The organism is Roseobacter sp. EG26 (genome assembly GCF_049830555.1).
In the GTDB taxonomy this organism is placed as follows: Bacteria; Pseudomonadota; Alphaproteobacteria; order Rhodobacterales; family Rhodobacteraceae; genus Roseobacter.
In genome coordinates this window covers 1-40,931 of sequence record NZ_JBNBLH010000018.1, presented here as the reverse complement: position 1 = coordinate 40,931, position 40,931 = coordinate 1, and the positions used below count along the sequence as shown (strand labels likewise).

Genomic DNA, 40,931 nt, shown 5'->3' with positions numbered 1-40,931 from the left:
TCCTCAAGCCTGTCCGGAAAAAGCGTCGCCTGACCGCGCTCCACACCCTCGATATACCCTGACATGCCCGCCTCCAGTATTTGACCAGAAGCATACATCATCCGGAGTTTCCACACAGCCTCGGCTCACAGCAGCCATCTGAGCAAACTCAGCATCTGACGGCCCACTGCGGACGTTGACCAAAGAATACCAACGCTGCGGTGCAGCCCTTCATTGCGGACTTTTGCTGCGGCAGCGACGCTAAGTGGCGGCCGACATCAAGCCAGAGGAGCGCCTCGCTCTGTCCCCTGCACAAAAACCCGGTTTCAGACAGTCAACGTCCACCGTTCGCGATAACGTTTCTGAGCGCGGCAATCGTGGGCGAGGAAACACCTTTTCGCCAAATCAAAAGAGTACGCAGCTTATCGCTGCCTTTGGGTAAACGGGTAAGGCGCAGCCTGCCTGCCTCTGAGAACGTGCTCAGCACACTTTTCGGCACCAGGGCCGCTCCCATGCTGGCAAGGACACACCCCAGCATAGCATGGTAGGAACCCATTTCGATGGTTCGCTCTGGTGTATCCTTTTGCTTCGCATACCAATGTTCCAACAGCTTGCGATGCGGGCAGCCATGTTCAAATACCAACACGGTTCGGGGGCATCCATGATCGCCGCCGATGGGAGGATGCGCCTCCGAAGTCACGATGACAGGTGACTCCTCGAAGGCTGAAATGTAGTCAAAGCGCTTCTCTGCGATGGGTTCTGCGACAAAGGCAGCATCGATATCTCCGCGCAGTAACGCATCGGCCAGCATCGCCGGATTGCCGGTCTGCATTTCCAGCACCACCTCCGGATAGCGTTCGGAGAACTCAGCCAGCGGCGCTGGCAAGCGCACGGCTGCAGTGCTCTCCATAGACCCGATGCGCAGAACACCGCGCGGCGTTTCTGAACTCAGGGCCGCCTCCGCCTCATCTGCCAACGCCAGTAATTTCTCCGAGTAGTCAAGCAATGTGCGGCCTGCAGGCGTAAGCACCATCTTGCGGCCCTGACGGGAAAACAGCGGCTGCTCCAGACGGTCTTCAAGCTGTTGAATGCGCGACGTGACCGCTGATTGCACCCGCCCCAGATGGTTCGCCGCGCGGGTGACGCCACCTTCGCGGACGACTGCACGGAAAACACGCAAATCGGAAAGCTCCATCTCACATCTCCATAATCGATGAATATAATCGATATTTCTCATTTTTTATGATGTCACATTTGTCATAGAGCAGCAGTGCAAACAAGAAGCAGACGCAAGGGTATTTGAAATGACAGAAGATGACGTAGCACTTGTCCAGGAAAGCTGGGCACAGGTTGTACCCATCGCCGACGCCGCGATGCAGCAGTTCTACCGTCGGCTTTTTGATGCCGATGCTGACTTGGCAAAACCGTTCGCGGACACAGACATGGCATCGCAAAGATCGCATCTTGCAAGCGCAATCAATCTAGTTGTCAGCAATTTGCACCAGCCTGAAACACTGGTACGCCCCCTGCAGGACTTGGGCGTACGCCATGCAAGTTACCAAATCGCCGAACGCGACTTTTATCTGGTTGGTGAAGCCTTGCTGGCAACCCTGGCAAGTGGATTGGCCGATCATTGGACCGATGCGCACCTGAACGCCTGGACGGCGGCTTGGCAGACAATTCTGTCCCATGTCCTGGTTGGGTTCCAGACCCAACGCGCCGCTTGATTTTAGAGACATATGGAGAGAAAGAATGTCAAAGGGATATTGGGTGGTGCGCGTATCGGTTCACGATATCGAAGCGTATCCTGACTATCTGGAAGCGGCCCGGCCTGCGTTTGAGAGATACAACGCGCGATTTCACGTGCGTGGCGGACGCTACATAGCACCGGAAGGCGTGGCGCGAGATCGCAACGTGGTTGTTGAGTTCGAGGATTTCGACACAGCGGTGGCCTGTTACGAGTCGCCCGAGTACAGCGCGGCTCGCGTCATCCGGCAAGCGAATGCCGACGCGGATTTTCTGATCGTTGAAGGGGCTTGAGCGCTTCCTGCTGGCACGGAGGAAAGGGGGGCCTTCCGGACATGCTGCCAGCATTTATCGCGAGCAAACACACGACTAGTGTTGTTCGGAGGGTCGCCAGGCGATGATCTCATGATCAAAACGCCGGACATCTTGTTCAATTGACGCTGCGCGCCTGTCAAGATCGCGGCCCTGCGGCGGACGACAAACGAATGACCTTCACCGGCTAATGTCCGCGCTTCCTCGCTGAGGCCGCCTTTAATGGCTCCAAGATACTCGCGTCAGATCAAGGAGGCTTCGAATTCGTACTCCGCCTTTAGCGCATCCAGATCGCGTCGCAAGGCGGGCTTGAGATCAAGGCCTTGATCCTTGCGTGCCTTGGCCGCTGCCGTCTTGCCATCTCCGGGCAGGCGCACAGGGGCGTGGCCAGGCAGAGGTTCTGACGCGCGCATTTCGTCAAACACACGTTCAGCGCGCGCTCCAAAATCTGCAATGCCGAAGGCCACAGGATTGAGAGCCATTACAAACTGCCCTGTGTTTGTCGAAGAGGCGGTGTCGTTGGTGAAATCAACCACGTCTGAGCCGAAGGCCGCTCCATTGAGAACACCAGCCATAAGGCCAATCGCAACCGACAATCCAAAACCTTTGGGGCCGCCAATAGGCAGCAAAAAGCCTTCGGATTTGCGGGCCGGGTCGGTCAGCGGGCGGCCATCGCGACCAACCATCCACCCCTCAGGCATGGGATCACCTTGCTGCAGAAGTGTCTTGATCTTGCCCATCGCCGCTACGGTCGTTGCCATGTCAAAGACGAAGGGATCGGTGCCATCACCCGGGGCCGAAAAGGCGATCGGGTTGGTCCCCAGAAGCAAGTCCGAGCCGCCATAGGGCGGCACGTGGTTGGCACTGCCCACAGCCGCAGCCATGCCCAGCAAACCCGCCTCCGCCTGCGGGCGCACATAAAGCGCCAACGGGCCCGCGTGATTACCACGTCGCACACCGACCCAGCCTATCCCGGCCTCGCGCGCCTTTTTCATGGCAAGGTCGCGGGCTGCAGCCATGGCCAGATGTCCCAGACCATCATCCCCGTCGATCACAGCCGTAGCAACCGTTTCATGCGCCACTTTGACAGCAGGCGTCGGGTTGCAGCCTCCGCCGGCAAGACGGGCCAGATATTGCCGTAAGCGGAACACGCCATGTGTTGCGTAGCCGTAAACATCGGCCTCAACCATCAAAGAGGCGACCTTTGCCGCGTCGCCTGACGGCACGCCCTGGGATGCAAGAGCCTGTGCAACAAAATGGCGCAAAGCCTCTGGCTTGATCGGCGCGTTCTCAGCCATCGTAGGATCCTACGCGTTCCTTGTGCCAGAACACGACCTTGCGCTGTGCGAACTGAACCAGAAGGTAAAGCGCCAGGCCCACAAGGCTGAGATACAGGATCAACGAGAAGACCCGCGGTGTGTTCAGCTGCGAGGCCGCGACACGGATCAACTCCCCGAACCCTTTCCCACCACCCAGGAATTCACCGGTGATGGCCCCGGCCATCACGCCCACTGCGCCGATTTTCAGGCCTGTAAAGATCTGCGGTAGACCGGTGGGCAGTTTCATCTTGATCAGGGTCTGCATGCGGCTGGCACCCATTGTCTTGAACAGCATCCTGGCGTTTTCGTCAGCGGCGTGAAGGCCTGCAGCAGTGCCCACCACAATCGGGAAGGTCGCGATGAAGGCTGCAAGAGCGACCTTGGATTCGATCCCGAAACCCAACCACGCCACAAACAGGGGTGCAAAGGCCACTTTGGGCATTGTATCAATAGCCACGAGATAGGGCATAACAGCTTTCTCCCCAAAGGCGGTTTCGCCGACCAGCACGCCCAGTGTGAAACCGATGGCAATAGCCAGGGCGAAACCGTAGATCACCTCCAGAATGGTGATCCAAAGCGCGGTCAGCATGTAGCCGCCAGTGGCGAGGTTCTTGCCGACGAAGATCATGTCTTTGAGTGTTTCCGCCGGGGTGGGCAGGATGATGGGGGAGACGAAGCCAAAGGCGGTCACGACCCACCACGTGCCGATAAAGACAAAGGCCACGAAGCTCATTGCGATCCAACGCGGCACAGAGTCGATAAACGCGATTTCTTGCGTCCAGACGGTGTCTTCGAGCATGTCCGTGTTGGTGGAAGATGAGTTGTTCGACAGATCGGTCACATGTCTTCTCCCTTGTCCAATTGTCCGCGGATGTATTCGACGATCTCGCCAAACTCCGGGGTCGTCATCATCTCGAGTGTGCGGGGCCGCGGCAGGTCAACCTTGACGACCTCTGCCACACGACCCGGGCGCGGCTTCATCACGACAATTTCGTCCGACAGGATCACCGCCTCCTGGATCGAGTGGGTCACGAGAAAGGCGGTGGCCTCCTGCTCACGGCAAATCCGCTGCAGTTCCATGTTCATCATATCACGGGAAAGCTCGTCCAGCGCGCTGAACGGCTCATCCAATAGTAGCACGGCCGGCTCGGTGATCAGCATCCGGCAAATTGAGGCGCGTTGCGCCATGCCGCCCGAAAGCTCGTTGGGGTAGACGTTTTCAAATCCCTTGAGCCCGACAATGTCCAGAAGCTCATGGGCTTTCTCCAAAGCCGCTTTGGCGGCGGCTTTACCGTCGCGGATTTCGATGGGCAGCACGATGTTCTCGACCGCCGTCTTCCAGGGAAAAAGCGTTGCTTGCTGGAACATCATGCCGATGTCGCGGCGCGGGCCGGTCACGGGTTCGCCTTGCAGGACGACACGGCCCTGTGAGGGAGGAATGAGTCCGGCCATGATCTTGAGTAATGTGGACTTCCCGCAACCGCTCGATCCGATCACAGAGGTAAAGCTGCCTTTGCGCAACGTCAGATCGACCCCTTCGAGGGCCACAACGAGATTGCGCGCATAGGTCTTGCTCACACGGCTCAACTCATAAACCGGCGCACCAAAAGGGGCGCCAGTTTGCGTTTCTGCCAACTCGGTGTTCATTCGCCGACGGCCGCGTTTCCTATGGCTGCGAACTCATTGGTCCAGGCGGCGCTCAGATCGTCAAGCGGGGCAGAGATTTCGCCACCGGTGACCAATGCGTCCTGCCATTCGGCCCAGACTTCGGCGGGGTACCAACCCAGACCGTTTTCCGGGCTTGTCGAGATGGTCTTGGAGCGGACTGCGTCAAACAATGCGGATTGGAACTCCTTGTCTTCGCCTTCCTGCGGGTTGCCATCGGCCAGGTGCTTCAGAACCGCTTCGCGGTTGGCATCATCCAGCGCAAAGGCGTGGCCTTTGGCGAAAGCACGGCTCCAGGCTTCAACCAGTTCACGATCATTGGCGATGGTGTCGGCCATTGTGGCGATGCCATTGCCGAAAAAGCGACCGAACTCAGCGGGCGTGATGTCCCGCACAGCCATGCCACGTTGATTGAGAATGGCGGTGTCGGCGGTAGAGGCGGAATAGGCGACGATCTCGTCATTGAGGAAGGCCGCCGTTGCAGGACCGCCATCGCCCACCGTCAGGAATTCGTAATCCGTGCCTTCTGTCATTCCCGCGCCCGACATCACATTGCGGGCAAATCCAACTTCCGCGCCATCGGCAGTCCCGGTGCCAATGATTTTGCCGCGCAAATCTTCGATGCTCTGGATGTCAGAGCCTTCCTGCACCGCGATCCCAAAGTTGCTGCGCGCGGCTACGTTGTAGATGTGAACGACCTCAACGCCACGCGAGCGTGCTGCAAGGATCGGGCCCGGACCGGGGCGGCCAAACTGAGCCTGACCGGCCGACAATGCCTGAATGACGGCACCTGAGCCATTGATGGCCTCGACGGTAACGTTGAGGCCCTCGTCCGCGAAAAAACCCTCGCCGATGGCCACAAAGACCGGGAACGAGTTGATCGCCGATGGGCTGGGCTGCACAAAGGTGATGTCACGCATATCTTGCGCGACTGCGCCGGTGCTTAAAAGGCCGGCTAATGGAACTGCTGCAAGAAGCTTTGCAAAGGTTCTTCTGGTTGTCATTTCGGGTCTCCTCCCTAGATTGATTTCGTTCTGAGGTCTCTGCTTATGAGCACGGCCTGGATCAGGCGATGCGGACGGAGTTACTCAGCTCACCGATTTCTGAGATGGTACACACGACGGTATCGCCTGCTGCCAGAAAGCGGGGTGGGTCCATCGCGTATCCCACACCAGAAGGCGTGCCGGTTGCGATGATGTCACCGGGTTCCAGCGTCATACCCTCCGACAAGGAGGCAATAAGCGTTGGGACATCAAAGATCATATCCGCTGTGCTGCCATCCTGACGCTGCGCGCCATTGACGGTCAGGCCAATCGACAGCTTGTGTGGATCGCTGATCGCGTCGGCGGTCACGATCCACGGGCCAAGCGGGCAAGAACCATCAAATCCCTTGCCCTTGAAGAACTGCCCGCCATGACGCCGCTGTACATCGCGCACAGAGATGTCGTTCAGGATCGTGTAGCCAAAGATATGATCGAAGGCATTTTCCTTGGCGATGTTGCGCCCGGACTTGCCGATGACGATGGCAAGCTCGACTTCGTAATCGACACAGGTGGAGACCTGTGGAAACAGCAAGATGTCGCCACCAGGCGGCACAATCGATGTGGGCGGCTTGGTGAAATATACCGGGTGCTCGGTGACCCCGACATTTTGCTTCTGCGCTCTGTCTCCCTCGGCGATGTGTTCGGCGTAGTTTCGTCCGACGCAAAAGACATTCTTGCGTGGCTGGGGAATGGGGGCCAACAGGTCAGGATCAGAAACCACGGCATCCGCATGTTGGCCAGCCTCGGCCTGCGACACCAACGCGCGCAGCGCGGCAATGGCATCAGCGCCCCCCTCGATGGTGGCCAGAAGGCTATCCCAGCCAGCGCCCGCCTTTGCAAGATGGAGCCAGTTTCCATTTCCAAGCTCGACCGCTCCGCAGGGCTTGCCGTCAATTGAAAGTGTCGCCAATTTCATGTCGCCTCTCCCTTCGGCCCCCTCGCACACTGCTGCTTAGGGTGGTCTTTCGCGCGCCTGAGCATCCATTCTTCAACGCAGCAGGCTCGCTACAGACACGTCCCCATGTATTGACAAAGCGCGCTCGGCACCGTGAAATCAACTGACCAATTCACCAATTGGGTGGGTCTCAATGGCGAAAACAGAGCTTCTTGTACAGCGCATCAGGCAGATCATCGCGTCTGACGGCTATGTTCACAACGACCGACTGCCTCCGGAGCGGGAGATGTGTTCGATGCTGGGGGTCACGCGCAATCAATTGCGGTCCGCACTGACCAAGCTTGAATCCAGGGGCCTGATATGGCGCCATGTGGGCCGTGGCACATTTGTCGGCGAGCGTCCTGTTCTGAACCTTGAGGACGTTACGTACCTTCGGGACCAGGTGACACCTCCGCAGGTTGCGACCGTTCGGCTGGCTATTGAACCGGAACTGGCGCGTCTTGCAGCATTGCATAGCGCGCACGCTGATCGAGAAGAGCTTCGCACCTGTGCCGAGCGTTGCCGCGAAGTTCCCGACTGGCGCAGCTATGAGGCGTGGGACAACAAGTTTCATTTCGCGGTTGCTCGCAGCGCAAAGAACAAACTCTTCTTGTATTACTTCGAAACACTGAATGTGGTCAGGCGTTCCATGGTCTGGAGCCAGCCACGCACGACCCCCAAACCTGCGAAAAACTACTCAAGCTTTCTGGAACATGATTTGATCGTTCAGGCGATTGAAAAAAATGACGGCGACGGTGCTGCGCAACTCATGAGGGAGCATCTGCATTCGGTCTACGGGCGTATTCTACCTTCACTAGGCAAGACTGCGGCGCCAAGAACCGATTGACGCGCTGTACCTAAAGCAGCGAGACCCCCGCAGGATAGGAGCCCCTGTGACGGCCCCATCGCTGCGGGTGTGCGGATTGATAAACTAGGTCACAGTGACGGACAGCTTGCCAAGTGCCGGGATTTCCACTTCCATCACATCGCCTTTGACCACAGGGCCAACGCCGGAGGGTGTTCCGGTCATGATCACGTCGCCCGCTGCCAGTTCAAAATACTCCGACAGGTAAGAAATCATCTCGGGCGTTTTCCAGATCAACTGATTGAGATCGCCTTCCTGACGCAGGTCACCGTTCACTTTCAGTGTGATCGTACCCTCATCCAGGTGACCGATCTCTTCGACGGTGTGGATCGGGCCGATGGGCGCCGAGCGCTCGAAGGCTTTACCGATTTCCCAGGGACGGCCCGCCTTTTTCATCTCGCCCTGAAGATCCCGGCGGGTCATGTCCAAGGACAGTGCGTAGCCGTAGACGTGATCCATTGCGCGCTCGACCGGGATGTTCTTACCACCGGATTTCAGCACGACGGTCAATTCAGCTTCGTGATGAACATCAGAGGTGTGGGGTGGATAGGGAAAGTCCCCCGTTGTGTCGAGATTGTTGGGGTTCTTCTGAAAGAAGAAGGGAGGCTCCCGGTCCGGATCATGTCCCATCTCAATGGCATGCGCTGCATAGTTGCGGCCGATGCAATATACCCGTCGCACCGGGAATGCGCCGCCCGATGCGACGGGGATCGACGTAACGGGTGGCGTGGGAATAACGTAGTCAGACATTGAGCCGCTCCATGCTTTGGGTCCCGTTTGGCATAGAGGCTGACATCTGAGAGATCAATCTGACCAATGGGCGGATTGGTTTGTCAATGCCCGCTCTGGCCGCCGAGTGACGAGGGGCTCGGCAAGCAGGTCCTGTTGCTAAATGGCGTCCGTGGTCTCTTGCGATTGTAGCCACTTCACCACAGATGCGCGCTTTGCATCCATGTGATGGAGCAGCGTAGCCGCGAGATTTGGGCCATCCCTTGCGACAAGACATTGCAGGATTTTCTCATGCTCCTGCACAGCGTCATACCACCGGCCCTCGGACATATTGGCCAGATAGCGCGCGCGTTGCATACGCAGAGACAGCGCCTGGCAGGACGTGGTCAATGTCGCGTTGCGCGCAGCCAACAGGATGGCGCGGTGAATCTTTTGGTTGACGCTGAAATAGGCGTCCAGATCCCGACTTTCATAGCTCCGGATCATCTGCGCGTGCAGCGCGCGCACCTCCTCGATCTCAGCGTCGGTGATATGCTTGCAGGCCAATTCGCCGGACAGTGCTTCGAGTGCGCCCAGTACAGGGAAGACCTCGTCGACTTCCTCCTGCGTGACTTGTGTCACCCATGCGCCACGGTTTGGCTCCAACCGGACCAACCCGTCGGATGCCAGCACCTTCAGCGCTTCACGTAAGGGGGTGCGGGATACCCCGAACCGTTCGCAGAGCTGCTTTTCCGGGATCTTGGTCCCTGGTTTCAATTCTGAATTGATGATCAGGGGTTGCAGGCGGTCGACCAACTCATGATGCAGGGATTTGCGCATGATTGTTTGGGATGTGTGCAATGTCATCGCGTCACCTCATTGCGTCAGGGCACGTTCGAGCAAGCGTGCAATATGTATGGGTTTTCGGTCCGTCAGATCTGCCACTTGATGACGGCAAGAGGTGCCATCCGCAACAATTATTGTGTCTTGCGCCGCGTCCTGTATGGCAGGCACAAGATCAAGTTTCGCCATTTTGCGTGATATGTCGTGTGTTTCGACGCCATAGCCAAAGGCACCCGCCATGCCGCAACAGCTCGTCTCGACCACCTCGATCTCTGTGTCGGGCAGACGCGCCAGTGTCTTTTCGATGGAGGACATCACCCCCATCGCCTTTTGGTGGCAATGGCCATGCAGCAACACTTTGGGCGCGGGCGAAGACAGGGGCAGTTTGAAATCCGGGTTATTGTCCTGATCCGCGATGAATTCCTCCAGCATGCGGGCATGCTGGGCCAATACCTCGGTCTCTTTGCCGGGCAAAAGCGCAGGGATTTCATCGCGCAGGGTCAACAGGCAGCTGGGCTCAAGACCAATGATCGGAATACCTTGCTGGGCAAAGGGCAGCAGCGCATCAACAAGACGTTGCGCCTCTCGCTTTGCTTCTTCTACCAGACCCGCGGACAGGAAGGTGCGGCCACAACACAAGGGGCGTTCACCCTTGGGGGCGGTCGCAACATGCACTGGGACATCTGCGGCCTTGAGCACCTTTGCCGCAGCGCGCAGGTTCTCTGGTTCAAAATACCGGTTGAAAGTATCCGCAAAAAGAACCGCTTTGGGCGTTTGCTGTGCGGCGATTTCACCCTCCTCAAAGGGCCGCGCATGCCATCTGGGCAAATCGCGCGTGGCGGTGAAACCCGTCAGTTTTTCAGTCAGCCGGGCAAGACCGGGCGCGCTGTTGCGCACATTCATCAAGAACGGCACCCGCGCCGCCCATCGGGCATAGCGCGGCAGATAGGCGACCAGACGGTCATGCAGGCCGAGCCCATGTTTTTTGAGGCGTGCGGATTGGACCTCGATCTTCATCCGGGCCATGTCAACGCCTGTGGGACATTCCCGTTTGCATCCCTTGCAGGACACACAAAGCTTCATTGTCTCGGCCATCTGATCGGAGGTCAGCGCGTCTGGCCCCAATTGCCCCGAGATCGCGAGACGCAACGTGTTCGCGCGCCCCCGGGTCAGGTCCTGTTCCTTGCGGGTCACCCGGAAGGAGGGGCACATCACGCCGCCTTTCAGCTTGCGACAGGCCCCGTTGTTGTTGCACATCTCGACGGCGCCCTGAAATCCGCCGCCGCTGCCGGTCCATTCGGACCAGTCGAGCCCGGTCTGAAACTCCGGCACCTTGTAGTCAGGGCTGTAGCGAAAGAGCGACCGGTCATCCATTTTGGGCGCTTCCACGATCTTGCCGGGATTGAACAGACCATCCGGATCAAACCGCTGCTTTACCTCAGCGAAACTGGCCACCATCCGAGGGCCAAACATCTTCTCGTGAAACTCCGACCGGACCAGCCCATCGCCGTGCTCGCCCGAGTGCGAACCTTTATAGCGCGCAACCAGATCAAAGCATTCTTCGGCGATCGCGCGCATCTTCTTGACGTCCTGATCCAGCTTGAGGTTCAAGACCGGACGCACGTGCAGGCACCCAACCGAGGCGTGCGCATACCAGGTGCCACGCGTGCCGTGTTTCTCAAATATATCGGTCAGACCAGCCGTATAATCGGCAAGATCAGGCAATTCGACGGCACAATCCTCGACAAAGGACACCGGTTTGCCATCTGCTTTCATGGACATCATGATGTTCAGGCCGGAGCTGCGCAGCTCCGCGATCCGCGCCTGCATCTTGGGGTCGGGCACGGCCGTAACACCGCCCCAGTTCTTCCCGCTTTTGCCCCAGGAAAATCCAAGATCGCCCATGACCTCTTCAAGCTCTTTGAGCTTTTGGGGATGCAGGCTGGTGTCTTCCTCGGCAAATTCCACCAGCAGCAGGGCCTCTGGCTTGCCGGTCACAAATTCTTCGATGGTGTCGCGGAAGATCGGGATGTCGCGGGCCAGCGCGATCATCGTGGCGTCCACCAGCTCAACACCCTGCGGGTTCAGTGTGACCAGATGCTGTGCGGCATCCATGGCCTGATGGAAGGTAGGGAAGTGGCAAACGCCCAGTACCTTTTCCGACAGGATCGGCCAAAGCTTCAACTCAATCGCCGTGGAATAGGCCAGTGTCCCTTCGGATCCGACCAGCAGATGGGCAAGGTTGTTGGCCGTATCCTTGGGTACCAGCGCATCAATGTTGTAGCCGCCCACCCGGCGCATCACGTTGGGGAATCGCGCATCAATCTCGGCGGCCTCGCGCGCGCCCAGTCTCAACAGGTCGTCTTGCAGTGCGGTGAAATCCGCCGCGCTGCCCGTGCCAACAGGGCCAAAGCGGTGCTTGCTGCCATCCGCCAGAAACCCCTCGATGGACAGGACATTGTCACGCATCATGCCATAGCGCAGTGATTTGCCACCGCAGGAGTTGTTGCCGGTCATCCCGCCAATGGTCGCGCGGGACGCGGTCGAGACATCCACCGGAAACCACAGGCCATGGGGTTTCAACGCGCGGTTCAATTCGTCGAGCACAATACCGGGCCGCACAACGCAGCGCATGCCCTCCACATCCAGTTCGAGAATATCATTGAAATACTGCGTGTTATCGAGAACCAGGGCATCGTTCACCGTCTGGCCGCATTGCGATGTTCCGCCACCACGTGCCAGCAGGGGCACGCCCCGGTCACGCCCGATGTCGATGGCTGCACGAATGTCGTCTTCGGATTTCGGGGACAGCACACCCAGCGGCATCATTTGATAGAGCGAGGCATCCGTCGCATAGCGCCCGCGCGAAAAGCTGTCGAACAGGACGTCGCCCTCGATGCGGTTTTGCAGGGCGTCGGCGAGGTGCTGCATGGATTTGTCCAATGTCATGGGTCGTCTTTTCGTTTGACTTAATTATGAATTCAAAATTACGCTGGTACAACAAAAATCAAATTTCCTGGACGTGACACTGTGTGATGTCCGCTCAGACACCTGATTGTGAGACATGCCGTTATGAGAAAAGCTGGCCGCCATTTTCTGCAAATACCCGGGCCAAGCGCTGTGCCGGACCGGATTCTCAGCGCGATTGGCCAGCAGACCATCGACCACCGAGGCCCCGATTTCGCCAAGGTTGGCCTGCGCGCGCTGGAAGGAATGAAGTCGATCTTCAAAACCGAGGAACACGTCTTTATCTACCCTGCCTCCGGGACCGGCGCTTGGGAGGCGGCCTTGGTCAACACCCTGTCTCCCGGTGATCGCGTCCTGATGTTCGAGACCGGCCACTTTGCGACCATGTGGAAAAAGCTGGCTGAGAAGCTGAGCCTGAAAGCCGAGTTCATCGAAGGCGATTGGCGCGGCGGTGCCGATCCTGATCAGATCGAGGCTTACCTTGCTGAAGACAAGGCACATGAGATCAAGGCGGTCTGCGTGGTTCACAACGAGACGTCCACCGGTTCGGTGTCGCCGATTGCCGAAGTGCGCAAGGCGATTGACCGGGCGGGGCACCCCGCCTTGTTCCTGGTCGACACAATCTCTGGTTTGGCGTCATTGGAGTATCGCCATGATGAATGGGGGGTGGACGTTACGGTATCGGGCTCCCAGAAGGGTCTTATGTTGCCGCCCGGCCTGTCGTTCAACGCGGCAAGTGCCAAGGCGATGGCGGCCAACACGACAGCAAAACTGCAGCGGTCCTACTGGGACTGGGCCGATATGGTCGGGCCGAACAAGACCGGATATTTCCCCTACACGCCGGGCACCAACCTGCTCTATGGGCTCAATGAGGCCATAGATATGTTGCACGAAGAAGGGCTCGACAATGTCTTTGCCCGTCATGCGCGCCACGGTGCTGCGGCGCGGGCGGCCGTGCGCAAATGGGGGCTCGAAGTGCTGTGTGCCACCCAAGGTCAGGAAAGCGGCGTACTGACGGCCGTGAAAGTGCCGGACGGTCACAGCGCGGATGCGTTCCGTGCCACGACGCTGGAGCATTATGATGTGTCACTGGGCAATGGGCTGTCCAAGGTTGCGGACAAAGTGTTCCGCATCGGGCACTTGGGCGATTTCAACGATCTGATGCTGATTGCGACCCTTGCGGGGGTCGAGATGGGACTGAAGCAAGCCAATGTTCCGCATGAGACAGGCGGTGTGCAGGAGGCGATGGCGCACCTGAACTGAATGAACTGCCCGCAAGACGGGCCAAGACCAATAAGAACCAAGAAAACTGAAATTCTCTGGGAGGAGAACATTATGAAAGTAGTCTCAAGAATACTTGCAGCCACCACAGCGATTGGCATGGCGACGGGCGCCTTTGCGGCGGACGTGACCATGAAATTTGGCCACGTTGGCGCGCCGGGCTCGCTGTTTGAAGCGACGGTCGACAACTTTGCGGCCTGCGTGAACGGCGCGATGGGTGACAAGGTCGAGGTGCAGACCTTCGGATCATCGCAATTGGGTAAGGACAAGGAACTGCTGCAAAAGCTCAAGCTGGGTCAGGTCGATTTCTCACTGCCGTCCTCCGTCATGTCTTCGGTGGATGATGCCTTTGGCATTTTCGAGATGCCCTACATCATCTCGGATCGCGACCACATGCGTCGCGTACAAGGCGAGATGATGGATGTGTTCCAAGGTGCGGCCAACAAGAATGGCTATCACATCGTGGGTCTGGCCGAGAATGGCTTTCGCAACATCACCAACAACACGCGTCCGATCAACGTGCCTGCGGATCTTGAGGGCATCAAGCTGCGCACGCCAAATGGTGTCTGGCGCCTGAAGATGTTCCAGGAATATGGCGCGAACCCGACACCAATGGCGTTTTCCGACGTGTTCACCGCTTTGCAAACCGGCGTGATTGACGGGCAGGAAAACCCATATGCGCAAATCGCGTCGGCCAAATTTCAGGAAGTGCAGAAATACCTGTCGGTGACAGGCCACGTTTACACGCCTGCCTACATTCTGATGTCCAAGAAAAAATACGACAAGCTGGACGCCGAGATGCAGGCCGGTCTGACGAATTGCGCGAACCAGACACAGGATTTCACCTATGAAAAAGCGGCTGAGTTGGAAGCCAGCCTGCTGAAGGTGATCGAAGATGCGGGCGTTGAGGTGAACACTGCGGATAAAGCCGCATTCATTGAAGCATCTGCACCGATCTACAAACAGTTCGCGGATGAGGTTGAAGGCGGTCAGGACATGATCGACAAAGTTCTGGGTCTCGGCAACTCCGGTTGATCAAAATGAGGTGCGGCGGCACCGTTTCGCCGCGCGTCATTCTCGTAAATCCAATACAGTCCTCCGCCCGTGGTTCGCGGGCGGAGGCGGCCGATAGAGTTCCAACAGGTCTGCCAGAATGGAAAATGACGCCTACCCGACCTTGTCGCGGATAAATCGGGGGTTTAGCAAAATCCTCGAATGGGTCACGATCAGCCTGATGATCCTGCTCACACTTGTGGTCACCGCAGCAGTTCTCGCACGCCTGATGGGGCAGAGTTTCTCATGGTACGACGAAGTAGCCGCCATCATGTTGGCATGGATCACCTACTACGGATCGGCGCTTGCGGCCCTGCACCGACGCCACATCGGCTTTGACACGGTTCTTTTGAAACTTCCGCCCAACCTGCGGATTGCGGCAGTGCTCCTTGGCGAAGCGATTGTGCTGATCTTCTTCTTCCTGATGGCGCGCGCCGGACTTCAGGTGCTTGAAGTGCTGGCGGGCGACACGTTGATCTCGCTCACCTGGGTGCCGATCCAGGTCACCCAGTCCGTCATTCCGATTGGGGCCATTCTCTTTATCCTGTGTCAGCTGCTCAGCTTGCCAGGCTACCTCAAGATTACGGCCGCGGGCGTCTCTCTGGAGCATGCGGAGATTGAGGAAGAGGTCGAAACCGAACTGGAAAAGAACAAGGATCGCGTCTGATGCTGATGGCCGGTATTTTCATCGCGATGCTAATCATGATCTGCATCAACATCCCTATCGCCGTGGCCTTGGCGATGAGCGGCGTGCTTGGCCTGCTGCTCACCGAGGGCACGGACAGTCTCGTGACCATAGCATTGGACATGTACGACGGGTCCACCAAGTTTTCGCTGATCGCGATTCCGATGTTCGTGCTCGCCGGGGCCATCATGAACGCGGGCGGGATTACCGACCGGCTGATCAACTTCGTCGGCGCCATCATCGGCTTCATTCGCGGCGGCCTCGCCATGGTCAACATTGGTGTGTCGCTGTTCTTTGCGGAAATCTCCGGCTCAGCCGTGGCGGACGTGGCCGCTATGGGCTCCATCCTGATCCCGCAGATGAAAAAGCGCGGCTACAGCAAGGAGTTTTCGGCGGCGGTCACATCGTCGTCCGCCTCGCTTGCCATCATCATTCCACCATCGATCCCGATGATCTTATACGCTGCTTCGGCCAACACCTCGGTGGAGCAATTGTTCGTGGCGGGCATTGTACCGGGCCTCCTCGGGGCGGGCGGGTTGATGACCGTCGCCTATCTCTTTGCCAAACGCTACAACTTCCCGACCGAAGACGCCTTTCGCCTTGCCCGCCTGCGCGAGACCTTTGTGGATGCGCTGCCTGCCTTCACGCTGCCGGTGATCATTCTGGGCGGTATCTTTGGCGGCTATGTCACGGCAACCGAGGCCGCAGGTCTTGCGGTTCTGGCCTCGCTAGCGGTGTCGGCATGGTACGGCAATCTTGATTTCAGCCATCTGCGCCGCGCGATGCTGGATGGGGGCATTCAGACAGCCGTGGTCATGCTGTTGGTTGCCGCCTCCGTACTCATGGGCGGTTTTTTGACCCGCGCACAGATTCCGCAGCAACTGGCCGAAGGCATCTTGTCGATCACCAACCAGCAATGGGTGATCCTGCTGATCCTGAATTTCTTTTTTCTGATTGTCGGGTTTTTCCTGCATTCCGCTGCCGCCATCATCCTGGTGATCCCGATTGTGATCCCGTTAATCACAGCGGCTGGCATTGACCCGGTGCACTTTGGGCTCGTGGTCACGCTGAACCTCGCCATCGGTCAGCAGACCCCGCCCGTGGCGTCGGTGTTGATCACCGCCTGCTCGGTTGCACGCGCCAATATCTGGGAGGTGTCCAAGGTCAACATCTGGTTCGTGGGCGTGCTTTTGGCCGTGCTGATGCTCTGCACATATGTGCCCTCCGTGCCGATGTTCCTCGTGGAGTATTTCTATCGATGACCAACCAGCCTGCAGAAATCACCGATGTGCTCCGCGACGGTATCCTGTGGATTACATTCAACAGGCCCGAAGCGCGGAACGCGCTGACCTTTGGTATGTATGACCGGCTTGCCGAAATCTGCACCCAGATGCCAACGGACGGATCGGTGCGGGCCATTGTGATCTCGGGCGCGGGGGGCAAGGCCTTTGCCGCCGGAACGGACATGACCCAGTTCCGCGCCTTTGAAACGCCGCAGGACGCGCTGGACTATGAGCAGCAGATTGATGCGGTGTTGGACGCGGTTGAGCGCTGCCCGGTGCCGACCATCGCCGCGATCAACGGGGCCTGTACAGGGGGCGGTGGTTCCATCGCCGCAGCCTGTGACATTCGGATCGCTTCCGCCAGCCTGAAGTACGGATTTCCCATCGCCCGCACCCTTGGCAATTGCCTGGCGGCGGGCAATCTTGCGCGATTGTCCGAGCTTATTGGCGCCGGACGGGTGCGTGAGATCATCTTTACCGCGCGCCTGATCGAAGCTGATGAAGCACGCGCGACAGGACTGGTGAGTGAATTTCTCCCCGATGAGGACGCCCTGATGGCGCGCGCGGCCGACCTGGCCGACAAGATCGGGTCGATGGCCCCGCTGACCCTACGCGCCACGAAAGAAGCCCTGCGCCGCAACCGGTCAGCTTTGCCGGTAGACGATTCCGATCTGATCGTGTCGTGCTACATGAGCCATGATTTCCGCATTGGCATGGAGGCGTTTCTGGCCAAGAGAAAACCTGTGTGGACAGGCAAATGAGCGCCAAAACGGGTCCGCTCAGCGGTATGCGCGTCATCGAACTGGCCCATATCATGGCGGGCCCGGTCTGCGGGCTAATGCTGGCCGATATGGGGGCCGATGTCATTAAGGTCGAAAAGCCCACCGGAGATGACAGTCGCCGGTTTGTACCGCCGGACATCGGCGGTGAGGCAGCAGCCTATATGATGATGAACCGCAACAAGCGCGGCATATCGCTCAACCTCAAAGATCCCGCTGGTGTCGCAGTGCTGCGCAAACTGCTGGCCGACGCAGATGTGGTGGTCGAGAACTACCGCATGGGCACGATGGAGAAGCTGGGTCTGTCTTACGAAGATCTTGCGGTGGCCAACCCGCGTCTGATCTATTGCGAAATATCCGGATTTGGTCGTACGGGTCCCTACGCAGAGCGCGGCGGATTTGATCTGATCGCGCAGGGCATGTCTGGGCTGATGTCGATCACGGGCGAAGGGCCGGGCCGCCCGCCGGTTAAAGTCGCCGCGCCGATTTCGGACATCAATGCGGGTATTCTGGGCGCAATGGGCGTCTCTGCGGCCTATGCGAACATGCTGCAAACGGGCCTTGGTCAAAAGGTGGATACATCCCTCTTTGAAGCGGCCATCGTGCAAACCTATTGGCAATCAGCAATTGCCTTTGCGACCGGGGACGCGCCCCAACCGCTCGGCTCTGCACACCCCCTCAATGCGCCATATCAGGCTTTCCGAACAAGCGATGGCTGGATCAATGTTGGCGCCGCGAACCAAAGCAATTGGCTGCGGTTTCTGGATGTCATCGCCGCACCAGAGCTGGATCGGGATCCGCGGTTCAATTCAAACGCGGCGCGTATTCAGAACCTGCCGGCGCTGATCGACATTCTGAGCGGCTATCTTGCGCGCGACACAACCGAGAATTGGTTGGCACGTATGGACGAGGCAAAACTTCCGGCCGGACCCGTCAACGATATCCTGCAGATGCACGCAGACCCTCAAGCCAATGCGCGCGATATGATCGTTGAGGTTGATCACGCCACAGCGGGCTCTGTTAAAACTATTGGTCATCCAGTCAAATACAGCCGAACGCCAGCTCAGGTGGATCAGGCATCCCCGGCTCTGGGCCAACACAGCCGCGAAGTGCTGGCCGAAATCGGGTATGACAGCTCTGACATTGAAGCGTTAGTCCAATCAAAAGCGGTAATCGCGTCATAGCTTACGAGCGCCCCAAATCACTTTTTACATCAGGTACTTTTTTTGAGAGAAACGGAGCTGCGTGAAAGGAACCATTGAGGAATCTGACACCCAAACACGCCTAGAGCATCATTGACGCTTCGCTGGAATGACGCCAAGCGCATGGGATTGGCGTATGTCCTGGCACCAGCATAAGGCCAGAACGATCACAATTCGCAAAGGGAAAATGGCGACGAACTTGCGTTAAGAACGTCCGCTTCTTATGCCGCTGGTACACTTGCTCCACAAATGCAGCGAATGGCCGCTTCCAGCCCTCCCCGCCAACGATACACTAGTCAACCGGCCCCTTCCGAAACATCCGCTCTATCACCTTGGCCTGCCGTTCGTTAAATTGGTTTCGATGCCAGTCATAGAAACGTGCCTTGGCAATGAAGAAGCCTACGCGATCCAAAGTGATCTGCTGCGCTGCAAGCACCAGTTTAGAAAATCAGGTAAGCCAAGATGTGACGTCCAGTGTCTTCTGGTGCCGCTCAAGCTGATCACAATAGTCTTTTCGCTTTCGTTCGATGGTGAAGGCGAGCGCAAGTGACTTGGCTGGCCGATATTCTGAGCCAGGGACTTTTCGGCAAGGGCTCGACCCAAGCAACCATTCCCGTCATCGAATGGATGAATAATCTCAAAGTAGAGGTGACTCAGGCCCGCGCGCGTCAACGCCGGCACGGGCTCTTCTTCACCCGGCGAAGTCTGGCTGAACCAGTCGCCATACCATTCCATTTCTTCTTGAACCTGTGAAGATGGCGGTGCTTCAAAGTTCACGACAGGACGATCAATGCGGCCAGAGACAATCTGCATTGCATCTTCGTGTTGTCGGTACGACCCGATGGCCTCCAGCCGGTTGTCGAATGACAAGAGCATCTCGTGCCACCCAAACAGTGTGTTATGCGTGAGACGCTCGGCATAGGTTGAGCATACGTCGACCATCATCTTGGCCACGCCCTGTTCACGAGGCTTGTTCGGATAGCTTTCCGGTTCCAATCCAAGGTGTCGGCGCAACGAATATTGCAAGCTGAGCCGATCCAGCACCAAAGGCCTTCGGGTCTGCGCTGAGCACCGACTGATTGAAAGTCAAAGCCCGACCGATTGGAAGCGGGACGCCTCGGACTTGATCCGTTCGGTGCTCTTCACCGGCATCGCTACTAGCCAACTCGAGCTCCGGCAGGTATCTCAGGGTTTGCAGATCGAACGTCGTCAGAAACGTCTTCGTTGTCAAGAAGGTATGCGGTGCTCCGGGTCTTGGCGCCCGCGTTCCGCTTGCGATCAGACTCTTGTACGGCAACCGCGCCTGCAGATCGCGGCTGATCTCCTTGTCGAAGGTGTCCTTGAGCCCCGCCCGGTCGATGGGCTGGTGATCGGCACATGGCGTCGCACCAAATTGCCGGAAGATCGCCATCGGGGGCCGCGACGTGCCTGGCGTCATCAACTGATAGGAGTCCCTTATATCGGCTTCCCGCGCCAACCACCCCTCCAGTTTCGAGGTCGCCGTCGCGGCACTCAGCGTTAGTCGGTTGGCGAATAGTTCCACAAGCCCACCATGGCGCGAATCAAAGACCAGTTGGTCCAGAACCATGAGGGCCGCGTTTGACAAAAACGCCACATCTTCAGGGTTTTTTGAGCGTGCCAAGGTGACCCGACCCAGCAGTTGCGGTAAGATCATTAAGCTGACTGAGAGGATGCGTAGCTGGTATGTCATACCACAACACTATCGTGTCGCGGCGCTTTTCGGCATAATGGCTTACCCAAACCGCCCCGCCCTGCCCTTCCCCTTTATGTCCGATAATCTTGCCTTATCGGTCATAAACAAGCTAGGTATACACCTATGTCAAATAATCCCGAAAACCCATCTCGAGCGATCAAAGTTCCGCATCCCCATGATAATGACGAGGCAATTGCGCTTCCTTCGGATGTCGCTGGATCTGGTACACTCGACCTGCTTATCAAAACCGCGCAGGATTATTCCAAACACGCTACCTCCGAAAATACGCGGAAGGCATACGCTAGGGACTGGGCCCATTTCAACCGCTGGTGTCGCCGTCATGGTGCCGATCCAGTTGGTCTAGCCCCCTGCCCTGATCCGCAATTGATTGGGCTCTACCTCACTGCACTCGCGGCGCCTGCTGACAATACTGCCTTTGGGGTAAGTTCCTTTTCTGTCAGTACCATCGAACGGCGATTGTCCGGTCTTTCTTGGAACTATGCGCAACGCGGCTTCACGTTTGACCGCAGGGACCGCCATATCGCAACTGTTCTGGCGGGGATCAAGCGCAAACATGCACGCCCACCGGTGCAGAAAGAAGCGATCTTGCCAGAGGAGATCATCGCAATGGTGGCCACCCTGCCCTTCGATCTTCGGGGGTTGCGAGATCGTTCCATTTTGCTTTTGGGCTATGCAGGAGGATTGCGGCGCTCCGAGATTGTCAGCCTTGATGCGGGTAAAGGTGACACGCCTGACAGCAGAGGATGGGCGGAGATTCTGGAATATGGAGCTTTGCTTACACTCAACACAAAAACCGGCTGGCGCGAGGTTGAGATTGGCCGAGGATCCAGCGAACAGACCTGTCCCGTGCATGCGCTTGAACAATGGCTTCACTTCTCTAGGATCGATTTTGGCCCTATTTTCGTGCGTATTTCGCGCAGTGGGAAACGGGTGATGGAAAGCCGTCTCAATGACCGGCATGTGGCCCGCCTCGTCAAGAAAACTGTTCTTGATGCAAATATTCGCCCCGAATTGCCGGAGAAGGACAGGCTGGCGCTTTTTTCGGGCCACTCGCTTCGTGCCGGGTTGGCCTCCAGCGCTGAAGTCGATGAACGTTATGTTCAAAAGCAACTTGGTCATGCCTCTGCCGAGATGACCCGTCGCTATCAACGGCGTCGCGACAGGTTTCGGGTGAATTTGACTAAGGCGGCTGGGTTGTAGTGAAATCACGAAATTCCCCTGTGGAGACGCCCGACAAAACTCCGCTCTAGGTTTAGGGTTCCATCGCCAGCTTTTTTCATCATTCCACGAAGATACCCGGCAGGTGATAGAAGCTCTCCAGCACAGAATTTCTCAAAGATGAGAACCGCAGCGGCGGTGGCCGACTGTTGCCCCATTTGTTGATGTGCGAGCTGCCAGAGTCTCTCCGATATTCCAATCATCGGACAGATCTTGGCGATTGTTCGTTGTAAATCAGGCCAGTGCTTTAGATACCCTCCAAGATCATGGGCCCAAGTTTGAAATTCGGGACAAGCCTGGATTATCGTAGCGAGGTTTAGCCTGTTATTCGTCTGGCATCTGTTTTTCAGAGCAGGCTTTGTGTTCTCACTACTATTTATGGATTTAAGTTCATTTGTAGTTTGTAAGTGGGGTTCATTATTGACCTCGCTGGGGTCCGGGTTTCTCGTGTCGCTGAGGCTTTGTTTGCGGAGAGTTGAGTTTCCTTGGATGTCATTATCGGTCTGGCTTCTTAGAAGTGCTTCGTCTACGAGATCACTTAAACTATTGAAATCATTTAATGTTATAGCGATTTGATTTGAATCAGAGTTGCGATTGGGCAGGAGATGAACAAGGTCTTGATACTTAGCCCTCAGTTCTTCCAACAGTTTTGGTGATATGGAGCAGGGAGCTTCGAGACGTGCACGAATGGTGCGTCTGACCACGGTGATTTGGCGTTTGAGTTGCTGGCAGAGTACCCGTTCTGCTTTCAGTTGCTCGTATGTACATTCAAATTCTTCGGCGCGTGCGGCCAAAGGTGACAGGTCAAACCCGTAGGCTTCAACGATATATCCGTTGCCGTCCCTGTGGCCCCAACGTTTACCGTTTGAACTGTCTTTAAATGCGATGATACAAGCTTCTGCCAGCCGCCTAGCGTGCCGCTTCAATGCCGAGAGCGAAAAGCCCGTGTGTTGCATCAAAAGCGTATTGGAGGGCCAGACAATTGGTCGTTTGTTCTCTTCCCAGTCTTGTGGTTGGGTGAATGCACAAAGCGTATCTAACAGCAAAAGATCTGCTGCCTTCAAGCCGATGTGCGCGCCGACTCTCTTTACCGCAATGATAGACTTGGCTTTGCTGACGGTCTGTCTTTCTCCTTCTTCCGCTAGTTTTTCTGTGATGAGAAGGGCTTGAGACTGCTTGCGCCATCCATTCGATGGTTGGCTGTCTTTGACAATATCTTCTTCGGTCCGAGGCGATTCACGCTCGGTTGCTCCTTGTGGAGCTGAGTACAAATGTTCCATGGCCTGTCAGCACACAAAGAAAACGTGTTCGTCCAAAGACGTTTTTCGTTGTTTCACGAATCAGAGGCTGCTAGGGTCATGGTGTCTAAGCAAAACCGCGCTTCTCAGCGCTGCAGCCCTCGGGACTTCGGTTTCGAGGGTTTTTCTTTAGGTGCCTTCCTCCTTTCTGCTCGTTGCCTGTATTCGGATGCTAACAGGTGTTAACACCCCCTACCCTTTGGGGCTTTCTGACTGAAACCGCTCAAAGGATTCCTTGATAAGACCTTCAAGATGAAGGTCCAACCAATCCGCAAATTTCTCTGTGCTGCCTTTCCTGGCGATTGAGAGCTGCAGAGAGCTCTTGCCACTTCTTATGCTCACACCAGGAATTGGTTGCTGCTCGCGTGAAATTCTATCTTGCGGGCCGCGGCGAGACTGGGCAGCGATCAACGCGTCGAGCCGGTTGTCCGACGATAGTTCGGTACCTGACTTTGCCAAAAACTTAAGGGCTGCCTGTTCCGTGAGTTGATGTGTGTCGAATAGCGTCGCGAGGGCCGTCCATTTTGGTCGCCCCGCCTCAGGCGCCGCGCCAATCGCGTCGCCGACATTCATCGGAACAAGACGCACAATCCGTTCGAGTTGAGACAATGTGTTCTTGCTGATGGCTAATGCTTCGATGGTTTCCGAGCGGGAAAAGCCCTGTTCCAGAATCGCATGCGCAAACCGAGCCCGTTCGTAGTAGCTGAGTTCAGTACGGCTTGCGTTTTCTAGACCTTTTGCCTTGAGCGCGTCGGTATCGTCCAGTGTCCGGATGAGCGCTTTCACAGGAAGATCCAAGTGTTTGCAGGCGAGGATTCTCCGCCGGCCATAGATGACTTCAAAGTAGCCGTCGCGATCCTTAGAAGGTCTCAGCAGCACTGGTATTTGTTGACCGGCCGAGGCGATGCTGTCTGCTAAATCTTGAATACCGGGCTGTAGATTGCCGCTGTTAACAGCTGTTAACTCGACCTCAAGCCGGTCTTTTGGCCCCCAAGGCAGGATTAGTCCGGGATCAATCTCCTGTATGCCTCCAAGCCCGGCCCGTACGGAGCCAATAGTGCCCTTTGGCAAGGTGCGCTGCGCACGCTCGCGTGTCTCGGCCGCGTCCGCTGTCGACCCTGCCGCTGCTGTTATGGCGGCCATGATTCCAGTTTTGTTTTTTCCCATCGCCATGATTACCGCCTCCAGGCCTGTTGGATCATTTGTGCCACCTCGGCCCCCACTGCATCCATGCTGCTGCGAGCCCGGTCATATGTGGAACGTGTCATTTCGGCCCGTATGACTTCATAGATCGACATTTTCAACATTGCGGCATCTGCGATCGCGGTGCTGCGCAAGCCGGTCGCCGCAACAACGCGATCCTGGAAAAGAGCGCGCATCAGGCTGACGATTTGCTGACTTGGAATGTCACTTGGATCGTCTCGCGTGATCAGGAAAGAGAAGAAATCATGATCAAGCTGAACCCCTGTGTCTTCGATGACCCCAAGATACGCGGACGTCATCTCGACAAACTGTTGTGTCGAAGCCAGGTCCAACATGCTGGGTGTCATCGGAACAATCACGGAAGTAGCCGCATAAAGCCCGGTGAGCGTTAGAAATCCGAGAGCAGGGGGGCTATCAATGATCACGACATCGTAGTCATGCTGAACAGTCTCTATTGCGCGGCTTAGTCTCTCAAAAAATGCGACACCCCGCCCCGCGTTCACCGCAGTTTCCGTTTCAAACTCACTCAGGACAAGACGTGCTGGCGAGAGATGTAAACCTGGAAAGTAAGTGCGTACGATCGCATCGGACATGGGCAGCGGGTCATCGTAGCGTAGCGCATCGTAAATTGATGCCCCGTCGAACTCGAGCTCTGTTTGTATGCCGCAAAATCCGGTCAGACTGCCCTGCGGGTCGAGGTCGATTGCGAGTGTGCGGTATCCGTTCAGCGCGAGGTAATGACATAGGTGGATTGCCGATGTGGACTTGGCCGAGCCGCCTTTGAAATTCATCAGTTGAATAACTTGCAGCTTGTCGTCTCCACGGCGACCAGGAAGGTATTTGCCCGCCGAACGCGAGCCCTCCTCGAGCGTTTGCCGGGCCCGCAGGATTTCATCACCGGAGTAGAACCGACGGCCATTCCTGATGATGGTAGGCTCGGGGAGAGATCCATCGGAGTGGCACTTCCGCAGGAATTGGCCCGTAACGCCCAGCAGGTCGGCGACTTCGGTTGCGCTGAAATTTCGCAGTTGTTTGCGTTGGTCCGGCGCGTATGCCTGCTGAAGGTGGGTGGTCAAAGCCGTGTGTAGACGCGTCGCCATCTCACGCGTAAGGTCAGATTGAGTGGCCGCCTCAATGGGTGACGTTTGGAACATGGTTGTCTTTTCTTTGCTCGAATTGGCTTATTTGCGCAACTTGACTCATAAAGGCCGCGATTCACCCTGCTAAGTCAAGGATTTTATCCACAGATTGTGCCTGTACCTTCTCGGGCCACAAGGGGCATGGCAGAGCGCGCTACTGTTAACAGCTGTTAACAGCGCCGAGTATGGCGATGGTGATGGGAATCTTCTAACCCTCCAGTCTCAAGTCTGACACCGAAAGCTGCCTCAAATCCATTGCATGCTTCGTCGCGCTTTCGCCAATAAAGAGTGCTAGTAAAAATGGTGCGGTTGATCTCTGCTTGCCGCCATCCATTGGCGAAAACTGATGCCGGTGAGCGGTAATTGTGGACGCAAAGGAACTCAGGAGCTAGGTTTCTCCGTCAAAGGAGAAGGCAGTGCGGGTTCTTTGGTTTTTGTCTCTGGTAATTTCGTTGGTATCCTCGCCTCTGTCCGCGGATCGGGCAGCCTATGTGGATTTGGCGCGGCGCGGATGGAGCTACGAGTTGCGGACAACAATGGTGGGGCGGGATTTGTCGATCCCCGTCCATATTCATGGGAAGGACCTTGCAGGCGCGAGCCTATGTCTTGTCGGCGAAAGACCTCATGAAGCGTCGATCACGATCATCAATGCTTTCCGAAGCCTTGCTTTGCACGCCTTCGGAAAGCGCATGCCGATGCGCTATGCGGGGCGTAGCGCGGCGAATTGCGGTTCTGGTAGAACGGTGGTGTTGAGGCTCTATTCCGGTCATCCCCCAAACCGGGATCTTTCCGCCGATCTGCGCTGGATGAACAAGATTTACCAATTGGGTTTGCCGGCGAGAGGGGATTTCGCGGCGTCATCTCCCGCCATGGCGCAAACGTTTTTCGGCCGACGCGGGCAGGGGACACATATCATGGTCAAGCAACCCGCCTTGAATGAGCTTGGGTCGCTTGAGACAGCATTTTATAAATCCATCCTCATTGAGGAGCTGTTTCAGTCCTTTACCTTCGGAATGGATATCTTGCTGTTCGATCGCACAGCCGCGTTTCAGTCAAAGCTGCAGGAGACGCCACTCAATCTGCACCGCCTTCCCTGGAGTTCCCGAGCGTTCATGAGGGCTCTGGTCAGTTCCAACCCGACGGGGCTTTGCACGTTCGACGTCTTTATGCTGCATGCCGTGGCCGAAGCGCCGGTGGACCAGACCACCGAGCCAGGCTTTATTGATTATGTCGACCAGAACTACGATCAGTTGTTTGCACGTGCGCTCGCTACCATGGCTGATCCTCAGCTGGCTGCACTCTTTGACCCGACGTGTCGCTTGTGATTTGAGGAACAGGGTTAATACCTAAATGGGTATTTGCGGTTCTGGTAAGTCCCGTTAGCTTCGGTGCAGATGGTCATCCACATATGTGGTCAGGGGGACCAATGGACACCAGATCAGACACGACACCATCGGGCGTTGCAACGCTTGTTTCACATTTGTCCTCTGGTCTTGTCGGACATGAGTATCTGATCGAAAGACTGCTGGTTTCTCTTCTGGCAGGCGGCCACATGCTTGTCGAAGGTGCGCCGGGCCTGGCAAAGACGCGGGCGGTCAAGTGGTTGTCGGATGCGGTTGAGGGAAGTTTCGCGCGGATACAGTGCACGCCTGATCTTATGCCATCCGATCTGACCGGAACCTTGGTTTACCGACCACAGGACGCGGGTTTCGAGTTTGTTCAGGGACCGGTGTTCAATAATCTCGTACTGGTTGACGAGATAAACCGCGCACCGCCCAAGGTACAATCAGCGCTGCTTGAAGCGATGGCCGAGCATCAGGTAACGGTGGGGAATGACACCCACAAGTTGTCGGATCCCTTCCTTGTCGTCGCCACTCAAAATCCGATTGAGCACGATGGTACCTTTCCGCTGCCCGAAGCCCAACTCGACCGGTTCATGCTGCATGTGGTTCTGCAACTACCTGATATCGATACGGAAAGGCGTATCCTTGATCTTGTGGAGTCTGAGGGGCAGGAGGGGGTTGTTCCATTTGAGCCGATGTCGCTCGACAAGCTGTCTGAGGCACGTGAAGCCGTGCGTGGCGTTCATCTGGCGCCGGAGTTGCGCGACTATATCGTGCGTCTGGTTGATGCCACACGGCAGGGGTCCCTGTCAGAAGATGTTGAACATGCTGTTTCCCCCCGCGGAACTTTGGCCCTTGCAGCTTCGGCGCGTGCGCGTGCGTATCTGAAGGGACGTGACTACGCTATGCCGGAAGATGTCGCGGCTCTGGCAGCAGATACGCTGGCGCATCGGCTGGTGCTGAGTTGGCGCGCGGTTGCGGATGGTCGCCGACCGAGAGACTTGATCGCCGACATCGTCTCCGCCGTGGAACCCCTGTGACGGCGGCGCTTGATGCTCCCGGTATCGCTTTGCGCTCAGATGCGCTGATTGCGCTGCGCCGGGTGATCATGAATGCTGAAACGGCACCGGTTCTGGCTAATCTACCCGGCGGCTACGCGACGCGGCGCAAGGGGCATGGGTTGGAAGTGGCTGACATGCGCGAATACGTGGCGGGGGATGATGTTCGTCATTTGGATCGCAATTCAACTGCCCGAACCGGTCGTTTGCACATTCGCCAATTTCAGGAGGAACGCGACAGGGTCAGTTTGCTGATTGCTGATTTCCGGCCCGCCATGTTCTGGGGTTTGCGGCGGGCATTTCGATCCGTCGCTGCTGCTGAGGCTCTCAGTCTGATTGGTTGGAGTATCGTGGAAAGCGGTGGGCGCGTAGGACTGTTAGCGATAACATACGAAGGATCAGTGATCGTGCCGCCGCGTGGGCGGGCAAGAGGTATGCTCGATGTCATTGGTGGTATGGTCGAGGCCCATGCCAACAGCCTTGCTGCGATGGCTGGAAATGGAGCCCAGACGCAGGCGTTGGATATCGGACTTTCCCGGGCGGAAAAATTGGTACCTTCAGGGGCCGAACTGATCATCGCCTCTGGCTTCGATACGCCGGGACCCGGTCTCGCGGACAGACTGAATGCGCTTGCACGACGGCGCACCCCCCGTTTGGTTCTGATCACGGATCAAAGTACCAGCCACATGCCACGTGGGCGCTATCCGGTGCGATTGGCTGACGGGCGTCGATTGCGATTATCACTTGGCGGGGCAGGGGGGGCTGAATTTCCGCCTGTCCAGTCGATTGCAGGCTACCCGGCACTCACGCTGGACGCGGGAGAGCCGGTGGAGCAAACAGCGCGTCGAATTCGGGCCGTCTTTCAAAGGGAGCAGGCGGCATGACCGACCGGGCGCTGAGCGAAGCTGCGATGCTGAGCAGTTTGCGAGACATCCGCTTGCCCGCAGATGCAGCGGGCGGCATCGTTGCAGAGCTGGCGCTGATCGTAGGATTGTCTGCCCTGGCGGCGCTGCTGGTGGCCGGGATGCTGCGATTGGTGAGCCTGCGTGAGCGCGCGCCTGTGCCGCAGACACTGACCGACAGGCTTGCCGAATTGCGCGGATTGAGAGAGGGGGATCGGCGAGTAGCACTGCTCCATCTTTTGCGCAGCCACGCACCGGATCGGTATGCAGAAGTTGCATCCAATCTCTACGCGCCGGGAAACGAGCTGGAGAACGATGCCTTGGAGGCGGAGGTAGCACGCCTTGCTTGATCTCGCCGATCCATGGGTTTTGCTGCTGTTGCCCTTGCCGTTGTTGGCCGCGCGGCTTTTGCGTACGGGTCAGGTTTCGGGCGGCGCTCTGCGTGTGCCTGATCGTGTTGGCGCGGGGTTGGTGGCAGCGGGGCAGGGGCGCGTTGACGCTTTCAGGATAAGTTCACGACAGGGGTTGCCTTGGTTGATCTGGGCATTGCTGGTCATTGCGCTCTCCGGCCCTCGCGATCTTGCCCCGGTCTCTGCGCTAAAGGTGTCGGGGCGCGATCTGGCGATTGTACTGGATTTATCCGGCTCCATGGTACGCGACGATTTCGATCTCGACGGTCGGCAGGTCACGCGGTTGGAAGCTGTGACAACGGTTGGGGCGGATTTCGCGCGTCGCAGGGCAGGGGACCGGTTGGCGCTTGTTGTTTTTGGTTCAGAAGCCTATTTCGCCGCCCCTTTTTCATTTGATACGGAAGCCGTGGCGCGACGGATCGAAGAGGCTGCCATCGGTATTTCCGGACGTGCCACGAATATTTCAGATGGTTTGGGTCTGGCACTCAAACGCCTGTCCACCAGCGGTGCGGTCTCTCGGGTGGTCATCCTGCTGTCAGATGGCGTCAACAATGCAGGCGCCACAAATCCGCGCGGCGTGGCGGAACTGGCCGCACAGATGGGTGTCCGCGTGCATACCATTGCCTTGGGTCCCAAAGATCTGACGACTGCGGAGGCCGGTGAACGTGGGGTGGTTGATGCGGCCACCTTACGCGCGATTTCCGACATCTCGGGGGGCGAAAGTTTCCGGGTGCGCACAACGGATGATTTAATTTCCGTCACGCAAGCGCTCGATGCGCTGGAAGCAACGGATGGTGACGGTCTGGCGGCAGAAGTCTATCGGGATTACTGGATTTGGCCGGCGGGCGCGTCGATCATCCTCTCGCTCTTGCTTGCATGGCGGGATTTGACGTGACCGCGCTCGATTTCACATTGCTCAGGCCAATGTGGCTTTTGGCACTGCCGGTTTTGGGGATCGCGGCGTGGTGGCTGGCAATACGCCGCGGCGGATTGGGCGATTGGCAGCGCGCCGCGGATACTGCGCTGTTGCAGGCCATGACCGCGCTGGGACGGGTAGACAATCAGGCAAGCCGTGGACCGCTTTGGGCTATCCTTACCGTTGTGCTGATCAGCGTCGTTGCTTTGGCCGGACCAGCTTTGGAACGGCGCGATACGCTCTCGTTTCGCAATCTGGATGGTGTGGTTTTTGTGGTCGATGTATCTGGCAGCGTGACCGAACATTCCAACTGGCCGCAATTGCAAACGATGGGTCGCTTCGGGCTTGCATCCTTGGGAACACGCCCGGGTGCTCTGATCGTCTTCGCGGGTGACGCATATGTGGCTACCGATATGACGCTGGATCATTTGCAGCTGGGCCAGACGTTCTCGCTTCTTGATGCGGCATTGGTGCCTGACCGGGGATCGCGCCCCGAGCGCGCGCTGGCGTTGGCGGTGCAATTGCTGTCAGACGCACAGGTCATCGCCGGAGACGTCATTCTTTTGACCGATGGGGCTGGTCTGGGCCCCGCCTCGTTGCGCGAAACTGCCGCGATTTCAGAACTGGGTGCTCGTGTGTCACTTATCTCAATTGATACGCCGACCGCTGCCTTTGACACGCACGCGCGTGCGGGTGGTGGAGAAGTATTTGCCCTTGATCAATCCGAGACGCTCTTACGTTGGCTACAGGCCGATGCCCGCACGCGGTTGGAAGCGCAGGACTATCCATTGCTGTTCTGGAAAGATATGGGTCGCTATCTGCTGGCGCTGGCGCTTCTGCCGCTGCTCTTGTTGTTCAGGCGGCGGCCATCATGAGAGGGTTGGCGATCGTGGTTGTTGTTGCCCTGAGTGCCTCGTTTTTTCTTGGCGGCACGGCTCCTCTGGCCCGCGTGCTTCTTGCCGCAGGGTTTCCTTCATTGGCCGCGCCGCTCTTTTCGACTGCGGATTGGCGCGGTGTCGCCCAGTTTCGAGCGGGTGCTTATAAATCGGCTGCGCGGTCATTCGAAGAGGCTGATGAATTCAATAACCTCGGCATTGCCGAAGCTTTCCTTGGCAATCACGCGGCGGGTCTGGAGGCGTTTGATCAGGCAATCGCCCGGGGTCACCCGGATGCTCAGGCCAATTTCGATGTATTGGCGGCATTCTATGCCGGGCTTGGAATAGATGCTGAGACCCTGAGCCTCTTTGCGGAACGCAAGGACGGCCCCACCGCAGAAAGTTTCATTGCGCGGGGTGACGCCCGCGCAGCGGGCACGGGCAGCGAGGTGACCAACAACAATACCATGTTGGGTCTGGCGCAATTGGACAGTCGCGGCCGCTTGGGCGTCAGGCAGGTCTTTGATGACAAATTCATCGTGGCCGATGACCGCTGGTTGAGGCTTCTGTCGGATGTTCCCGGAGAGTTTCTGGCGGCTCGGATAGCTCAAGAGCATAAACGGCGGATCAAGTTGGGACTATCTCCTCCGGCGGCGGAGACCCCGGAATGAGAGCAGTTTGGACCTTAATCTTCTTGCTCTGGCCGTTTGCGGTTTCCGCACAGACCAAAGCCGTTCTGCCCAATGAACTGAGCCTAACGGTGACTGTCGAACAGACAGATCATACCCCCTTTGTGCGCGAAATGGTTCTGATCACCATTCGGGGTATCTACCGGCGGCACATCACACGAGAAATGCTAACCCAACCTGATTTAGACGGGTTCAGTTGGACCCAATTGGGGCCGGACACCTGGCGTGATGAAAGGTTGAACGGTGAAAAGGTTAAAACCCTGACGCGCCGCATGGCGATCTATCCTGACCGGGCCGGTGATCTGACCATCGGGGCTTTTACCCATAACCTGACTCTGACGGATGAACGCGACGATTGGTTTGAGCATCCAATCTATTCAGAACCGGTGACCATCACGGTCGCTCCTGCACCGGCCATTGAGGGTTGGTGGTTTCCTGTTAAATCCCTGAAGATATCGGACCAATGGTCGAATGCACCCGACCAGCTTGAACCGGGCGAAGGTGTGTTGCGGGTTATCAGGATCGAAGCGCTGGGGGTCACGCCGGAAATGATCCCGCCGATGCCTGATTTGAATTCACCATCTGGCATGATTTTTCCCCATCCGGACAAACGGTTGGCGGAGCTCTCTCCCGCCGGACCGATTTCCTATTCTTTTTGGCGATGGACGGTGCGACCCGGCAACGACAATTCCGCCATCGTTGAGCCGATAAGTTTTCAGTACTTCGATACTGTGACACGAAAAATGCAGACGGTGTCGATCTCGGCGCAACGTGTGGCCTATGGAAAGGCCGTCCCGCAGGGCAGGCAACAGACTGCGCCTGTCTTGGAGCCCGCCCGCCTTCCTGCCTGGCCAGCGGCGGCGTTGGCGGTGCTGGTGTTCGTGACTGGATTTGCGATCGCCCATTCAGGCTGGCGGCTGGTTGGGGCTTCAGCGCTCAGCCGGTTTCAGCTATTTGACCCTTTGCGCCGCCGCCTGCGCCAGGCAGCGAGGAAAGGAGAGCTGATTGAGGTGCGTCGGCATGCAGCAGCGCTTATGACGCGGGATGGGGGGCATGCAGTGCGTGCGCAACTCTTGTCTGATCTGGATGCGTCGATCTGCGATCCGAACGCCGCGCCACCGGTCCTTGCGGAATTTGTTCGCCGCTTTCTGGCCATCCCCAAGGAACATGCCCGATGAATGCCGGGCGAGCACAGAAAATTTATTTCCCAATACTGTTCTGAATACTGGGCGTTTTTTGGCGTTAGTCGCGCATTGTGCCTTTTAAGTTGTTGAAAACTTGAATTTTCCCGATAGTTTCTTTGATGGGAGGATTGCCAAGATGAAACATGCGACATCGCCGGTCGCACAGGAAGCTGTGTCCAGAATACTGATTGTGGACGACCATCCGCTATATAGCGATGCGCTCGAAGCTGCTTTGGACTTGATCTACGCAGATTGCGATATCCACAAAGCCAGCAGCCTCGGGGCGGCATTGGAAATCATTGCAAACGGATTTTCGCCGGAATTGGTGATGTTTGATCTCAAACTGCCCGATGTGTCGGGAATATCTGGTTTTGACAAACTACGCGCCCAGATCCCGGGGGCCCATATTCTGGTCATTTCTTCCCTGGCTTCCGTAGATCTCGTGCAATCGCTGATCCGCCAGGGCGCATCAGGTTTCCTGCCCAAAGACGCATCAGCCACCAAACTCAAAGCTGTTCTTGCCGAAATTACCGCAGGGCACATCTATGTGCCGGAAGATTACCGAATTCAGGGCGATAGGGAAGGGTGCGCGCCCGCTGAAAAGGTACACCCGATCTTGCAGGAGTTAACCCCGCAGCAGCAAAAAATCATGAAGCTGATATGCCGGGGCAAACCGAACAAGCAAATTGCCTATGAACTCTCGCTGGCCGAGGCCACCGTAAAGGCGCATATCACGGCACTTTTGCGACGGTTGGGTGCGCGTAACCGGACCCAGGCGGTCGTCATGGTGGAGGGGGCGATCGCTGCGCAACCCGGACTGGAGCCTGAAGCTCGCGCGTTCCTCAACAATTGAGGGTTTGAACAATGATAGGACACGCGCCGGACCCTTCTTTTGTAAAGGCGATAACCTCTGACGCCACCGAACCTGCGGAAGCGGTCGCCGAGCTTGTGGAGATGGTTGACCCGTCAGAGACGTGCTTTGTTCTTGCTTTCGCACCCGGCGGGCGAAACGTTCAGCCATTGGCGCAAGCACTGAATGCAGGTTTGGGCGGCATTCCGGTGTTCGGATGTTCCTCCGCCGGGCAAATCACGGGGCAGGGGTATGAAACCGACGTGCTCTTGCTGCTGGTCTTCCCCAGAAAGCACTTTCGCTGCGCGTCCATGCTGATGACGCCGCTGTCCTCGCAATCCACAACGGACATTGCTGCAGAAGCTCAACGCCAGATGCGCAAGTTTCGCCATACGGCAGGATGGAACCGGCTGGGTCTGATATTCACCGACGGTCTGTCTGCCCAGGAGGATGTTCTGGTCTCAACACTGGAGACCGTCTTGGACGACCTTCCTATTTTTGGCGGATCTGCCGCGGATCATTTGCAGTTTGAAGAAACATACGTATTGCACAATGGGCAGGCGCATCGTGACGCGGCGGTGCTGTTGTTGTTGGAAACCAACCTGCCATTCTCCGGCATCGAGTTTGATCACTTTTTACCCGCCGAGACGCAGATCGTGATCACGCAAGCCGATCCCGAAGCCCGGAAAGTTTTTGAGATCAACGGTGCATTGGCGGCGCCCGAGTATGCACGGCTTGTTGGATGCGAGGTCTCCGAGCTATGTCCGCAGGTTTTTGCGGAAAACCCTTTGTTGGTCGAGTTCAACAACAAGCACTACGTTCGCGCGATTTCAGATGCGGATGATGCGGGTGGATTGTCCTTTCTGGCCGCCATCGATGATGGGCTGGTCATGAAACTGGGGCAGGGGCAGGAAATCATAGAAACTCTGCAAACGGGTCTCGATGTTGCGGACGCCCGGGGGGGCAAGCCGGATTTTATTCTCGGTTTTGATTGCGTTCTGCGGAAACTGGAGATTGAACAAAAGCAACTTGGTCAGCGTGTCTCAGCGATTTTGAGCAGCAATAGAGTGCTGGGGTTCAACACCTACGGCGAACAACACTGCGGCGTGCATATGAACCAGACCTTTGTTGGTGTTGCTTTCTTCTCGCCGGAGGAAAGGGATCTCAATTGAGCATGATTGATCCCCAGGACCCTTTGGAGCTTCAGCTTTCCAAGCAGGCAAAAATCATTGATGCGCTGATGCGCCGCGCTGGCCGTCAGAGAGAGCTTTCCGGTTCGGCCTATCAAGCCTTTCAATCCGCAATCGAACTCCAGCAGAAGGTCGCGGCGCAGAGCCGTGAGCTGGAAACGGTTCGCCATGAAACCGAAAGGACCCGGCACAGCCTGGCTCAGGCGCTGTCCGCCATGGAGGAGGGCTTCGCGCTATTCTACGATGGCCGTCTGGACGTCTGCAACGACCTTTTCCTGAACCTTTTGCCTGATGTTGCCAGCGAGGTCTTGCCGGGTCTGGAGCTCAACCGATACTTTGGCCTGATCCAGCAAAGCAGACACCTGGTGTCGACGGATCTCAGCCTGGATCATGCGGCGAATGTTCTGGCGCGCGGCTATCAGGCCAGCCCAGTCGTTTCTCTGGTGATCGAGCTGACGCAGGATCGTTGGTACCAGATGAGCGCGCAGGTGACGTCCGAAGAGAATACAGTGCTTCTTTTTACAGAGATTACGGCTTTGGCGCGCCGCAATCGTATCGAAAAAGAACATCTGATTGATCAGCAGGCTGATTATCTCAGCGCGGTGTTCCAGAACATGGGATCGGGGGTCTGCACCTTCTCCGCGCAGGATGAGTTGATGATGCAGAACGCCCGGTTCCGCGAAATCCTCGATCTGCCAGTGACGGCTGTGCGACCGGGCGTGACATTGAAACAATTGCTGGATTTCATGGGCAGTCGCGCCCAGATTGCCGACAATGCCCTGTTGCAGGTGGACGGTTGGCGCAGCGAATTGCGCAAACGCGGATTCCTGCGCCGCCGGGTGGATCATGGCGCAGACAGGGTCATCGACCTACACGCGAATGTGCTGCCCGACGGTGGCTTTCTGGTGGAAGTAAAAGACGTCACCTTGGAGACCCGCTCGACGGAGCTGCTCGAAAACCGGGTGATGGAGCGAACGGCCGAACTGACCCGGGCCAACGCAAATCTGACAGTCCAGTATCAGCAACTTGCCCGTATCGAAGAAGAGCTGCGATTGGCCAAGGAACGGGCCGAAGCTGCGGTCTCGTCCAAGACACGATTTCTTGCGGCGGCAAGCCACGATCTGTTGCAACCGATCAACGCCGCAAAGCTGTTGATCTCGACGTTGCAGGAAACCACGCGGGAAACCTCGTTTTTGCCCATGGTCGACCGGCTACAGGGCGCGTTCAGTTCTGCCGAGCAACTCTTGCATTCGCTGCTGGATATTTCCAGGCTGGAAAGTGCCGATCCTGATACGGTGGATCCGGCAGAGGTCAACATTGGGACGTTGATCGAGGGTGTGCGCGCGGATCAGGAACTGGTGGCTGCTCAAAAAGCGGTGCGTCTTGATGTTGTCCCCTGCTCGCTGACGGTTCGTTCCGATCCGGTTTATTTGCTCCGGTCCATTCAAAACCTTGTTGTGAATGCCGTGCAATACACCAAACCGGGTGGCCGGGTTCTGGTGGGCTGCAGGCGCAAAGGCAAGAAAGTGGCCTTACAGGTCTGGGACACCGGCATCGGCATATCCCGCCGGGATCAGACCCGCATTTTTGATGAATTCACGCGTGCGGAAAACGTGCCGTTGGAATCGGGAGTGGGTCTGGGGCTATCAGTGGTGGACCGCGCGTGCAGATTACTGGATCACCAGCTTTCAGTGCGCTCTAAACCGGGCGTTGGGTCGGTGTTTTGCATTGAAATCGACGTGGTCAAGAATGTGCAGCCAGTCGTCGAAGCCCCTAAACTCCTGAATAATACCGAAGACGTACCGCTCAACTATATTGTCATGGTGATCGAGAACGACCCGGATGTGCTTTATGGTACGGTCCAGTGGTTGGAAAACTGGGGCGCGAGCGTTTTGGCCGCTGCCGGTGTCGCTGAGGCGATGAGCATGTTGGACGATCTTGGGATGGCGCCTGACATCATATTGGCAGACTACCAGCTCGATGATGGCGAAACCGGCGTGGAGGGCATTCGCGCGGTCAGGGAGGCCACCGGTGTCACCGTACCGGCAATTGTGATCACCGCAGATCGCAGTGTTGCGCTGCGTCGGGAAGGATTGCCAAAGGATGTATCGGTCCTGTCCAAACCGGTGAAGCTCTCGCGCCTGCGTCCTTTGATCGACTGGAAGGTTCGTTGGCATGTGCAGTCGCGCAAACAAGCAGCTTTTTCCGAACCCGGAGCACAGACCAAGGTCGACGATGACAGCCGCACCGAGGGGCATAAAACTAACCTTCAGGGAGGACATTGATATGCTGAAGTTTCTGACGGGGGGGCTGCTCACTTTGTTCATGGCGGGCGCGGTGCTTGCCACGCCTCTTGAGGGTGAAGCGACCTATGACATGTTGTTCCGTAATGGAACCCTTGACCAGATCGACCGCGGCGCTCAACTCGTCTACGCGCGAAAGGTAACAAACTCCCTGAAACCCGAAGCCGCTGACCGGGATACCGGAGATATTGCCTTGAGTTTTCGGGGTGAGAAATCTGAAATGGCGCTGTTGGAGTTCCGGCAGGACGGGAAATACCGAAAACTCGGGACCTTTCCGGCAAGTGTCGGAAACCCGATGATCATGTATTTCTACGAAACCATTGTGCGCGATATGGCAGAAGCCGCCGGGGGGTCGCCGTTCTATATTCGCAATCGGGTCAAGGAAGCGTTGATCCAGGAATCGGATGTTGTTGTGGGCGAGGCTATGGTCAATGGTCGCATGGTGGCCACGCAGACCGTGCGTCTTTACCCGTTTGATGGTGATCCCAATATCGACCGCATGAAGGGCTTTGGTGATCTGGAACTTCGCGTCACCATGTCCGACGAGGTGCCGGGTTGGTATATGAGCCTGATCGCTGAAGCGTCCGGCGGCGAGGTTTATCGCTCAGAGCTGCGGTTTGATCGGCTGGACGCGCCGCAATGAGGTGGGGCATCAGACAGCTTGTTTTGGCTGTGGTTTTCTCGGGCATGGCGCAGGCACAATCTGTTTCGGAAAAACTCAACGACTATCCAACGGCGGCACGCGCCGACTATGTCTTTGCCTGTATGGTGACAAATGGCCAAACGCGCGAGATGCTCGACCGGTGCGCCTGCTCCATTGATGAAATAGCGGCGATACTGCCTTACGAGCAATATCTTGAGGCCGAAACGGTGCTCTCCATGCGTCGGGTTGGTGGCGAACGCATGGCGTTTTTCCAAAGCGCCGCGATGGCAGAGAATCTGGTCGCAGATTTACGACGTGCCCAAGCGGAGGCAGAAATCGTCTGTTTTTGATCCCTTGCAAACAGAGTTGATCGCAGGGTCCCCGCTCCCTGCGATCAATGCGACCAGCCAGTGGGCGCCTTAGCTGCTGGCCGCTTTTGGCAACACGTTTTCCCAACTGTTGCCTTCGGTGTCAGTGGCTTTCACCGTCAGTGCCGTAGATCCATTGTCGTTATAGGAAAAACGGAAGACCGGGTTTTCAGAGATCGAGATGCCGCCGTCCATGGTGAACAGCAGATCATCTCCCTGCCAGACCTCCAGATGGTCGATGAAATGCGCCGGAATGAAGAGCTGGGTAATCTGATCACGTTGCAGACCCGAATAATTCGGATGGCGCACCATAATCTGTGCCTCGCGGCGTGGGGTCGATACCAGGGCGCCGGATTCGAAACTGCGCAGTTTCATCTGCCCCATGGAATTGAGAGCCACAGCCGGGTCTTTTGTTGCAGGCGCAGAGCAACCTCCCGAAGCCTTCACATAGCGGCCGGTCATTTTCAGACCGTCAGGCGTTTCGGCAATAACGCGGACGTTGGAGTATTGATTGACCCTGACGCGCAATTCGAAATCCAGCGCGCCCATGCCTTCGGCAAAGGCAAAGACCGCCGCGACAGGTGCGGGATTTTCATCAACCACAACTGTTGCCGCCGTGATCCGTGTCTCAGGGTCCGCTTGCGTCAGTACAATGGGAACAGTCGCCGCATCATGCGCTCTGTAAGGAGCATCAATTTCGAGAACACCATCCGCAGAGGCCAAGGCCGCATCGCCGACGACATCGCCCCGCAGATCTTCCCACGTGATGCTGTCAGTAAGTGGGTTTTTGACCGTTTCACCGGCCCAGCCGGGGCCGCACGCCAAAGCTATAAAGGCGGCTGTGACCAACAGTTTTGACATTATGCGCGCTCCTTCAGCAGCGAAATCGCGTCTCAGTATCACAAATTGAGCCAAAAAAACATACCGACCAAAGGCGGCTTTGGTTCGCTCCCAAAGATGTGAAACGATCCGCCGCGGAGGTATTGAATGTTCGAAGCGGTCATAGCCCTATGCGTCGCCCTCGCGGGCGGACCCTGCAGGGACCACTTGCTGCCGGGATATGAGGCACAGGACCCCGCATCTTGCGAGGCTGCCTTGATTGCCAAGCCGCCTGATCTCTCAGCAGAGGCTCCGCTTGTAGTAAAAGGGGCCGCCCGATGTCAGCAGGCGGGAGACGCGTTGAGCTTCAGCGAGGTTGCGGATGGTGTGTTTGTACATGTTGGCGCCATTGAGGAGCCTGACAAAAGCAATCGCGGCGATACATCAAATCTTGGGTTCGTGATCGGGGAAAGCAGTGTTGCGGTCATTGATACCGGCACTGCGCGCTGGATGGGGGAGGCGGTTTGGCGGGCGATCCGGCAACGCACAAACCTGCCCGTCAGCCATGTCATCTTGACCCATGTTCATCCTGATCACGTGTTGGGAACGGCGGCCTTTTCGACAACAGACGCGCAGGTGATCGGGCATGCAAATTTGTCCCGCGCGCTGGCGGACCGTGCGAGCAACTATATCGAAAGCCTTGATCGTCTGATAGGGACGGCTGATTTCCTCGGCACCCGTGCGGTGGCCGTAGATACGGTGGTCGAGAATGACATGATGGTTGATCTGGGCGGGCGGACACTGCGATTGCAGGCTTGGCCAACGGCGCATACGGGCACCGATATCACCATATTCGACGTGGCAACGGGCACGCTTTTCGCTGGTGATCTGGTTTTTGACCGGCATACCCCGGCGCTGGACGGCAGTCTGCGTGGCTGGCGAGCTGTGATGGCAGAACTGCAAGCGTTTAAGCTTAATCTCATTGTGCCCGGGCACGGGGGCCCGACCCTGCGCTGGCCAGAGGGTGCCGCTGCCATGACGCGATACTTGGGCGTGCTCGAAGCGGACACACGCGAAGCAATAGATACAGGCATGAGATTGGGTGCTGCCGTGGAGACGATCGCGCAAAGCGAGGCCGACCGCTGGCAACTTTTTGACGCCTATAATCCGCGCAACGCCACCGTGGCCTTCACCGAGCTGGAGTGGGAGTGATAGGACCTCAGCCTTGATCCTGAACGAGCTGCTGCAGGAGCTGTGCGATGCTGAAAAGGCGCCGCTCGATGATCACGGGTGTTTCGCACAGATATTGGATCGAGCGCTGTCGATCCGTGTAGATCACTTGATCCCAATCTATCTGTTCTTCAAGGGCGTCCACCTTGTCGAAATCGGGGGCCTCTTTGTCCATCTGGGCCGACATCTCGATCCGCGCGCCTTCGATCTGTTCGGCCAAGGAGATCTGGCTCAGCGAGAAATCACCGATCCCATTGATGATTCGGGAGCGTCGCTTGTTGAGACCTTCAAAGACATTTGCAAATATCTGCCCAAGGATATCCGCGTTGCCACCGTGACGTCCCGCGAAATCCTCGACTTGCGGGCGCAAGTCATCAAGGGAGACTCTGCGCAAGGACAGCGCCCCTGACAAATCGGCCATTTCCTGTGCAAGGTCTTCGTCTTCCGGGATCGCGGCTGGATCAATAGGAAGCGCCCACATCAGACCAAGCGACAGGTTTTCAACCTTCCGCTGAATGCAGGGCCAGGTCGGATCTGCGAAATCTGCGGCCTGTACAGGGAGGGTGGCCCCAACGAGCACATATGCCAGAGCAATGGATCTGAACATCGCGGTCCTTTCCGATGTATCGCAAGGTACTATGTCCGACCTTTGCCCAGCTGTCCATCTGACCCAATACCCACCATTGTCTTAGTTGTTTTGGCCCCTCTGCGGCGCTCATACTCTGGCGGGAATATGAGCGTGTGAAAACGCCAAAAAAGATGAGGGATCATTTTGATGCTTAGGACGCGAGCTGCGGTTGCGGTTGCTGCTGGGAAGCCATTGGAGGTTATGGAAGTTAACCTTGAGGGGCCTCGTGCGGGGGAGGTATTGGTCGAGATCAAGGCGACGGGTTT

Annotated in this window: 39 protein-coding genes and 2 pseudogenes; 25 read left to right on the top strand and 16 right to left on the bottom strand. The window is 57.2% G+C overall.

Translation table 11 applies throughout. From position 1 onward, the window contains the following. Positions 1-313 precede the first annotated feature (313 nt). Positions 314-1,174, bottom strand: a complete 861-nt coding sequence (locus ACOTTU_RS23100; RefSeq protein ID WP_425661579.1) for a LysR substrate-binding domain-containing protein — start codon at positions 1,172-1,174, stop codon at positions 314-316. Between the two features lie 109 nt (positions 1,175-1,283). Between ACOTTU_RS23100 and ACOTTU_RS23095 the strand changes: the two genes are divergently transcribed. Further along, a complete protein-coding gene (locus tag ACOTTU_RS23095) occupies positions 1,284-1,706 on the top strand; it encodes a globin domain-containing protein (RefSeq protein ID WP_425661577.1) in 423 nt (140 codons plus the stop codon). 25 nt (positions 1,707-1,731) lie between these two features. Further along, on the top strand, positions 1,732-2,019 hold the full coding sequence (locus tag ACOTTU_RS23090) for a DUF1330 domain-containing protein (protein ID WP_425661575.1): 288 nt from the start codon (positions 1,732-1,734) through the stop codon (positions 2,017-2,019). A 260-nt stretch (positions 2,020-2,279) separates the two neighbouring features. Here the strand turns inward: ACOTTU_RS23090 and ACOTTU_RS23085 are convergent, their stop codons facing one another. The 5 genes from ACOTTU_RS23085 to ACOTTU_RS23065 form a co-directional block, all read right to left on the bottom strand. Continuing rightward, positions 2,280-3,335, bottom strand: a complete 1,056-nt coding sequence (locus ACOTTU_RS23085) for an Ldh family oxidoreductase (protein ID WP_425661573.1) — start codon at positions 3,333-3,335, stop codon at positions 2,280-2,282. Beyond that, positions 3,328-4,155, bottom strand: coding sequence for an ABC transporter permease (locus ACOTTU_RS23080; RefSeq protein WP_425661581.1), 828 nt, complete (start codon positions 4,153-4,155; stop codon positions 3,328-3,330). Before ACOTTU_RS23080 ends, ACOTTU_RS23085 begins: the two co-directional genes overlap by 8 nt. Before the next feature lie 38 nt (positions 4,156-4,193). Next, a complete protein-coding gene (locus tag ACOTTU_RS23075; protein ID WP_298919089.1) occupies positions 4,194-5,003 on the bottom strand; it encodes an ABC transporter ATP-binding protein in 810 nt (269 codons plus the stop codon). After that, positions 5,000-6,025: an ABC transporter substrate-binding protein gene (locus tag ACOTTU_RS23070; protein WP_425661571.1), complete on the bottom strand. Its 1,026-nt coding sequence runs from the start codon at positions 6,023-6,025 to the stop codon at positions 5,000-5,002. The genes ACOTTU_RS23075 and ACOTTU_RS23070 overlap by 4 nt, the downstream gene beginning before the upstream one ends. 61 nt (positions 6,026-6,086) lie before the next feature. Continuing rightward, positions 6,087-6,980 carry a fumarylacetoacetate hydrolase family protein gene (locus ACOTTU_RS23065; RefSeq protein WP_425661569.1) on the bottom strand — a complete coding sequence of 298 codons (894 nt, stop codon included), beginning with the start codon at positions 6,978-6,980 and terminating at the stop codon, positions 6,087-6,089. A gap of 172 nt (positions 6,981-7,152) precedes the next feature. Here ACOTTU_RS23065 and ACOTTU_RS23060 point away from each other — a divergent pair, with 172 nt between their 5' ends. Beyond that, positions 7,153-7,845 (top strand): FadR/GntR family transcriptional regulator, encoded by a 693-nt coding sequence (locus tag ACOTTU_RS23060; RefSeq protein ID WP_425661567.1) that lies wholly within the window; start codon positions 7,153-7,155, stop codon positions 7,843-7,845. 84 nt (positions 7,846-7,929) lie between these two features. Here the strand turns inward: ACOTTU_RS23060 and ACOTTU_RS23055 are convergent, their stop codons facing one another. The 3 genes from ACOTTU_RS23055 to ACOTTU_RS23045 form a co-directional block, all read right to left on the bottom strand. Next, positions 7,930-8,613, bottom strand: coding sequence for a fumarylacetoacetate hydrolase family protein (locus tag ACOTTU_RS23055; RefSeq protein WP_425661565.1), 684 nt, complete (start codon positions 8,611-8,613; stop codon positions 7,930-7,932). Between the two features lie 138 nt (positions 8,614-8,751). After that, complete coding sequence (locus ACOTTU_RS23050) at positions 8,752-9,438, bottom strand: GntR family transcriptional regulator (protein ID WP_425661563.1); 687 nt, start codon at positions 9,436-9,438, stop codon at positions 8,752-8,754. A 9-nt stretch (positions 9,439-9,447) separates the two neighbouring features. Then, a complete protein-coding gene (locus ACOTTU_RS23045; protein WP_425661561.1) occupies positions 9,448-12,363 on the bottom strand; it encodes an FAD-binding and (Fe-S)-binding domain-containing protein in 2,916 nt (971 codons plus the stop codon). A gap of 123 nt (positions 12,364-12,486) precedes the next feature. Between ACOTTU_RS23045 and ACOTTU_RS23040 the strand changes: the two genes are divergently transcribed. The 6 genes from ACOTTU_RS23040 (at position 12,487) to ACOTTU_RS23015 (ending at position 18,646) form a co-directional block, all read left to right on the top strand. Continuing rightward, positions 12,487-13,644, top strand: coding sequence for a pyridoxal-phosphate-dependent aminotransferase family protein (locus ACOTTU_RS23040; RefSeq protein ID WP_298919109.1), 1,158 nt, complete (start codon positions 12,487-12,489; stop codon positions 13,642-13,644). 72 nt (positions 13,645-13,716) lie between these two features. Continuing rightward, entirely contained in the window at positions 13,717-14,697 is a 981-nt protein-coding gene (locus ACOTTU_RS23035; RefSeq protein WP_425661559.1) for a TRAP transporter substrate-binding protein, read from the top strand. Between the two features lie 118 nt (positions 14,698-14,815). Beyond that, positions 14,816-15,382 carry a TRAP transporter small permease gene (locus ACOTTU_RS23030; protein WP_425661557.1) on the top strand — a complete coding sequence of 189 codons (567 nt, stop codon included), beginning with the start codon at positions 14,816-14,818 and terminating at the stop codon, positions 15,380-15,382. Continuing rightward, positions 15,382-16,662: a TRAP transporter large permease gene (locus tag ACOTTU_RS23025; RefSeq protein WP_195820746.1), complete on the top strand. Its 1,281-nt coding sequence runs from the start codon at positions 15,382-15,384 to the stop codon at positions 16,660-16,662. The genes ACOTTU_RS23030 and ACOTTU_RS23025 overlap by 1 nt, the downstream gene beginning before the upstream one ends. After that, on the top strand, positions 16,659-17,444 hold the full coding sequence (locus ACOTTU_RS23020) for an enoyl-CoA hydratase/isomerase family protein (protein WP_425661555.1): 786 nt from the start codon (positions 16,659-16,661) through the stop codon (positions 17,442-17,444). Before ACOTTU_RS23025 ends, ACOTTU_RS23020 begins: the two co-directional genes overlap by 4 nt. Next, positions 17,441-18,646 carry a CaiB/BaiF CoA transferase family protein gene (locus ACOTTU_RS23015; protein ID WP_425661553.1) on the top strand — a complete coding sequence of 402 codons (1,206 nt, stop codon included), beginning with the start codon at positions 17,441-17,443 and terminating at the stop codon, positions 18,644-18,646. Before ACOTTU_RS23020 ends, ACOTTU_RS23015 begins: the two co-directional genes overlap by 4 nt. 319 nt (positions 18,647-18,965) lie before the next feature. Here the strand turns inward: ACOTTU_RS23015 and ACOTTU_RS23010 are convergent. Further along, positions 18,966-19,708 (bottom strand): annotated as a pseudogene (locus tag ACOTTU_RS23010) (Fic family protein); the annotation flags it as partial. Next, positions 19,626-20,339, bottom strand: a complete 714-nt coding sequence (locus tag ACOTTU_RS23005) for a DUF1403 family protein (protein WP_425661551.1) — start codon at positions 20,337-20,339, stop codon at positions 19,626-19,628. The pseudogene ACOTTU_RS23010 and the gene ACOTTU_RS23005, both read right to left, overlap by 83 nt. Positions 20,340-20,501: 162 nt before the next feature. Here ACOTTU_RS23005 and ACOTTU_RS23000 point away from each other — a divergent pair, with 162 nt between their 5' ends. Further along, positions 20,502-21,599 (top strand): tyrosine-type recombinase/integrase, encoded by a 1,098-nt coding sequence (locus ACOTTU_RS23000; RefSeq protein WP_425661549.1) that lies wholly within the window; start codon positions 20,502-20,504, stop codon positions 21,597-21,599. 5 nt (positions 21,600-21,604) lie between these two features. Here ACOTTU_RS23000 and repC read toward each other — a convergent pair whose 3' ends face one another. The 3 genes from repC to repA form a co-directional block, all read right to left on the bottom strand. After that, positions 21,605-22,897, bottom strand: a complete 1,293-nt coding sequence (gene repC, locus ACOTTU_RS22995) for a plasmid replication protein RepC (protein WP_425661547.1) — start codon at positions 22,895-22,897, stop codon at positions 21,605-21,607. A 210-nt stretch (positions 22,898-23,107) separates the two neighbouring features. After that, a complete protein-coding gene (gene repB / locus ACOTTU_RS22990) occupies positions 23,108-24,088 on the bottom strand; it encodes a plasmid partitioning protein RepB (RefSeq protein ID WP_425661545.1) in 981 nt (326 codons plus the stop codon). Between the two features lie 2 nt (positions 24,089-24,090). Then, positions 24,091-25,272 (bottom strand): plasmid partitioning protein RepA, encoded by a 1,182-nt coding sequence (gene repA / locus ACOTTU_RS22985; protein ID WP_425661543.1) that lies wholly within the window; start codon positions 25,270-25,272, stop codon positions 24,091-24,093. Between the two features lie 401 nt (positions 25,273-25,673). Between repA and ACOTTU_RS22980 the strand changes: the two genes are divergently transcribed. The 13 genes from ACOTTU_RS22980 to ACOTTU_RS22920 all read left to right on the top strand — a co-directional run bounded on the left by ACOTTU_RS22980 (position 25,674) and on the right by ACOTTU_RS22920 (position 37,970). Beyond that, positions 25,674-26,582 carry a hypothetical protein gene (locus ACOTTU_RS22980; protein ID WP_425661541.1) on the top strand — a complete coding sequence of 303 codons (909 nt, stop codon included), beginning with the start codon at positions 25,674-25,676 and terminating at the stop codon, positions 26,580-26,582. 101 nt (positions 26,583-26,683) lie between these two features. Further along, positions 26,684-27,640: an AAA family ATPase gene (locus tag ACOTTU_RS22975; RefSeq protein ID WP_425661539.1), complete on the top strand. Its 957-nt coding sequence runs from the start codon at positions 26,684-26,686 to the stop codon at positions 27,638-27,640. After that, complete coding sequence (locus ACOTTU_RS22970) at positions 27,637-28,542, top strand: DUF58 domain-containing protein (RefSeq protein ID WP_425661537.1); 906 nt, start codon at positions 27,637-27,639, stop codon at positions 28,540-28,542. Before ACOTTU_RS22975 ends, ACOTTU_RS22970 begins: the two co-directional genes overlap by 4 nt. Next, positions 28,539-28,910, top strand: a complete 372-nt coding sequence (locus tag ACOTTU_RS22965; RefSeq protein WP_425661535.1) for a hypothetical protein — start codon at positions 28,539-28,541, stop codon at positions 28,908-28,910. Before ACOTTU_RS22970 ends, ACOTTU_RS22965 begins: the two co-directional genes overlap by 4 nt. After that, positions 28,903-29,865 carry a VWA domain-containing protein gene (locus tag ACOTTU_RS22960; RefSeq protein ID WP_425661533.1) on the top strand — a complete coding sequence of 321 codons (963 nt, stop codon included), beginning with the start codon at positions 28,903-28,905 and terminating at the stop codon, positions 29,863-29,865. The genes ACOTTU_RS22965 and ACOTTU_RS22960 overlap by 8 nt, the downstream gene beginning before the upstream one ends. Further along, positions 29,862-30,761 (top strand): vWA domain-containing protein, encoded by a 900-nt coding sequence (locus tag ACOTTU_RS22955; protein WP_425661531.1) that lies wholly within the window; start codon positions 29,862-29,864, stop codon positions 30,759-30,761. Before ACOTTU_RS22960 ends, ACOTTU_RS22955 begins: the two co-directional genes overlap by 4 nt. Beyond that, positions 30,758-31,432, top strand: a complete 675-nt coding sequence (locus ACOTTU_RS22950) for a hypothetical protein (RefSeq protein ID WP_298919153.1) — start codon at positions 30,758-30,760, stop codon at positions 31,430-31,432. The genes ACOTTU_RS22955 and ACOTTU_RS22950 overlap by 4 nt, the downstream gene beginning before the upstream one ends. Continuing rightward, positions 31,429-32,628 (top strand): hypothetical protein, encoded by a 1,200-nt coding sequence (locus tag ACOTTU_RS22945; RefSeq protein ID WP_425661529.1) that lies wholly within the window; start codon positions 31,429-31,431, stop codon positions 32,626-32,628. Before ACOTTU_RS22950 ends, ACOTTU_RS22945 begins: the two co-directional genes overlap by 4 nt. 142 nt (positions 32,629-32,770) lie before the next feature. Beyond that, positions 32,771-33,487, top strand: a complete 717-nt coding sequence (locus tag ACOTTU_RS22940) for a LuxR C-terminal-related transcriptional regulator (protein WP_425661527.1) — start codon at positions 32,771-32,773, stop codon at positions 33,485-33,487. An 11-nt stretch (positions 33,488-33,498) separates the two neighbouring features. Then, on the top strand, positions 33,499-34,656 hold the full coding sequence (locus ACOTTU_RS22935) for an FIST N-terminal domain-containing protein (RefSeq protein WP_298919159.1): 1,158 nt from the start codon (positions 33,499-33,501) through the stop codon (positions 34,654-34,656). Between the two features lie 2 nt (positions 34,657-34,658). Continuing rightward, positions 34,659-36,959: a PAS-domain containing protein gene (locus ACOTTU_RS22930; protein WP_425661525.1), complete on the top strand. Its 2,301-nt coding sequence runs from the start codon at positions 34,659-34,661 to the stop codon at positions 36,957-36,959. Between the two features lies 1 nt (position 36,960). After that, positions 36,961-37,620: a hypothetical protein gene (locus ACOTTU_RS22925; RefSeq protein ID WP_425661523.1), complete on the top strand. Its 660-nt coding sequence runs from the start codon at positions 36,961-36,963 to the stop codon at positions 37,618-37,620. Then, the gene (locus ACOTTU_RS22920; RefSeq protein ID WP_425661521.1) at positions 37,617-37,970 is read left to right on the top strand and encodes a hypothetical protein; all 354 of its coding nucleotides are present in this window, start codon (positions 37,617-37,619) and stop codon (positions 37,968-37,970) included. Before ACOTTU_RS22925 ends, ACOTTU_RS22920 begins: the two co-directional genes overlap by 4 nt. A 69-nt stretch (positions 37,971-38,039) precedes the next feature. Here ACOTTU_RS22920 and ACOTTU_RS22915 read toward each other — a convergent pair whose 3' ends face one another. Continuing rightward, positions 38,040-38,849 (bottom strand): quinoprotein dehydrogenase-associated SoxYZ-like carrier, encoded by an 810-nt coding sequence (locus ACOTTU_RS22915; protein WP_298919167.1) that lies wholly within the window; start codon positions 38,847-38,849, stop codon positions 38,040-38,042. Between the two features lie 126 nt (positions 38,850-38,975). Between ACOTTU_RS22915 and ACOTTU_RS22910 the strand changes: the two genes are divergently transcribed. Beyond that, positions 38,976-40,019, top strand: coding sequence for a quinoprotein relay system zinc metallohydrolase 2 (locus ACOTTU_RS22910; RefSeq protein WP_425661519.1), 1,044 nt, complete (start codon positions 38,976-38,978; stop codon positions 40,017-40,019). Between the two features lie 7 nt (positions 40,020-40,026). Here the strand turns inward: ACOTTU_RS22910 and ACOTTU_RS22905 are convergent, their stop codons facing one another. Then, on the bottom strand, positions 40,027-40,644 hold the full coding sequence (locus ACOTTU_RS22905) for a hypothetical protein (protein WP_425661517.1): 618 nt from the start codon (positions 40,642-40,644) through the stop codon (positions 40,027-40,029). Between the two features lie 168 nt (positions 40,645-40,812). On the opposite strand from ACOTTU_RS22905, the pseudogene ACOTTU_RS22900 reads away from it, so the two are divergent. Further along, positions 40,813-40,931: pseudogene (locus tag ACOTTU_RS22900) on the top strand (S-(hydroxymethyl)glutathione dehydrogenase); the annotation flags it as partial.

What these genes read in the sequence shown, in the direction of transcription:
- ACOTTU_RS23100 (WP_425661579.1), bottom strand. Translation starts at nt 1,174, where the DNA reads ATGGAGCTTTCCGATTTGCGTGTTTTCCGTGCAGTCGTCCGCGAAGGT.
- ACOTTU_RS23095 (WP_425661577.1), top strand. Translation starts at nt 1,284, where the DNA reads ATGACAGAAGATGACGTAGCACTTGTCCAGGAAAGCTGGGCACAGGTT.
- ACOTTU_RS23090 (WP_425661575.1), top strand. Translation starts at nt 1,732, where the DNA reads ATGTCAAAGGGATATTGGGTGGTGCGCGTATCGGTTCACGATATCGAA.
- ACOTTU_RS23085 (WP_425661573.1), bottom strand. Translation starts at nt 3,335, where the DNA reads ATGGCTGAGAACGCGCCGATCAAGCCAGAGGCTTTGCGCCATTTTGTT.
- ACOTTU_RS23080 (WP_425661581.1), bottom strand. Translation starts at nt 4,155, where the DNA reads ATGCTCGAAGACACCGTCTGGACGCAAGAAATCGCGTTTATCGACTCT.
- ACOTTU_RS23075 (WP_298919089.1), bottom strand. Translation starts at nt 5,003, where the DNA reads ATGAACACCGAGTTGGCAGAAACGCAAACTGGCGCCCCTTTTGGTGCG.
- ACOTTU_RS23070 (WP_425661571.1), bottom strand. Translation starts at nt 6,025, where the DNA reads ATGACAACCAGAAGAACCTTTGCAAAGCTTCTTGCAGCAGTTCCATTA.
- ACOTTU_RS23065 (WP_425661569.1), bottom strand. Translation starts at nt 6,980, where the DNA reads ATGAAATTGGCGACACTTTCAATTGACGGCAAGCCCTGCGGAGCGGTC.
- ACOTTU_RS23060 (WP_425661567.1), top strand. Translation starts at nt 7,153, where the DNA reads ATGGCGAAAACAGAGCTTCTTGTACAGCGCATCAGGCAGATCATCGCG.
- ACOTTU_RS23055 (WP_425661565.1), bottom strand. Translation starts at nt 8,613, where the DNA reads ATGTCTGACTACGTTATTCCCACGCCACCCGTTACGTCGATCCCCGTC.
- ACOTTU_RS23050 (WP_425661563.1), bottom strand. Translation starts at nt 9,438, where the DNA reads ATGACATTGCACACATCCCAAACAATCATGCGCAAATCCCTGCATCAT.
- ACOTTU_RS23045 (WP_425661561.1), bottom strand. Translation starts at nt 12,363, where the DNA reads ATGACATTGGACAAATCCATGCAGCACCTCGCCGACGCCCTGCAAAAC.
- ACOTTU_RS23040 (WP_298919109.1), top strand. Translation starts at nt 12,487, where the DNA reads ATGAGAAAAGCTGGCCGCCATTTTCTGCAAATACCCGGGCCAAGCGCT.
- ACOTTU_RS23035 (WP_425661559.1), top strand. Translation starts at nt 13,717, where the DNA reads ATGAAAGTAGTCTCAAGAATACTTGCAGCCACCACAGCGATTGGCATG.
- ACOTTU_RS23030 (WP_425661557.1), top strand. Translation starts at nt 14,816, where the DNA reads ATGGAAAATGACGCCTACCCGACCTTGTCGCGGATAAATCGGGGGTTT.
- ACOTTU_RS23025 (WP_195820746.1), top strand. Translation starts at nt 15,382, where the DNA reads ATGCTGATGGCCGGTATTTTCATCGCGATGCTAATCATGATCTGCATC.
- ACOTTU_RS23020 (WP_425661555.1), top strand. Translation starts at nt 16,659, where the DNA reads ATGACCAACCAGCCTGCAGAAATCACCGATGTGCTCCGCGACGGTATC.
- ACOTTU_RS23015 (WP_425661553.1), top strand. Translation starts at nt 17,441, where the DNA reads ATGAGCGCCAAAACGGGTCCGCTCAGCGGTATGCGCGTCATCGAACTG.
- ACOTTU_RS23005 (WP_425661551.1), bottom strand. Translation starts at nt 20,339, where the DNA reads ATGATCTTACCGCAACTGCTGGGTCGGGTCACCTTGGCACGCTCAAAA.
- ACOTTU_RS23000 (WP_425661549.1), top strand. Translation starts at nt 20,502, where the DNA reads ATGTCAAATAATCCCGAAAACCCATCTCGAGCGATCAAAGTTCCGCAT.
- repC (WP_425661547.1), bottom strand. Translation starts at nt 22,897, where the DNA reads ATGGAACATTTGTACTCAGCTCCACAAGGAGCAACCGAGCGTGAATCG.
- repB (WP_425661545.1), bottom strand. Translation starts at nt 24,088, where the DNA reads ATGGCGATGGGAAAAAACAAAACTGGAATCATGGCCGCCATAACAGCA.
- repA (WP_425661543.1), bottom strand. Translation starts at nt 25,272, where the DNA reads ATGTTCCAAACGTCACCCATTGAGGCGGCCACTCAATCTGACCTTACG.
- ACOTTU_RS22975 (WP_425661539.1), top strand. Translation starts at nt 26,684, where the DNA reads ATGGACACCAGATCAGACACGACACCATCGGGCGTTGCAACGCTTGTT.
- ACOTTU_RS22965 (WP_425661535.1), top strand. Translation starts at nt 28,539, where the DNA reads ATGACCGACCGGGCGCTGAGCGAAGCTGCGATGCTGAGCAGTTTGCGA.
- ACOTTU_RS22950 (WP_298919153.1), top strand. Translation starts at nt 30,758, where the DNA reads ATGAGAGGGTTGGCGATCGTGGTTGTTGTTGCCCTGAGTGCCTCGTTT.
- ACOTTU_RS22945 (WP_425661529.1), top strand. Translation starts at nt 31,429, where the DNA reads ATGAGAGCAGTTTGGACCTTAATCTTCTTGCTCTGGCCGTTTGCGGTT.
- ACOTTU_RS22940 (WP_425661527.1), top strand. Translation starts at nt 32,771, where the DNA reads ATGAAACATGCGACATCGCCGGTCGCACAGGAAGCTGTGTCCAGAATA.
- ACOTTU_RS22935 (WP_298919159.1), top strand. Translation starts at nt 33,499, where the DNA reads ATGATAGGACACGCGCCGGACCCTTCTTTTGTAAAGGCGATAACCTCT.
- ACOTTU_RS22930 (WP_425661525.1), top strand. Translation starts at nt 34,659, where the DNA reads ATGATTGATCCCCAGGACCCTTTGGAGCTTCAGCTTTCCAAGCAGGCA.
- ACOTTU_RS22925 (WP_425661523.1), top strand. Translation starts at nt 36,961, where the DNA reads ATGCTGAAGTTTCTGACGGGGGGGCTGCTCACTTTGTTCATGGCGGGC.
- ACOTTU_RS22920 (WP_425661521.1), top strand. Translation starts at nt 37,617, where the DNA reads ATGAGGTGGGGCATCAGACAGCTTGTTTTGGCTGTGGTTTTCTCGGGC.
- ACOTTU_RS22915 (WP_298919167.1), bottom strand. Translation starts at nt 38,849, where the DNA reads ATGTCAAAACTGTTGGTCACAGCCGCCTTTATAGCTTTGGCGTGCGGC.
- ACOTTU_RS22910 (WP_425661519.1), top strand. Translation starts at nt 38,976, where the DNA reads ATGTTCGAAGCGGTCATAGCCCTATGCGTCGCCCTCGCGGGCGGACCC.
- ACOTTU_RS22905 (WP_425661517.1), bottom strand. Translation starts at nt 40,644, where the DNA reads ATGTTCAGATCCATTGCTCTGGCATATGTGCTCGTTGGGGCCACCCTC.